This is a genomic window from Promicromonospora soli, assembly GCF_014653785.1.
GTDB lineage: Bacteria > Actinomycetota > Actinomycetes > Actinomycetales > Cellulomonadaceae > Promicromonospora > Promicromonospora soli.
On record NZ_BNAS01000002.1, the window covers coordinates 1 to 56,178 of the forward strand.

Here is a 56,178-nt window from a genome sequence, read left to right on the forward strand (position 1 = left end):
CTGCGCGTCCTGCTCCACGTCAAAGCTCGACGAGTTGGCCAGCAACGTGCCGTCCAGCGCCCTGGCCTCATAGTTGAACCGCCCCAGCTTGCCCGACGCGGTCTGGGTCACCCACACACCCGAGTCGTTCAGCCGCACATCAGCCGTCGCCTCGCCGTCGTACCACAGAGCGAAGCCCAGCAGACCCGCACCGAAGAGGGTCACCACACCGACCGACGCAACGGACCTGCGGTTCTCAAACACGCTTGAGACCAGGCTCATGCGTCCTCCTCTTCATCACTCCACAAAAAGACTGCTCGCCCGGCCATACACACAGGCGCAACGGCAGCACCCTACCGGGCAGAAGGGTGAATCGGCGCTGAATTTGGATGGGCAGGACTACCCATGCACCCCGCCCAGATTGTACGGGTTATGCCGATACGCCTTGGGCCTCTGCGCAGGGGGCCGCCCGGGTCGTGCTGCTCTCAGACCGCCCGGTCCGCCAGGGCCTGGGCGAACTGCTCCAGGGACTCCTTGACGGGGCCCTCCGGCAGCGGCGCCAGCTCGGCCGAGGCCGCCCGCGCCCACTGCACGGCCAGCTCCCGCGTATCGGCGAGCACCGCGTGGGCGCGCAGCCGCTCCAGCGCGGCGTTCAGCGCCTCGTCCGCGGACAGGTCGCCGTCGAGCGCCGCGAGCAGGTCCCGGTCCTCGTCGGTGGCCACGCCGGATGCGACGTGCTGCCGTAGCAGCAGCACCGGCATGGTCGGGACGTGCTCGCGCAGGTCCGTCCCCGGCGTCTTGCCCGAGGTCTCGCCGGACGAGGCGACGTCGAGCACGTCGTCGGCGAGCTGGAACGCGACGCCCACCTTCTCGCCGTACGCGCCGACCGCTTCGATCTGGTCCTTCGGCGCCCCGGCGATCATCGCGCCCAGGCGGGCCGACGCCGACAGCAGAGACGCCGTCTTGTCCGACAGCACCTGCAGGTAGTGGGCCACCTGGTCCTCGCCCGCGTCGGGCCCCATGGTCTCGTGCAGCTGCCCCAGGCACATCCGCTCGAAGGTCTTGGACTGCAGGATCACTGCCTCGGGCCCCAGCTCCGCCACCCGCGCGGACGCACGGGCGAACAGCATGTCGCCCACGAGGATCGCAACCGAGTTGCCCCACACCATGTGGGCCGACGGCGCCCCGCGCCGCATCGGCGCGGAGTCCATGACGTCGTCGTGGTACAGCGAGGCGACCTGCGTCAGCTCCACCACCACTGCGGCGTCGACGATGCCGGGGGCCGTGCCGTCGCCGAGCTCACCGGTCAGGAGGGTGAGCAGGGGCCGGAACCGCTTGCCGCCCGCGTCGATGAGGTGCCGGGAGGCGCCGTCGGCCAGCTTGTCCGCGCTGGCGACGGCCTCCGAGAGCGCGTCGTCGACCCCCGTCAGCCGTTCCGCGAGGCGGGACGCAAGCTCCGGGTCCGTGATCGGCAAGCCGAGCGCGGTGGGGTCGGGCAGGTTGGTCGGAACGGCCGGCGGGGCGGACGCCGACGCACCCGTCGTCGTCTGGGGCGGCAGCGGTACGGAGGTCACGGCACGAACTTACTTGCCTGCTCCACCAGACCGAGAACCGGGGACGGGAAAACGCCGAGAATCACTGTGGCGATCGCACAGACGACGATGGCCAGGGCGGCCGGTCCGCGAGACCGCACGACGGTCACCACCACGCGCTGCGGGGCTGCGACCTGCGCCCTGGCCATGGTGGCGGTCGTGGTGGTCGAGACCCCGGTTTCGACAGGCTCCACAACAGGCGTCGTCTCGACAGGCTCGACCCCCGGCGTCGTCTCGACAGGCTCGACCCCCGAGTCGGCCGGCGCGGGCTGGAACACCATGACGACGAGGAGCCGCAGGTAGAACGCGACGGCGACAACCGACGCGAGCACACCGAGCACCGCGAGCCACCACAGGCCGCCCGACACTGCCCCGGTGAACGCGCCGAACTTCGCGATGAAGCCGGCGGTGAGCGGGATGCCCGCCATCGACAGCAGGAACAGCGCGAACGCGGCGGTGAGCCACGGGGCCTTGCGGCCCAGGCCTGCCCACTGCGCGATCTCGGTCGCCTCGCCGAGCACGATGCCGTCGTCAGCCACCGGACCGTTGTCCTCGCCCGAACCCGCCGTGACCCGGCGCTCCCGTACCAGCGTGACCACGGCGAACGCGCCGATCGTCGCGATGCCGTAGGCGAGCAGGTAGAAGAGCGTGGACGACTGCGCCTGCAGGTTGAAGCCCGCGATGCCCACGAGCAGGAAGCCGGCGTGCGCGATCGACGAGTACGCCAGCAGGCGCTTCACGTCGGTCTGGACGGAGCCCACCGCGGTGCCGACCACCATCGTCAGGACGGCGACCACGACGACGACGATCTGCAGCTGCCGCAGGGCCTCCGGGCTGGCGCCCCCCAGGCCGATCGAGATGCGGTACAGCACCTCGACGAGAGCCGCGACGGCCGCCGCCTTGGTGCAGGCCGCCATGAACCCCGTGATCGGCGTGGGAGCGCCGGTGTAGACGTCGGGCGTCCAGGCGTGGAACGGCACCGCGCCCACCTTGAACAGCAGGCCGACCGTCACCAGCAGCACGCCGGCCACGAGCAGTCCGGTCATGCCCTCGAGCGGCAGGCCGCCCTGCCGCATCGCCATGGCGATCTCGAGCAGCCGCACCGTGCCGGCAAACCCGTAGATCAGCGCGACGCCGAAGATGAACAGCGCCGAGGCGAACGCCCCCAGCAGGAAGTACTTGGCCGCCGCCTCCTGCGACAGGAGCCGACGTCGGCGCGCCGTGGCGCACAGCACGTACAGCGGGAGCGACAGCACCTCCAGGGCGATGAACATGACGATGAGATCGTCGGTGGAGGCGAACAGCATCATGCCGCCGGTCGCGAACAGCAGGAGCGGGTAGATCTCGGTCTGCTCCAGGCCGGACCGCCGGGCCAGGTCCTCGTACGAGGTACCGGGCACGGCCGACGCCGTGGGTGCGAACGAGTCCTGCCCGGTGGCGGTGCGGTCGGCCACCACGAGCACGCCCAGGAAGGCCAGCGCCGCGATGATGCCCTGCGCGCCGAGCGCGAACGGCGTGAGGGTCACACTGCCGCCGACCACCTGCACGGGCTGAGCCACGATCTGTGGCCACAGGACCACCACGAACGCGAGCCCCCCGGCCAGGGCGGCCAGGGTCAGCACGATCTGGGTCATGCGGCGGGCCTTCGCCGGCACGAACGCCTCGAGGAGCACGCCGACCACGCCCGCGCCCAGCACCACGATGAGCGGTGCGAGGGCGAGCCAGTCGATCTCGGGTGCCACGAACTCGGTCACTTGTCGCTCCCCATCTGCGCGGCGGCGTCCGCCGGTTCGTCGATCGCCGTGAGCGCCGCCGACTCGTCGGCCGGTGCGTCCACGTAGGTCAGGGCGAGGCCCGGCACGAAGCCGAGCACCAGGAGCCCGGCCACCAGCGGGGCCGCGACGATGCGCTCACGCACCCTCAGGTCGGGCAGGGCTTCGAGGCCTGCGGCCGGCGCCCCGGTGAAGATCTTCTGATAGGTCAGCAGCACATAGACGGCAGCGAGCACCACGCCCGGGATGGCCGCGATTGCCCAGGCCGCCGAACCGGCGGGCTCCCCGCTGAACGCGCCGATCAGGACCATGATCTCGCTGACGAACGTGGCCAGGCCGGGCAGCGACAGCGTCGCCAGGCCCGCCACGAGGAACGTCCCGGCGAGCACCGGCGTGACCGACCGCAGGCCGCGGTAGTCCGCGATCTGCTGCGACTTCTCCGGGTGCCGGGACACGAGGAACCCGGCCACCAGGAACAGGGCGCCGGTGGCGAGGCCGTGGTTGAGCATCATGAAGCTCGACCCGGCGGTGCCCAGCGGTGTGAAGGTGAAGATGCCCAGGATGATGAAGCCGAAGTGGCTCACCGAGGTCCAGCCGACCAGCCGCAGCAGGTCGGTCTGCAGGATCGCCATGATCGCCCCGTACAGCACGGAGATCACGGCGAGCGCTATGACGAACGGTGCGGCCCACCGGGACGCCTCCGGGAACAGCGGCAGGCAGAGAGTCAGCATCCCGAAGGTGCCGACCTTGTCCAGCACGCAGATCAGCAGCGTGGACGTGCCGGGGCTGGCATTCCCCGCGACGTCGGGCAGCCAGCTGTGCACCGGGACCATGGGGGCCTTGATCGCGAAGGCGATGAAGAACCCGATGAACATGAGGCGCTCGGCGGCGGTGCCCAGGTCGACCGCGACGAGCTCGTCCACGAGGAATGCCCGGCCCGGGTCCACCCCGGCGCCGACGGCGAGGAAGTACAGCGCGATCACCGCGGCGAGCATGATCAGCCCGCCGCCCAGGCTGAACATCAGGAACTTCACGGCGGCCCTACGCCGGCCGGCACCCTGCCCGAACCCCCCGATGAGGAAGTAGGCGGGGATCAGCATGGCCTCGAACAGCACGTAGAACAGGAACACGTCGCGGGCGCAGAACACGGCCACCATGAACGCCTCGAGCAGCAGCACGAGGCCGACGAACCTGCGCAGGCGCACCTCGTCCCGCCCCTGCTCCCTCCAGGCGGCCAGGAGCACCAGCGGCACCAGTACCACGGACAGCGCCACGAGCAGCAGGCCGACGCCGTCGACACCCACCGCGTACGTCGCACCGATCTGCGGGATCCACGGGTAGGTCTCGCCGAGCTGGTGCTCGGCGGCGGCGCCCGGGTCGAAGGCCGCGAACGCCCCGACGAGCAGGGCTACCTCGACCAGCGAGAACAGGAGCGCCAGCGGCCGGGCGAGGCCTATGCCGGCGCTTGCGGAGCCGGTTCGGGAACGACCGAGCGCGCCCAGTCCCACCACGGCCGCGCCGACCAGCGGCCATGCGATGAGCACGGTCAGCCAGGGAAACATCTCTCCTCCGATCACTGGGCACCACCGAGGCCACCAACGAGCCACGCGACGACGGCGATCACGAGGACGCCGCCCGCCATGCCGGCCGCGTACGAGCGGACGTACCCGCTCTGCGCCCTCCGGAATACGGAGCCGAACCACGACACGGTCTGCGGCAGGGCTGCCCAGCCGCGGTCGACGACTTCACGGTCGCCGGCCTCGACCACGCGGGCCAGACCCAGCGCGGGCCGCATCACGAGCGTCTCGTTGGCGGCGTCCTGGTACAGGTCCCTGCGGGCCGCCCGGGTCAGGACGGAGCCGCGCGGCGCCTCCTCGGGAACGACGTTGACCGCGTACATCCGGAACGCCAGCAGTGCGCCGAGGACGACCACCAGGATGGTTACGGTCATGATCACGGGCACCGGGAGCACCGGTTCGTGGTGCTCGGCGTGCCCGACCACCGGCTCCAGCCAGGTGGTGAACGTCCCGCCGATGCCGAGCACCGCGCCCAGCGCGGCGGAGCCGACGCCGAGGAACACCAGCGGCCACCACATCAGCGGCGAACCCTCGTGCGGGTGCCGGTTGTCCTTCCAGCGCGGACGGCGTCCGCCGAACGTCATGAAGAACAGGCGGGTCATGTAGAACGCGGTGATCGCGGCGCCCAGCACGGTGACCGACCCGAAGACCCACGCCCGCCACGGCTGGCCGTCGACCGGGATGAACGCAGCCTCGATGATCCCGTCCTTCGACCAGAAGCCGGAGAACGGCGGGATCCCGAGGATCGCGAGCCAGCCGAGCCCCATGGTGATCCACGTGATCGGCAGGAACCGCGACAGCCCGCCGTAGCGGCGCATGTCGGTCTCGTCACCCATCGCGTGCATCACCGAGCCGGCACCGAGGAACAGGCCCGCCTTGAAGAAGCCGTGCGTGAGCAGGTGGAAGATCGCGAACGCGTACCCGGCCGGGCCGAGCCCCGCGGCGAGCATCATGTACCCGATCTGCGACATCGTGGAGGCGGCCAGAGCCTTCTTGATGTCGTCCTTCGCGGTACCGACCACCGCACCGAACAGCAGGGTGACCGCGCCGACCAGCACCACGACGAGCTGTGCCGTCGGCGCCGCCTCGAGGATGGGGCCGGAGCGCACCATGAGGTACACGCCGGCGGTGACCATCGTGGCGGCGTGGATGAGCGCGGACACCGGCGTCGGGCCGGCCATCGCGTCACCCAGCCAGGCCTGCAGCGGGAACTGCGCCGACTTACCGCACGCGGCGAGCAGCAGGCACAGCCCGACCGCCGTGGCGGTGGCCTGGGAGAGCGAGCCGACCCCGTCGTCGGACAGGGTGGTCGCGAAGTCCAGGGCGCCGGTGTTGGCGAACAGCAGCGCCATCGCCGCGATGAGGCCCATGTCACCCACGCGGTTCATGACGAAGGCCTTCTTGGCCGCCACCGCGTTCTCGCGGGCGGCGGGCCGTCCGGTGTCCCAGAACCCGATGAGCAGGTAGGACGCGAGACCCACACCCTCCCAGCCCACGAAGAGCAGGAGGTAGGAGTCGGCGAGGACCAGCGTCAGCATGGCTGCGACGAACAGGTTCAGGTACGCGAAGAACCGGCGCCGGTGCGGGTCGTGGTCCATGTACGCCACGGAGTACACGTGGATGAGCGTGCCCACGAAGGTCACGAGCATCACGAAGGTCAGGGACAGCGGGTCCAGCCGGATACCGAGGTCCACGTCCAGGTCGCCCGCGGACAGCCAGGTCCACAGGTGGTGGTCGACCGAACGCTCCTCGGCCGGCATGCCGATCATGCGGAACATCAGGATGAAGCCGACGACTCCGGAGGCGGCCGAGGCCAGCACCCCGAGCCAGTGGCCCCAGCGGTCGGTGGCCTTGCCACCCAGCAGCAGTATCGCTGCGCCGATCAGCGGAAAGCCGACCAGCCAGGGGGCAAGCCCGATCACGTCGTTCACTGTCTCCCCCTCAGAGGTTCTTCTTGGTGGGTGAGCCTGCGGTTCCGCTGCACCTCCGCCTCACCCACGGAGCAGGTTGACGTCGTCGACCGAGGCCGAGCGGCGGGTACGGAAGATCGTCACGATGATCGCCAGGCCGACAACGACCTCAGCGGCGGCGACGACCATGACGAAGAAGGCGAGCACCTGGCCCGTCACGTCGCCGTGCATCCTGGCGAAGGTGACGAACGCGAGGTTGGTCGCGTTGAGCATGAGCTCCACGCCCATGAACACGACTATCGCGTTGCGCCGCAGCAGCACCGTCGTGGCGCCGATGGCGAAGAGCGCGGCCGCGAGGACCACGTAGTTGGTGATGTCCATCAGGCTTCTTCCTCCGCCGAGACCCGGGTCTCGACGAGCTCGGCCGCCGGGATGTCCGGCGCGGGCCGCTCCTGGCCGCGGATGCGCAGCACGCGCGACACGGACTGCGGCACCTGCTCGCCGTCCGGCCCCAGCGCGGGCGTGTCCATCGCGTTGGACCGGGCGTAGACGCCGGGCGACGGCAGCGGGGTGAGCACCACGCCGTCGGGCAGCGCCTTGATCCGCGAGTCGGCCACGGACCGCTGCGTCCGCTTCGGCGTCAGCCGACGCCGGTGCGTGAGCACCAGCGCGCCTACCGCCGCCGTCACGAGCAGCACGCCGACGGCCTCCATGGCCACGCCGTAGTCGCCGAACAGCACGCGGGCCAGGGCGGTCGGGTTTGCGATGCCGCCCGGGTCTCCCCCGCTCAGCCCGACGGCGGGCGGGAACGCGGCACGAGCCACGACGCCGGCAAGAACTGCGGCGAGGCCGATCCCGATGAGCACGCCTATCCAGCGCTGCCCCCGGATGGTCTCCGTGAGCGAGTCGGACGCGTCGACGCCGACGAGCATCAGCACGAACAGGAACAGCATCATCACCGCGCCCGTGTACACGACCACCTGCACGACGCCGAGGAACGGCGCCTCCTGCGCGATGTACAGGATCGCCATGCTGACCATGACGAACACAAGACACATCGCCGCGTGCACGGCCCGCTTCACGAACAGCAGGCCCAGCGCGGCGAGCACCATGAGCGGCGCGATGACCCAGAAGAGGGCGGTCTCGCCGCCCGAGATCTCCAGCCCGGCGGGGGTCATGCGGTCACCCCCGACCCGGGGGTCGAGCTTGTCGAGGCCCCGGCGGTCAGGTCGGCCACGGAGGTCGAGCCCGGCTCGCTCGTCGAACGCGACCCGGTGGTCGTGGCCGGGACCCGCACCGACCCGACCGAAGCCGCACCCGCGGACCGCTCGGCGGGGCCCGGACCCTCGTCCGGGCGCAGCTGGTGCTGCTTCAGGGTCGGCGCCGGCGCCTTGCCCGACGCCACGGCGTCCGCGGCGTCCAGCGTCTCGTCGTCCGGCCGGTGCTCGCGCACCCAGCTGACCTGAGCCGCCGTCGGGCCCAGGACGTCACCGCTGTAGTAGTCGGTGTCCGTGGTGCCCTCCACCATGGGGTGGGGCGCGGCGAGCATGCCCTCGGAGAGCGGGGCCAGCAGGTCCTGCTTCTCGTAGATCATGCCCGCGCGGGTCTTGCCGGCCAGCTCGTAGTCGTTGGTCATGGTCAGCGCGCGCGTGGGGCAGGCCTCGATGCACAGCCCGCAGAAGATGCAGCGCAGATAGTTGATCTGGTAGACGGCGCCGTAGCGCTCCCCCGGGCTCATGTGGGCGCCCTGGGAGTCGTCCGCGTGCACCTGGAGGCCCGCGTTCTCGGGCAGGGCCGAGTTGGACGCGCCCTCCACGTAGATCGCGTCCGCCGGGCACGCCCAGGCGCACAGCTCGCAGCCGATGCACTTCTCCAGCCCGTCGGCGTACCGGTTGAGCTGGTGACGGCCGTGGAACCGGCGCTGGGTCGGTGCCTTCTCGCGCGGGTACTGCTCCGTGACCGTGGGCCTGAACATCGACGACAGCGTCACGCCGAAACCCGCGACGGGGGCGAACATCTCCCCGATGGGCCCCGGCTTGGGCCGCAGGGGCTGGTACTCACTCACCGTGGACCTCCTTTCCGAACCGCTTGGACGGGGGCAGCTTCTCGCCGGGCAGCGGCGGCACCGGGAACCCGCCGGCGAAGGCGTCGACGGGCTCCTTCTCCTCGCCGGCGCCCGGCGGCGCCTCCTTCTTCTCCGGCCAGAACCACATGACCGCGATGAAGACGATGGCGGCCCCGACGATCACCGGGATGAACTGCTGGAAGGACACTTGCTGCACGCGCTGCAGCCACTGCACGACGGCGAGCACGACCACCCAGCCCAGCGCCACCGGGATGAGCACCTTCCAGCCGAACACCATGAACTGGTCGTAGCGCAGGCGCAGCAGCGTGCCGCGCACCCACACGAAGACGAACATGACCGCCCACAGCTTCACGAGGAACCAGAGGATGGGCAGCCAGCCCTCGTTGAGGGCGCCGCCCAGGAACCCGTCGGGCACCGGAGCCCGCCAGCCGCCGAGGAAGAGCGTGACGGCCACCGCCGAGACGTTGAGCATGTTGATGTACTCCGCCAGGAAGAACCAGGCGAACTTCATCGACGAGTACTCGGTCATGTAGCCGGAGACGAGCTCACCCTCGGCCTCGGGGAGGTCGAACGGGAGCCGGTTGGTCTCGCCGATCATCGAGATCACGTAGATCACGAACGCTGGCGCGAGCGGGATGAACCACCAGATCTGGGTCTGGCTGTCCACGATCTGCGACGTCGACATCGACCCCGACATGATGAACACGCTCACCAGCGACAGGCCCATCGCGAGCTCGTAGCTGATCACCTGCGCCGTCGAGCGCACCGAGCCGAGCAGCGGGTAGGTGGAGCCGGAGGCCCAGCCGCCCAGCACGATCCCGTACACCCCGAGCGATGCTGCGGCCAGCACGTACAGCACCGCCACCGGGAAGTCGGTGAGCTGCGCCGGGGTGGTCCAGTCCGTCCAGGGGAACGACACGCTCGGCCCGAACGGGATGACGGCGAACACGAGCAGCGAGCAGAACACCGAGATCATCGGCGCCAGCAGGTACACGAACCGGTCGGCCCGCGTGACCGTGAGGTCCTCCTTGAGGAGGAGCTTCATGGCGTCCGCGAGCGACTGCAGCAGGCCGAACGGCCCGTGCCAGTTGGGCCCGGGGCGTACCTGCATGCGCGCAACGACCTTGCGCTCGAACCAGATGGCGAACAGCACGCTGGTCAGCAGGAAGACGACGATGAGCACGGCCTTCACGATCGAGGCCCAGATGGTCTCCTGCGAGAAGTCCGCGGTGACGCCGGGGGCGGCCTCGGCCAGGATCAGCGGGTTCATCGGGCGTCCCCTTCGTGGCGGGCGGCAGCGGTGACAGTGACGAGGTCTCCCGCGGCCGCGCCGAGCGTGTCGTGCACACGGCAGCCGACGGAGGCGAGCGGCAGCCACACGACGCCGTCGACCATCCGGTCGGTGACCGCGGCCGGCACCTCGATGGAGCCGCGCGGCGTGCTGACGGTGACCACGTCGCCGTCGGACACCCCGAAGCCGCCCGCAGTGGCGGCGGACATGCGGGCCACGGGCCGCTTGGCCGTGCCGGCGAGGAACTGCTCGCCGTCCTGGCCGCGGGCCGCGTCGAGCTGCAGGCGCCAGGTGGCGAGCACCGCCTGCCCCCGCCCGACGGTGGGCGGCGCGGCGGGCGCGCCCTGCTCGGCCGCCACCCGCTCCCCGTCCCACGCGCTGCGCTGGGTCATCGCGATGGAGAGGTGGGCCTCGGCCGGCGACGCCGCCTGCAGGTCCACCCCGAGCTGCTGGGCCAGCACGTGCAGGACGCGGTGGTCCGGCAGCGCGCTCGAGTCGAGCGCCGCGCCGAAGGACCGCACGCGGCCCTCCCAGTTCCAGTACGAGCCGGCGCGCTCGACGGGCGGCGCGACGGGCAGCACGACATCGGCCCGCTCGGTCACCTCCGAGAAGCGCACCTCGAGGCTCACCACGAACCCTGCGGCGTCGAGCGCCGCGCGTGCGGCGGCCGGGTCGGGCAGGTCGGCAAGCTCGACGCCGCCGACCATCGCCCCGCCCAGCGCACCCGACGCCAGCGCGTCGAGGATCCCGGCGGTGTCGCGGCCCGGGATCCCCGGGATGTCGGCGCCCCAGGCCTGTGCGATCTGGGCGCGTGCCGCGGCGTCCGCGACCGGGCGTCCGCCCGGCAGCAGGCCCGGCAGCAGACCGGCCTCTACGCCGCCGCGCTCGCCCGCACGACGCGGGATCCACGCGAGCCGCGCGCCCGTCGCCTCGGCGAGCCCGAGTGCCGCGGTGTACCCGCCGGGCGAGCCCGCGAGGCGCTCGCCCACGAGGATCACGGCGCCGGGCTGGGCCAGGGCGCTCGTGTCGATGTCCGATGTGGGCGCGTCCGCCGGGAGCAGACGGCCGGCCAGGCTCGTGGTCAGGCTGGTCAGCCACTCGGCCTCGGTGCCGGGGGCGGCCGGGAGCAGCGTGCCGTCCATCCGGCTCAGACCGCGGGTGGCGTAGGGGGCGATCGAGAAGACCTTCGTCCCGGCCTTCCCCTTGGCTCCCTTGCGCAGCCGCAGGAACGTGATGCCCGCCTCCTCCTCGGCCTCCAGGCCGACGAGCAGCACCGCGGGCGCCTTCTCGAGGTCACCGAACGTGACGCCCACGCCCGAACCGGCCACGACGTGGCCCAGGAACGCGGCCTCCTCGGCGGAGTGCACGCGGGCCCGCTGGTCGACGTCGTTGGTGGCCAGTGCCGTGCGGGCGAAGCGCGACCACGCGAAGGCGTCCTCGACGGTGAGCCGGCCGCCCGGCAGCACGCCGACGCCGCCGCTCCGCTTCGCCCGGGCCAGGCCGGCCGCAGCGATCTCGAGCGCCTCGACCCAGGACGCCGGCCGGAGCTCCCCGTTCTCGCGCACGAGCGGTGTCGTGATGCGGTCCGGCGCGGACTGCCACGGGAACGCGAAGCGGTCCTTGTCGGTGATCCACTCCTCGTTGACCACCGGGTCCTCGCCCGACAGCCGGCGCAGCACCTGGCCCCGGCGGTGGTCGATGCGGATCGCGGAGCCGCAGGAGTCGTGCTCGGCGATGCTCTCGCTGCTGACCAGGTCGAACGGGCGCGACCGGAAGCGGTAGCCCGCGCCGGTGAGCGCGCCCACCGGGCAGATCTGCACGGTGTTGCCGGAGTAGTAGGAGGAGAACGGCCGCCCGGAGGTGTCCGTGGTGGCCTCCCCGATCGGGCGGTCCACGGGTCCGTTCGAGGTGGAACCTCCGGCGAACCCGAGCACGTCCTCGTCGTAGCGGCCGATCTGCTGGTGCGCGCCGCGGTCCTGCAGAGCGATGAACGCGTCGCCCGCGATCTCCTCGCTGAACCGGGTGCAGCGCTGGCACAGCACGCAGCGCTCGCGGTCCAGCAGGATCTGCGTGGACAGCGCGATCGGCTTGGGGAACGTGCGCTTGACGTCGACGAACCGCGTGTCGGGCCGGCCGTTCGACATCGCCTGGTTCTGCAGGGGGCACTCGCCGCCCTTGTCGCACACCGGGCAGTCCAGCGGGTGGTTCATGAGCAGCAGCTCCATGACACCCTGCTGCGCCTTGTCGGCGACGGCGGAGGTGTGCTGCGTCTTGACGACCATGCCGGGCGCGACCGTCATGGTGCAGGACGCCTGGGGCTTCGGCATCGGCCGCACGTTGCCCTCGCGGTCCGGCATCGCGACCTCGACGAGGCACTGCCGGCAGGCGCCCGCGGGCGCCAGGAGCGGGTGGTCGCAGAACCGCGGGATCTGGATCCCGGCCTGCTCGGCGGCCCGGATGATCAGCGTGCCCTTGGGGACGCTCACCTCCGTGCCGTCGATGGTGAAGGTGACCAGCTCGACCGGAGCGGCCTCGGTCGAGGGTGTGTTCGTGGTGACGGTCATCGGTGACCTCCCGTGCCGGCGCCCACTGCTCCGACCAGTGCAGCGCCCGGTGACGTTGTTTTCGGTGTGTACGGGAAGAGCGCCGACGCGCTCGGGTCGAACGGGCAGCCGTGGCCGTCGATGTGCGCCTGGTACTCGGCGCGGAACAGCTGGACGCTGGAGGTGATCGGCGAGGTGGCGCCGTCGCCCAGCGCGCAGAACGCGCGGCCCAGGATGTTGTCGCACAGGTCGAGCAGCAGGTCGAGGTCGCTGTCCTGCCCCTCGCCGGCCTCGATGCGGTGCAGCACCTGCTTGAGCCAGTAGGTGCCCTCGCGGCACGGCGTGCACTTTCCGCACGACTCGTGCGCGTAGAAGTCGGTCCACCGCGACACCGCCCGGACCACGCACACCGACTCGTCGAAGATCTGCAGCGCGCGCGTGCCGAGCATCGACCCGGCGGCGCCGACGGACTCGTAGTCGAGCGGGACGTCCAGGTGATCCTGCGTGAAGATCGGCGTGGACGACCCGCCAGGAGTCCAGAACTTCAGCTCGTGCCCCGCGCGGACGCCGCCCGCCAGGTCGAGCAGCTCGCGCAGCGTGATGCCGAGCGGCGCCTCGTACTGGCCGGGCCTCGTGACGTGCCCCGACAGGGAGAACAGGCCGTGGCCCTGCGACTTCTCCGTGCCCATCGAGGAGAACCAGTCTGCGCCCTTGGCGACGATCGCGGGGACGGACGCGATGGACTCGACGTTGTTCACCACGGTGGGCCGCGCGTACAGGCCGGCGACGGCGGGGAACGGCGGCTTGAGCCGCGGCTGGCCGCGCAGGCCCTCGAGCGAGTCGAGCAGCGCCGTCTCCTCGCCGCAGATGTAGGCGCCTGCCCCGGCGTGCACCGTGACGTCGAGGTCGAAGCCCGAACCCTGGATGTTCTTGCCCAGGTAGCCCGCCTCGTACGCCTCCTCGACCGCGTTCAGCAGCCGCCGGTAGACGTGCAGCACCTCGCCGCGCACGTAGATGAACGCGTGGTCGCAGCCGATCGCGTAGCTCGTGATCGCCACACCCTCGATGAGGTGCTGGGGGCTGGCGAGCATGAGCGGGATGTCCTTGCAGGTGCCCGGCTCGGACTCGTCCGCGTTGACGACCAGGTAGCGCGGGCCGCCGTCGGGCGGAGGCAGGAAGCCCCACTTCATGCCCGTGGGGAAGCCCGCGCCGCCACGGCCGCGCAGGCCGGAGTCCTTGACGGCCTGCACCAGGTCGGCCGGCTCCATCGTCAGGGCCTTCTTGAGGCCGGCGTACCCGCCCGCACCCTCATAGGTGGCGAGCCGCCAGGAGTGGTCCTTGTCCCACGTGTCGGTCAGTACCGGTGTGAGGTTCACTTCGCGTCCTCTCCGGGCTTCTTGTCCTTGCCGACCTCGGTGTCCGCCGGCGTCGTCGGCTGACGCTGGGCGCTCGAGCCCGGCGCACCCGTCACGGGCGGGACCTCGGCCTGGCTCTCGCCCGTCGCGGGCGCCTCGGCGTCGGGCGCCGTCCAGCCGCGCTCCCGAGCGATCTTGAGCCCAGCGAGCGTCGGCTCGCCCGCGCCCACGCCCTCGTCGGCGCGGCCGTCGGGGAACCCGGCCAGGATCCGGCTCATCTGCTTGAACGAGCACACCGACGCGGCGCCCCGCGTCGGGGCGACGTCCTCGCCGAGGCGCAGCTTGTCCGCGAGCGCCGTCGCCGTCTCGGGCGTCTGGTTGTCGAAGAACTCCCAGTTGACCATCACGACGGGCGCGTAGTCGCAGGCGGCGTTGCACTCGATCCGCTCGAGCGTGATCGCGCCGTCGTCGGTGGTCTCGTCGTGACCGACGCCGAGGTGGTCGCTCAGCTCGTCGAAGATCGCGTCGCCGCCCATGACCGCGCACAGGGTGTTGGTGCAGACGCCCACGGTGTAGGTGCCGTTGGGGTGCCGCTTGTACTGGGTGTAGAAGGTGGCGACCGCGGAGACCTCGGCGGCGGTGATGCCGAGCATCTCGGCGCAGAACAGGATGCCGTCCCGGCTGACGTAGCCGTCGACGGACTGCACCAGGTGCAGCATCGGCAGCAGGCCGGACCGGGGGTCCGGGTAGCGCTCCATGATCGCCGTGGCGTCGGCGGTCAGTGCGGCCAGCGTGTCCGCGTCGTAGCGGGTCCTGGTCTCGACGGGGCCGCCCTCGACGGGCTTGGTCGCCGGTTCGGTCGCTCTCATCGGTCCACACCTCCCAGCACAGGGTCCAGGGAGGCGACGGCGACGACGACGTCGGCCACCTGGCCGCCCTCGCACATCACGGACACGCCCTGGAGGTTGTTGAACGAGGGGTCGCGGAAGTGCGCGCGGTAGGGGCGGGTGCCGCCGTCGGAGACGACGTGCACGCCCAGCTCGCCGCGCGGGTGCTCCACGGTCTGCCATGCCTGGCCGACGGGGACGCGGAAGCCCTCGGTGACCAGCTTGAAGTGGTGGATCAGGGCCTCCATGGAGGTGCCCATGATCTTCTTGATGTGCTCCAGGGAGTTGCCCTGCCCGTCCCCGCCCACGGCGAGCTGGGCGGGCCAGGCGATCTTCTTGTCCGCCACCATGACGGGCTCGCCCTCGGTCAGGTCGAGCCGCTCCATGGCCTGCTCGACGATCCTCAGGGACTGGTAGCACTCCTCGATGCGGAGCACCGCCCGGTCGTAGCAGTCGGCGCCCTTCGAGGTGGGCACGTCGAAGTCGTACGTCTCGTAGCCGCAGTACGGGTTGTCCTTGCGGACGTCGTACGGCAGGCCCGTGGAGCGCAGCACCGGCCCGGTGATCGCGAGCGCCATGCACCCGGAGAGGTTCAGGACGCCGACGTCGGTCAGGCGCGCCTTGAAGATCGGGTTGGCCAGCATGAGGTCGCTCAGCTGCTTGAGGTAGTGGCGCACGTTCTTGAGCGCCGCGCGGGCCTGCGTGGTGAAGCCCTCGGGGGTGTCGACCGCCACGCCGCCGGGGCGGATGTACGCGTGGTTCATGCGCAGGCCGGTCACGGCCTCGAAGAGGCGCAGGATCTCCTCGCGGGCGGTGAACCCGACGGTCATGACGGTGGTGGCGCCCATCTCGTTGCCGCCGGTGCCGAGGCAGACCAGGTGGGAGGCGATCCGGTTGAGCTCCATCATCAGGACCCGGATCACCGAGGCGCGCGCGGGCACGTCGTCGGTGATGCCGAGGAGCTTCTCGACCGCGAGACAGTACGCAGCCTCCTGGAACAGAGGCGCCACATAGTCCATGCGGGTGCAGAACGTGGTGCCCTGCGTCCACGTCCGGAACTCCATGTTCTTCTCGATGCCCGTGTGCAGGTAGCCGATGCCGGCGCGGGCCTCGGTGACGGTCTCGCCGTCGATCTCCAGCATCAGGCGCAGCACACCGTGCGTCGACGGGTGCTGGGGGCCCATGTTGACGACGATCCGCTCCTCGCCGATCGCCTCGCGCGCGATGTCGTCCCAGTCGCCGTCGCCATAGGCCTCGAAGGCGCGAACGGTGGACGCCATGTCCTCGTTCCCGGCGGGCCTGGTCGCGTGCGGAGCAGCAGTGGGAGCGTTCATGAATAGCTCCTCCTCGTGTCCGGCGGGGGCACCGTGGCCCCCTTGTACTCGACGGGGATGCCGCCGAGCGGGTAGTCCTTGCGTTGCGGGTGGCCCACCCAGTCGTCCGGCATCTCGATGCGGGTCAGGGCCGGGTGACCGTCGAAGACGATCCCGAAGAAGTCGTACGTCTCGCGCTCGTGCCAGTCGTTGGACGGGTACACGGACGTGGTCGACGGGATGTGCGGGTCCTCGTCGGGCGCCGCGACCTCCAGCCGCAGCCGGCGCGAGTGCGTGATCGAGGCCAGGTGGTAGACGGCGTGCAGCTCCCGGCCGCCGTCGTGCGGGTAGTGCACGCCGCTCACGCCGAGCGAGAGCTCGAACCGCAGGTCCTGGTCGTCGCGCAGCGCCTGGCACACGGCCACGAGGTGCTCGCGGGCGACGTTGATCGTCAGCTCCGCCTGCTGCGCGTCCGCGCTCTGTGCGCCGTGCAGGTCCACGACCACCTTCTCGATCGCCTGCTCCGGGGACACGCCGGCCTCGCCCAGCACCTCGCTCAGGACGTCGACGACCTGGTCGAACCAGCTCCCGTACGGGCGGGGCGACGCCGCGGGCATCGCGATCGGCGTGACGAGGCCGCCGTAGCCGGACGTGTCGCCCGACCCGGTCGCGCCGAACATGCCGCGCTTGACCTCGACGATCTCGAGCGTGGCAGCGCCCTCGGGCGGCTGGACCGCGTCGGCCACGACCTTCTGGTCGCCGCCGGGCGTGACGTCGCTCATCGCAGCAGACCCTTCATCTCGAACGTGGGCGTGGCCTCCATCGCGGCCGCCTCGGCGGCGCGCGCGGCCTCCAGCCGGTTCGCGCCGAGCGGCGCGGTCTGGATGTGGTCGTGCAGCCCGAGGATCGCGTTGATCAGCATCTCCGGGCGCGGCGGGCAGCCGGGCAGGTAGATGTCCACCGGGACCACGTGGTCCACGCCCTGCACGATCGCGTAGTTGTTGAACATCCCGCCCGACGACGCGCACACGCCCATGGAGAGCACCCACTTGGGCTCGCTCATCTGGTCGTACACCTGGCGCACCACCGGTGCCATCTTCTGGCTCACGCGGCCTGCCACGATCATCAGGTCCGCCTGCCGCGGCGACGCGCGGAAGACCTCCATGCCGAACCGCGACAGGTCGAACCGCGACGCACCCGCCGCCATCATCTCGATGGCGCAGCAGGCCAGACCGAACGTCACCGGCCACACCGAAGCCTTGCGCAGGTACCCGGCGAGATCTTCGATCGTCGTCAGCAGGAAACCTGACGGTGCTTCCTCGACACCCATGTCCCCTCCTTGCTGCCGGGACCCGCCCGGCGTCGCTGCACCACGCCTTCCGGCGTCGCGCATGAAGTCGTTGTCTCAGACCCAGTCGAAACCGCCGCGGCGCCACTCGTAGACGAACGGCACGGTGATCAACGCCAGGAACGTCAGCATCGCCACCAGCCCGAACGTCGCGAGCGTCGTGAAGTCCACGGCCCACGGGTAGAGAAAGACGACCTCGATGTCGAAGACGATGAATGTCATCGCCACCAGGTAGTACTTGATCGGGAGCCGCCCGCCACCCACCGCGTGCGGCGTCGGCTCGATGCCGCACTCGTACGAGTCGAGCTTGGCGCGGTTGTAGCGCTTGGGGCCGATGACGGCGCTCGCTGCCACACCACCGAGCGCCAGGACCGCCCCGATCGCCATGAGGATCAGGATGGGTACGTAGGGATTCATGCTGTGCCCTTCGTGGACGACTTGCCCTTCGTGGACGTGATGTTCATGAGCTCGGGACCACCCGGGTGAGCCCGGCGATGACGCGGTCGATCCAGTCGCCGCCGTGGGGCTCGTAGCAGTCGGACAGGAGCTTGAGCGTGAACTGCATGACCACCTTGCGCGGCAGTCCGTACCGGACGCACACCCGCATGATCTCGGGGTGCTCGATGAGCCGCACGAACCAGCGGCCCAGGGTGTAGTACCCGCCGAGGTCGTCGCGCATGCGCTCCGCGTAGGTGGCGAGCGTGGCCTCTCGGGCCGCGTCGCTGCTCTTGTGCCGGGCCTGGCTGATCGCCTCGGCGGCGACCCGGCCGGCCTGCAGGCCGTAGGCGATGCCCTCGCCGTTGAACGGGCTCACCATGCCGGCGGAGTCGCCGGCCAGGAGCACGCCGTCCGCGTACAGAGGGCCGCGGTTGTAGCCCATGGGCAGTGCCGCGCCGCGGATCGGGCCGCGCTCCGGCTCGTGCACCAGGTCCCAGCCCTCGGGGGCGCTCTTGGTCAGCCAGGTCTCCATGAGGCGCCGGTAGTCGATGCCCGCCTTGGACTGGCGGGCGGGCGTGGAGTGCACGCTGCCGAGGCCGACGTTCACCGTGCCGTCGCCGAGCGGGAAGATCCAGCCGTAGCCCGGCAGCAGGTCGCTCTTGCCCGGCTCGCCGTCCCACAGCTCGAGGTGGGACTCCATGAAGGGGTCGTCGTGGCGCCGGGTGCGGTAGTAGGCGCGGACCGCGGTGCCCATGGGCCGGTCGTCACGTCGCTCCCGCCCGACGCCGAGCGCGAAGCGCGAGCTGACGCCGTCGGCCGCCACGACGACCGGGGCGCGCAGCTCTTTGACCGGACCCTCGGCGCGGCCGCGCGCGTCGAGCGGCTGTGCGGTGACGCCGACCACCCGTCCGTCGTCGTCGCGGAGCGGGCCGGTGACCTTGGTGCGCTGCAGCAGCTTGGCGCCGCTCGCCTGCGCGTGCTGGGCCAGGGTCTCGTCCAGCGTCATCCGGGAGCGGGCCATGCCGTAGCCGGGGTAGGTGGTGAGGCTGGGCCAGTCCAGCTCGTAGGAGTGACCGCCGCCGTGGACGCGCAGGCCGCGGTTGCGGATCCAGCCGTCCTCCTCGCCGGTCGGCACACCCATGCGGACCAGCTCGGCCACGGCGCGCGGCGTCAGGCCGTCGCCACAGATCTTGTCCCGGGGGAACTCGCCCTTCTCCAGGAGCAGTACGTCGAGTCCCGCGGCCGCGCACCAGTGCGCGGTGGACGAGCCGGCCGGACCGGCGCCCACCACGATGACATCTGCGTCGTCGCGCATCACTCTTCGCACGTTCACCCCCGTTGGGAACCCGCTGCTGGTCGTTGCTGACCTCGCTGTGCGGGGTTCGACGGGCTAACTGACAAGCCCTTGTGAACCCTGTCACAACACCGACACCCTAGCCACACTTAGGGGGGATTGTGTAGGAAGGTTCGCCTTACTTGGGAGAGCGAGTTCAGGCGGGCTGTTCCGGCGTCACGGCCGGTCCGCGACGGACCGCCGCCAGCTGCACCGGCGCCTCCAGCATCAGGCCGGACGGACCGCCCGGTGCAGCGCCACGATCCCGGCGGACACGTTGCGGTAGGCGGCGTGCTCCCAGCCGGACTCGAGCATGAGGTGGGCGAGGTCGACCTGGGTGTGCCAGCCCCGGATGGACTCGGCGAGGTACTCGTAGGAGCCCTTGTCCCGGGTCACCGCGCCCGCCACGATGGGCAGCGCGCGCATGAGGTACTCCTGGTAGACCTTCCGGAACGGGCCCCACGTGGGAGTGGAGAACTCGCAGATCACCACACGCCCGCCCGGCCGGACCACCCGCAGCATCTCGCGCAGGGCTGCGCTCGTGTCGGCGACGTTGCGCAGGCCGAAGCTGATGGTGACGGCGTCGAAGGACTCGTCGGCGAACGGCAGCCGAGTGGCGTCCCCCGCGACGAACGGTAGGTCCGGGCGGCGCTGCTTGCCGACCTGCAGCATGCCGATCGAGAAGTCGGACGGGACCACGAACGCGCCGTCGGCGGCGAAGGGCTCGCTGCTGGTCCCGGTGCCCGCGGCGAGGTCGAGCACCCGCTCGCCCGGCATCGCGGCGACGGCGTCGACCGTGAGGCGGCGCCAGCGCCGGTCCTGCCCCAGGGAGATGAGGTCGTTCGTCAGGTCGTAGCGGGCGGCGATCCCGTCGAACATCGACGCGACCTCGGCCGGCTTCTTTTCCAGGCTTGCGCGGGACATGGCGCCATCGTTTCACGTCGCAGGTAGAGGCCGTCAGACGATGTGACCTCCGCTACGGCTTGCACCCGTGCGCGTCGCACCCCTTTATCCTGAAGCCGATGATCGTCTCACCGGCCGGCCGCACCCCGGGTGCATCAACCGGCACCACCGTGTCCGGCTCCTGGACAGCCGTCGCGCCGGACACACCCGACAGACCGCGGGGCGCGCCCCGGGGCCCGCAGGTCGTCGTCCGCACGGTCGCGATCGACGATCTCCCCGACACCCCGACGGCGCTCGTCGACCGGCTCCCCGACACGAACGCCCTCGCGTGGGTTCGGCACGGCGACGGGCTCGTTGGCTGGGGCGAGTCGCTCCGGTTCGAGACGTTCGGCCCCGGTCGCTTCGCCGACGCCGACGACGCCTGGCGCCAGGTGCTCGACCGCGCCGTCGTGCACGACGACGTCGGCGTGCCCGGCAGCGGCCTGGTCGCGTTCGGCAGCTTCGCGTTCGACGACGTCTCCCCCGGCGACGAGTCCGAGGACCCGGCGCGGGCGAGCGGCGTGCTGATCGTGCCGCGCGTCGTCGTCGGGCGACGGGGTGACCGGGCCTGGATGACCACCATCTCCCTGGTGGGCGACCGGTCCGCGCCCGTGGGCGAGGACCTGCTGTCCGCCTACCCGCATCAGCCGGTGACGGAGCCGGGCAGGGTCGCGCTGGCCGACGGCGCGGTCGGGGCGGCGGACTGGCCGGCCGTGGTCGCGGAGGGGATCGCGCGGATCCAGACCGGCGAGCTGGAGAAGGTGGTGCTCGCACGCGACGTGGTCGCCACCGCTGAGCACCCGGTCGACACGCGTCACCTGCTCGGCCGCCTCGCGACCGCGTACGACGCATGCTGGGCCTTCAGCGTGGACGGCATGGTCGGCGCGACGCCGGAGCTGCTGGTCCGCAGCGAGAAGGGCCTGGTCGCCTCGCGAGTGCTGGCGGGCACGATCCGCCGCGAGCACGGGCCGGGCTCGCCCACCGCCCCGGCAGACGCTGACCTGCTGCACGCCGCGCAGCTCGCCCGCTCGTCGAAGGACCTCGAGGAGCACGAGTTCGCCGTGCGCTCCGTGGCGGCCGCCCTGGAGCCGTTCTGCTCGTCGATGAACGTGCCCGAGGCGCCGTTCGTGCTGCACCTGCCGAACGTCATGCACCTGGCGACCGACGTGACGGGCGTCCTGACGGGCCAGAACCCGGCGTCGGGCGGTCGGGCGCCGTCGTCCCTGTCGCTGGCCGCCGCGCTGCACCCGAGCGCCGCCGTGTGCGGCACGCCGACCACCGCCGCACGCAGCCTCATCCGCGAGATCGAGGGCCTGGACCGCGCCCGGTACGCGGGCCCGGTGGGCTGGGTGGGGGCCGGCGGCGACGGCGAGTGGGGTATCGCCCTGCGCTCGGCCGAGATCTCCCCGACCGACCGGCGCCACGTCCGGCTGTTCGCGGGCTGCGGCATCGTCGCGGCGTCGGACCCGCAGGCGGAGCTGGCGGAGTCCGAGGCAAAGCTGGAGCCGATGCGCTACGCCCTCGGCGCTAAGTAGAAGACTGGCGAGATAGAACCGCAGCGAAGTAGAACCCGGGCCGGGTGCTACTTCGCTGCGGTTCTATCTCGCCAGAGTTCTACCTCGGCGTCACGGGATCAGGGGGTTCCGGCCGTCGGGCCCTTGCCGATCGGGTCGGTCTCGTCGCCCCAGACCTGCTCGCGGAAGCCGTCCCACACCTGGATGTCGGACGTCGCACCGATGAACCCCATCCGCGCGTCCGTCGAGGTCAGCATGATCTCGATGAGCGAAGCTCCTTCGAGCACCTTCGTGGCCACCTCGAGGAGGTCCTGCCCGTCGGGCAGGTCCGCATGGATCGACGACACGTACATCTGCGCGTCGCCCTCGAGCGACACGAAGTTCGCCCTCGTGTCCGTGCCCGCCACCGAGGTGTCGTCGTAGGCGTACGACTTGAGCCAGAACCCGTCGACGACGACCTTGTCGGCCGAGATCTTGATGGCGTCCCGGCGCTGGCCGTCGTTCTTGACCGGCACGTTCGCCAGGCCGATGCCGTTGATGCCGGTCAGCGGGATCTCCACGTCCGTGCTCTCCAGGTCGGCGGGGAGGGAGAAGACCGACCCGTCCTCCTTGGTGCCGCACTGGCCTGGCAGGTCGACGTTGAGGTCGTACTTGCCGCCGAAGCTCACCTTGACACAGGTGCCGAGCTCGGTTCGGAGCGCTTCCTCGATCGTCTCCTGCGCGTCCATCTCGCCGCACTTGTCGGACGGCGCGCCGTCCCCGGCTTCGGGCGGCACCTCGCCGTCCTGCGTCGGCTCCTCGCACTCGGCCTGGTCGTCGCCGTTGTCGCCGCCCGCCGTGCCGTCACCGTCGCCGCCCGTGGCCGGGTCGGTCGCGCCGGTGAGGTCGTCGACCGCGTCCCCGACCGGGTCCTCGCCCTCGTCGGTGCCCGATTCGGACGTGGAGGGCGACGGCGAGGCGGACGGGTCCGCCGAGCCTTCGTCACAGGCGCCGAAGACCGCGCACCAGAACGAGTCGTCCTCCTGGGTCCCGGCGTCCGACGTCGAGGCCGGCATGCTCGCGCCGCCGACCACCATCGCACCGGCCACCGCGACAGCCGCGGACTTCTGGGACAGGGCGCGCAGCGCGTTGCTGAGCGTCTCCACCTTCGGGATCGCCTTCGTGTCCGGGGCCGGCTCGCCGTCGGCCCGCGGTGCGTCGCCGTCCGCCGCCGGGGCGGGCGAGCCTTCGGCGGCGGTGCCCGACACCGAGGCGTCGCCCCCGGGACGTTCTCCCTCGCCGGCCGCGTCGGGTGCCTCGGTATCGTCCCCGCCGGGCGCCACGTCGTTCCCGGCGTCCGCCGCCTCGGGCTGTTCGGCCGCCTCGGCGTCAGCCGCCTGGGGTGCCCAGGACACGACGACGATGCCGCCGATCACGCCCAGCAGGAACCCGGCGACCCAGCCGCCGAGGTTCACTCCCGCGATCGAGTAGACGGAGATCGCGAGCGCGATCACGCCGTAGAAGATCCGGTGAACGGGCTGGGCGATCGACAGGACCCCGAGCAGCACGAGGGTGATCGGGAGGATCGTCGCCTGAGCACCCTCGACGCCGAACTGCAGCACGACGTTCATACCGAGCTGGTCCAGCTTGATAGGGCCGGACAGGAGCATCTCCAGGCCCGCGAGAACTACCAGCACACCCCCGACGAACGGCCGCTGCCGGCGCCAGGGGCGGAAGTCCCTGCGCCAGTCAGCAAGCTTCGCGCGAAGTCCGGGGCGGCCGGCGTTCGCCTGGCCATCACCCGGACTCAGAAGCACTCGGTGCCGTCCGTGATCTTGAGGCTGAGGTCCGTCAGCTGGAAGACGGCGGCCTGCGTGCTCCAGGAGACCTGCTCGAGGTTCGAGATGTCCACCGAGTCGGAGTCCATCGCGAAGTCGCCCGCGTCACCCTTCTTGGCCGTGTTCACGGTCGAGGCGTCGACGCCGATGCGGATGTTCTTGAAGATCGCGGTGCCCGACAGGTCGTTCATGCCGATCTGCAGGTCGGTGGCCTTCGCGGGCTCCTCGCCGGTGCCCGCCGAGATCAGGATTCCGACCTTGCCGAGCGGCGTGTCCTGCACTACCGACTGGCACAGGTTGTAGAGCTGCGCGTCCTTGATGTTCGCGATGGCGGCAGGGTGCTGCGTGCCGTCGGAGGCGGTCGCGACGCCCGCGTACTGCGAGAAGCCGGTGCCCGCGAGCTGGTCGGCGCCGATCTTGAACTGGCTGCCGGAGATGGCGAACGAGACGGGCACTGCGCCCTGTGCAACCCCACCGAGCAGAACGCTGGCGGCGATCGTGACCGGTATGACTGCGAGAGCCACGCGCCCCTTGCGCGACCCCGTGAGCTTGCTGAGCTTCATTGGTGTTCCCCTCGATGCGCCAATGTGAGGACGACTACGCCGTCGTCCGCCGCGACGTTAGCGTGATTACTGAGTGAGCGTCAATTGGCCCCCTGACAGCGGCGCAAAGCATGCCGGATATGCTCAACACATGGCAACAGCCCGACGCACGCGACTCCGCCCGGAGGAACGCCGCAACCAGCTTGTGGCCCTCGGAGTTGCGACTCTTGCGGACCGCCCGTTGGCCGAAGTAACCGTTGAGGAGATCGCCGCCGAAGCCGGTGTCTCGACGGGTCTCGTCTACTACTACTTCGGCTCCAAGAACGGCCTGCACCACGAGATCGTGCGCCGTGCGCGCGACTCGATGCTGCACGCCTCCGAGCCCCAGGCCGAGCTGCCACCGGCGGACCGCCTGGTCAGCACGCTCACCAGGCTCGTCGCGTACGTCCGGGAGCACGGGCCGACGTTCTACTCGCTCGTCCGCGGCGCGGCGAGCGGCGACGAAGAGGTGCGCGCCGTGATCGAGGACGCGCGTCGGCAGCAGACGGAGCGGGCCCTCGCCGTGCTTCTTGAGCTCGGCGTGCCCGAGACCGAGCTCCTGCGCATCGCCGTCCGCTCGTGGGTGGCCCTCGCCGAGCAGGCCCTGGTCGACGGCGGCATCAACTCCGACCTCACCGACGAGGAGCTGGTCGGTTACCTCGAGCGCAGCCTCGGTGGCGTCGTCGCCGCCGTCGTGCCAGGCGCCTCGGATGCGCTGTTCGGGATCACGTCGACGCTCTGAGCCTTGCCGCTCCGATCGTCTCTGGTCAGAGAGCCTTGACCATCAGGAGGCAGGGGTCGTCGGCCCAGAGGTCGGGAAACTCTTCCACCGGTTGGAACCCGCAGGCGGTGTAGAAAGCGCGGGTCCGATCAAAGCCCGGGTCCGACGCCGAGGGGCCGAGCGTCTTCACGCTCAGCAGCTGCACGCCCTGGGCTCGGAGGTCGTTCTCGACGTGGTTCAGCAGGGTGCGCCCGATGCCCGCGCGGTGGTGCTTGCGCCGGACGGCGAGCAGGTGCACCTCCGCCGACGTCGGGTACCGCTGGTCCAGCAGCAGCACACCGAGCGCGTCCTCGGGTGCGATCGAGCCGCCGTCGGGTCCGAGGGCGGGCTTCGCGCCGCTGGCTCCCGGCGGTGCGTGCTCGGGCGCTGCGACCGCTACATAGTTGGGGAACTTGGCCGCCGCCTCGACGTACTCATGCGTGAACCTGTCGATGCCAAACCATTCCGGCAGCTCCTCGAGGATGTCGTGCGCGGCATCCGCTCTGCCGAGGGTCCTGACCACGGTGTACGTCCCAGACACGTGGACTAATTTAGACCGGAGAAGCCAAGTTCACCCGCCGAAAGCGAATACCGCCGAGACACGTGCCGCTCGAGCCTTGCCGTAGGCGCCCGGTGGTCGAGCTTGTCGAGACCTGGGTCACGACGAGCTCGACCACCGGAGGCGCCCACAACCGAGCCAGAGGGGGTCAGCCCTCGTTGCCGGGCAGGAACTCCCGCAGCCAGTCCGGGATGTTGTTCGGCTGGCTCTGGTCCGAGCCGGAACCCGAGTCCGAGCCGCCCTGCTGCTCCTGCGGGGGTGCCTGCGTGGCCGACTCGTCCTTGACCGCGAGCGTCACCGTGATCTCCTGAGTGCTGTCGTCGCGCACCACGGTCAGCACGGACTTGGCACCGGCCTCCTTCTCCCGCACGAACGCCGTGAGCGACGCCGCGCCGTTGACCGGGTCGCCGTCGATCGCGACGATCACGTCGCCCCTCTGGATCCCGGCGTCCCCGGCCGGCGAGTCCGAGACGACCTCGGTGACGCCGGCACCCCGGCGGGTCACGCCGTCGGCCGTCGCGGTGGCGTCCGTGAGCGAGACGCCGAGGAACGCGTGCTCGGCGGTGCCGTCCGCCTTGAGCTGGTCACCGATCTGCGTGGCCAGGTTGGACGGGATGGCGAAGCCCAGGCCGATCGAGCCGGAGCTGCCCGACGACATCCCGCCGGACAGGGTCGCGATCGACGAGGTGATGCCGATGACCTCGCCCGACGCGTTGAACAGCGGCCCGCCGGAGTTACCCGGGTTCACCGCGGCGTCGATCTGGATGGCGTTGGTGACCACCTGCTCGGACCCGTCCTCGGCACTGGCCGTGACCGGGCGGTCCAGGGCGGACACGATGCCCGTCGTGGCGGTGTTCGCCAGACCGAGCGGGTTGCCGAGCGCCAGCACGGGCTCCCCCACCACGACGTCGGACGAGTCCGCGAAGGTCGCGGGCTTCAGGTCCGACGGCGGGTCGGACAGCTGCACGACGGCGAGGTCGGTGGTCGGGTCGGTGCCGACGATGTCGGCCTCGTACACGCGACCGTCGCTCAGCGTGACCTGCACCGTGCTCGCATCAGCCACCACGTGGTTGTTCGTCAGGATGCGGCCCTCGGAGTCCAGCACGACGCCGGAGCCCTCCGCGCCGCCAGCCTGGCTCTCCACCTGGATCGCGACCACGGACTCCTGCACCGCCGACGTCACCGAGGTCCAGTCCGGGTTCTCGACGGTCGAGCTCTTCACGGGAACGTTCTGGCTGGCCGTCTGGCCGACGTCCGCCAGGGAGGACGGGTCGTCCGAGCCGCCCGTGACCGCGATGGCACCGGCCGTGCCCAGGCTGGCCAGCAGCGCGGCCGCCGCGGCGGCACTGACCACCGGGACCCACGTGCGGTTCCGCTCCCTCGGGCTGCCGATGGCCGTCGCCGTGGCGGGGGCGGAGTACGGGTTGACGTAGACGGGCTCGGGGCCCGGGGCGGGGACCGCGTTCTGCACGGGCACCGAGTGCTGGGCGGGCGCGGCGCTCTGGGCGGGCGCAGGGTGCTCGGCGGGCGGGGCCGGCGGGGGTACGGGCGCCGGGGACTGCAGGTTCGGAGACTCCTCAGCCGCCGCCTGCTGGGCGGGTGCCGGGCCGGCGACCGGCAGCTGCTGCGTGGGCTGCGCTGCGGGCGGCTGCTGGTCGGGCTGCGGAGTGGTGCTGTTCTGGTCGGTCATCGTGACCCTCCTTGAAGTCAGGACCAGTTGACACCCCGTTCCTTGCCCGACCCTTGGACGAGTCTGTGAGTTTGCTGCACGGCGTACGCCGCCGCCCGCCTCAGAACACAGGTCACACCCGCGTGACCCGTATGTCTGACAGGTCCCTCAGGCGCCGGACGCCCCGACGACGCGCCGAGCCAGGTCGCGTGACTCCGCGTACCGGTCGGCGCGCGGCACCTGCACCTCGATGACCTGGACGCCGTGGCTCGGCGCCTGCAACGCGTGCCGCAGCGTCGGTATGTCCTTCACGATCTGGTGGTCGACGCCGTATCCCGCACACAGCTGCGCCAGGTTGGACCCGTGCGGCGTCCCGAAGACCCGCTCGAACGTGGCGCTCGCGGCGACGCCGGACGCGGCGAGCGCGCCGTGCTCGAGGGTCGCGAAGATCGAGCCGCCGTCGTCGTTCACGACCACGATCTCGAGGTCCACCGGGGGCTCGTCGGGGCCACGGAGGAGGCCGCCGACGTCGTGCAGGAACGTGAGGTCACCCAGGAGCGCGCGCGTGCGCAGCCCACGGCGGGCGGCGGAGAGGCCGACGCCCACCGCCGTCGACACGGTGCCGTCGATGCCCGCGAGACCCCGGTTGGCGAGGACCGCGGGGCCGGGGCCGTCCAGGCCGAGCACCAGCTCGAGGTCCCGCACGGGGTTCGACGAACCGACCACCAGCAGGTCATCCGGCCCGAGTACCGCGGCCACGGCGCGGGCCACGGAGAGCGCGGTGGGTCCGCCGGCCACCGCCTCGTCGCTGGTCACGTCGTCCAGGACGCGCGCGGCCCGCGCACCGGCGGCCCGCCAGCGCTCCAGGAACTGGGACGGCTGCTGAGCGGGCACCTCGAACCAGGCGGGCGCCACGCCGGGCAGGACGACGGCGGCATTGCGGGCGGCGTCGGGCCACGGACCCGCGCCCGGCGCCACGACGGTGACCGTGACGGAGGGGCTGCCGAGCAGCCGCTGCACCGGGCGCGACAGGGTGGGCAGGCCGAAGACCACCACCTGCTCGACGCTCTCGGCGAGCTCGTCCGAGCCGAGCAGCAACCGGTAGGCCGCTATCGCGTTGGGTCCGCCCGTGGCGCCCGACGACGGCTCCGCGAACAGCGGCCAGCCCTGTGCCTCCGCGAGCTGCCGCGCCTCGGGTCCGGCGCCGTCGCCCGCGACGACGACGGTGCGGGCCGCGTCGCCCGGCAGCGCCGGCGACCCGAAGTGCTCCAGCACGGCGGGGACGACGAGGGGCGGGTCCGGCTTGGGGTAACCCTCCTGGGCGGTTTCGGCGGGCAGGCCCGGCAGCGCGGCCGACGGCGCCAGCGGCTCCCGGAACGCCAGGTTGAGGTGCACGGGCCCGGGATACCCCGACCGCAGGCCGAGGGCGGCACTGACCGCTCGCCCGGCGATGTGCCGCAGGTCCGCGAACCGGGACGCGGCCGCGGAGGCCGGTTCGCTCACCGGAGCGGGGGCACCCTCGGGCGCGCGGACACCCGGCGACGCCGGTTCGTCCGACGACGACAGGACCGGCGCCGGGACGTCCGCGGCGAACCGCACCGCCGAGCCGAAGATCCCGACCTGGTCGGTGGTCTGCGACGCGCCGGTGCCCCGCAGCTCGTGCGGCCGGTCGGCGGTGAGCAGGATCAGCGGCAGCCCGGTGTGGTTCGCCTCCAGCACGGCGGGGTGCAGGTTCGCGACGGCAGTGCCCGAAGTGGTGACGACGGCGACCGGCATCCCCTCCGAGCCCTTCGACAGGCCCAGCGCCAGGAACCCCGCCGCCCGCTCGTCGATCCGCACGTGCAGGGTGACGCGGCCGGCGTCGGCGGCCTCCGCCACCGCGTAGGCGAGGGGCGCGCTGCGGGAGCCGGGGGCGAGCACCACATCCCGGACACCCCTGGTGACCAGGTCGGCGATCAGGGTGCGGGCGGCGGTCACGGCGGGCGGGATCGTCATGCGTCCTCCAGGATCCGGATCAGTCGGTGGTACCGCGCGAGCCAGCGCTCGGCCGTCGGGCCGTCCGGGGACGCGGCCGCGAGCGCCTCGGGCGAGGGTTCGGGGCGGCGGACGGGGAGCGCGCCGTCGACGGGCAGCAGCGGCTCGTCGACGACGTCGTGCACGAGGAGCTGGGACGTCGCGAGCCCGCAGGCGTAGGGCAGCTCGGGGAGCGCGGCGGCGAGGGCGACGCCGGCGGCGAGCCCCACCGAGCTCTCGAGCGCTGACGAGACGACGACGGGCAGCCCCACCTGCTCGGCGAGGTCGAGGCAGGCACGGACGCCGCCGAGGGGCTGGACCTTGAGGACCACTATGTCGGCGGCTTGCTCGCGGACCACCCGCATCGGGTCGGAGGCGCGGCGGATCGACTCGTCGGCCGCGACCGGCACGTCCTGCTTGCGTCGCACCAGGGCGAGCTCGTCGACTTCTGCGCAGGGCTGCTCGACGTACTCGAGCCCGCCGGCGGCGCGGTCGATCTCGGCCAGGTGGGCCAGGGCCTCGTCGGGGGTCCAGGCGGCGTTGGCGTCGACCCGGATCGCGCCGTCAGGCCCCAGGGCCTCGCGGACGGCGGCCACGCGGTCCGCCTCCGCGCCCACGGATTCGAGCGTCCCGTCGTGCCCGCGCTGGGCGACCTTGACCTTGGCGGTGCGGCAGCCGCCGGACGCCAGGACGATCTCGCGGGCGCGCTCCGGCCCGACGGCGGGGACCGTGACGTTCACCGGCACGCTGCTGCGGACGGGCTCGGGCCAGCCGGTGAAGGCCGCCTCGTGCGCCGCACGCAGCCAGGTCGCGGACTCCGCGTCGTCGTAGTCCCAGAAGGGTGACAGCTCGCCCCAGCCGGCGTCGCCGCGCAGGAGGACGCCGTCACGCACGTCGATCCCGCGAAAGCGGGTCCGCAGGGGCGTGGACCAGACGACGGGCTCACCGATCAGCAGCACAGGCCCAGGCTAACGACCTGCGCGGCTACGTGGTCTCGTGCACGGGCTCGTCGTCGCGGTGCGCGCCGTAGTAGGCCGACTGGCGGCGCATCAGCTCGCGCATCGGAACGTCCCGGTCCACGCCGTAGACGGTGCCGCCGAAGTCGAGCTCCCGCTGGATCGCCCAGATCTCCTCGTGCTGGTCGGGCGGCAGGATCGTCGCCGGATCTCCCACCGCTACCCAGCCGATCGGCACCACCGCTCCCGGGGCCACAACCGTGTTGACCTGCACCACGCCGTTGATGCGCACCTCCGCGCCGGCGCCGACGACGCTGCCCGGGAACAGCGCGGCGCCGGTCGCGATGAACGCCTCATCCTCGACGGTGCTGCCGTTGACGTGAGCGTGCGGGCCGATCATCACGGCAGACCCGATCCGGGCGTGGTGGCCGCCACGCCCGCGGACGAGCGCGTTCTCCATGACTACCGTGTCCGCGCCGATACCGACGACGCCGTCCTCGGCCGTGAGGACCGCGCCGTGCAGGATCCTGGCCCCTGCGGCGACGCGGACATCACCGACAACAACCGCTGACGGGGCCACGTAGGCCGACGGGTCTATCGACGGTTCGAGACCGCGATGGCGAACCAGCATGGGGGCTCCTCTCCTCGCCGCCACCCTAGGGGCCGACACCCACACCACCGGAACTAGGCTTGCCGCGTGAGCACGAGCACCGAACTGCCCAAGCAGGTCTCCGAGACGTTCGACCCGCAGCGCTGGCGCGTGGTCGCGGGGTTCGAGGACCTGACCGACCTCACGTATCACCGGGGTGTCGACCGCAGCGGGCCCGGGCCGCGCGACCTGCCCGTGGTCCGCATCGCGTTCGACCGGCCGGAGGTGCGCAACGCGTTCCGCCCGCACACGGTGGACGAGCTGTACCGGGTCATGGACCACGCGCGCATGACGTCCGACGTCGGCACCGTGCTGCTGACCGGCAACGGCCCGTCCCCCAAGGACGGCGGCTGGGCGTTCTGCAGCGGCGGTGACCAGCGCATCCGCGGCCGTGACGGCTACCGCTACGCGGAGGGCGAGAACGCCGACTCGATCGACCCGGCCAAGGCCGGCCGGCTGCACATCCTGGAGGTGCAGCGCCTGATGCGGACCATGCCGAAGGTGGTCGTCGCCGTCGTGGACGGCTGGGCCGCCGGCGGGGGCCACTCCCTGCACGTCGTCGCGGACCTCACGATCGCGTGCCGCGAGCACGGCAAGTTCAAGCAGACCGACGCCGACGTCGGCTCGTTCGACGCCGGTTACGGCTCCGCGTACTTCGCCCGCCAGATCGGGCAGAAGCGTGCCCGCGAGGTCTTCTTCCTCGCCCGCGAGTACTCCGCCGACGACGCCGAGCGCTGGGGCTCCGTCAACGAGGTCGCCGACCACGAGGACCTCGAGGGCCTGGCGCTCGAGTACGCGCGCATCATCGCCACCAAGTCGCCGCAGGCGATCCGGATGCTGAAGTTCGCGTTCAACGCCGCCGACGACGGCATCGCCGGCCAGCAGGTGTTCGCCGGCGAGGCGACGCGGCTGGCCTACATGACGGACGAGGCGGTCGAGGGCAAGGAGGCGTTCCTGGAGCGCCGCGACCCGGACTGGTCCGGGTTCCCGTACTACTACTGACGGCGTCCGCCGCTGCGACTGACGGCGTCCGCCTGCCGCGACTGGAGGCACCACGGGGCATGCGAGCCGGCGTCACTCGTCGTCGTCCTGCGGGCCGCCGTCCGGGGTGACCGGGATCGGCGACGCGGCTACGCGCACGTCCTCCGCGCCTAGGGCGGACGCCAGATCGTCGGGTCCCGTGAACCACACAACCCCGGGGTACGCAGCCAGGATGCGCTCGAGGCGAGCGCGCCCCTCCTGGTCCAGGTCGCGGTCGAGATCGGCGACCAAGAGCAGCGGCGGCTCGCCGTAGATCGCCCGGGCGAGGGCGAGGCGGGCGCGTTCGTCGGTGGTGAGCGGCTCGCCGCCCGCGCGGAGCACGGTGCGCAGCCCGCGCGGGAACCTGTCTGCTGACAGCCCCACGGTCTCGAAGACCTCGCGAGCCGTCTCGTCGTCGAGGTCGGGACGGCGGTAGCGCAGCGCGCGCCGCAGCGACCCGCGTTCGAACACGGTGCCCCGCGACGCGATCCCGACGAGAGCGCGGCCGCGCGCAGGCGGTACGGCTCGCAGGTTCTGACCGGCCACCCAGATCTCGTCGGTCGTCCCGGGCGGCGCGAGGTCGAGACCCACGGCTCGGCGCATCAGGCGCAGCGGCGCCTCCGGCTCGTCGCTGGTCAGGCGGATCCGGGCGCCGCGACCAGCCCGCAGGGGCGAAGCCGCCGGGACGAGCCCCGGGACCACCACATGCACCCGGTCGGGCCCGTCCGCGCCGTGGGGCACAGCAGCCGACGCCGCAGCGTCGCTCACCTGCTCGCGCTCGGCGCGCCGCCGGGCGGCGTCGGCGAGCCCGGGCATGAGGACCGCGCGCGCCGCCAGGTAGGTCTGGCGGTACTCGACGATCCGGCCGAGGTCGATGATCGGGGTCGAGGCGATGCCGGCGACCGCCATGGCGGCCATCGTGACGGCGGGATCGAGGCCGCGGACCACGCCGATCGCCGCGACGGCGAGCGTGGCCAGCATTGCCGCCACGGTGCCGCCGGCCCGGATCGTCCCCACGATCACCGAGCGGTCGACGGCGCGATCGACGACGACGTCGGACGCGGCGTCGATGTGGCCGAGCTCGCGGCCGGCACCGTGCGCCGCGATGATCCCCTGCGAGGCCCCGACGGTGTCCGCGATCCGGGTGGCCATGCGCCCACGGGCACGCCGCAGGCGCCGCGATCTCTGGTACGCGGTCCGCGACCAGGGCACCATGACGGCGGCAAGGATCCCGAGCGGAAGCAGGAACCCGACGCCGACGAACGGGTCCAGGAACGTGAGCCCGACGGCGGAGCCGACGATCAGCGGGATCCCGGACGCGAGAGTACCGATCCCCTGCGAAACCCAGTTCCGCACGCTGGAGAGGTCGTTCGTGGTGCGGGCGACCGTGATGCCGAGGTGCGTGCGGCTGCCCGGGGTGAGCTCGGACTCCACCAGGTCGCGGCGAACCTCGCGCACATAGTCCTGGCCGAGTCGCTCAGCGGCGATCCGCTCCTCGACGCGCAGCCCACCGATCGCCACCGCCGTCGCCACGATCGTGAGGATCGCGACGACCATCGGCCACGGGCTGCCCGCACGGAGCTGCGTCAGCGCCCAGGCGCCGACCGCTCCGAGCGCGCCCTGGCCGAGCCCCAGCCCGACGAGGCCGAGGACCCACCCCCGCCGGGTGCCGGTGAAGACCTTCGGCAGCGCGCCCGGCTCAGACTCAGGCGACCGCATGCTTGGCACCGGCCAGGCCCGCAGCGGACAGCGCGACGGCGGGCAGGCACAGGTCGAAGGTCGGCACCACGCCGACGTCGAGCGCCACCCGGGCCTCGGCCGTGGCCAGGGGCGAGGCCGTGAGGACCCCCGACACGACCGACGGCTCGCAGCCGAGCGCGCGCAGCGCCGCGACCCCGCCGCTCGCCCCGAGCGCGTCCCCGGCGGCGAACACCACGCGGTCGACCACCGACCGGAACGCGTGGTCCGTGAGGAGACGGCTCGTGTCGCCCTGGTAGATGCCGTCGGCGATCTCGATCAGGACGACGTCCGGCGCGCCGTGCCCGGCCGGGGACGCCAGCACCTCGGCCATCGTCGCGAAGACGTCGCGGACCTCTTCGAACGGCAGGCCGAACGTGCTCGGGAGGCCGAAGTCGGTGAAGTCGACCACCCGGTCCGCGCCCGCGTCGGCGTAGTGGTTCGCGTCGTTGCCCGCACCGGTCCCGGTCGCCTTGCCCGCGTGCACGGTGAGGCCGGCCGCGGTCAGGCCGCGGGCCAGGCAGGCCAGCGTGGTGGACTTACCGGAGTTCATCGACGTCCCGACGACGGCGACGACGGGGACGCGCGAGGCGCTGCCCGGCAGCGGCTCCGCTGCGCGCACCGGGTGCGGCGCGAGCTCCGCGAGGTTGACCACCCCGCCCGCGTTCGTGAGCAGGCCGACGGGCTCGATCACCGTGGCGTCGCTGATCGCGGCGTGCTGGTCGACGACCCGCGAGGCGAGCCCGCCGGCGGCGGCCAGGTGGCACGGCCCGAGGTCCTCCGGGATGACGGCGAGGAACTGGTCGGCTGCGTAGCGCGACCCGTAGGAGACGATGATCTCGTCCCCCTCGAACAGGATCTGGCGGCGGGAGGTCGGGGACTCGAGCCGCCGGTGCTGGCCGATCGTCACGACCCGCGCCAGGACGACGTCACCGGGCCGCGGCGCCTGCTCCGGATCGGTGATCAGGTCGAAGGCGGCGGGGTCCGTCTCGATCGCCGCGGCGACGAACCGTGTGGAGTAGGCCTTCTTGGCCCGCAGCAGACGGCGCACGAGCGGCTCGGGAGCCCGAGGCGTCACGTCTGCGGCGTCGAGCCGCAGGGGTACCGCGACGGGGCGCAGAGCGTGCCCGTGCAGGTCCAGGGACGTGTCGAGGATTCTCATGGCGGCCACGCTTTCTTGTCGAGGGACGCGAGGTGCAACAACCACCACTCAACAAGGCCGCCATGAAGTCGGGATGAGACCCGGATGAAGGCTCTCTCATCCGGCCCGACCCGCCCTCAGCGCACCGACCAGTCCCCCGAGCCCCTCGGGACCAGCTCGATCCACGTGTTGCCCGGGTCGAGCTGCACCTCCCCGCCGCGCCACGTCTTGAGCACGATCGGCGACCTCAGGTTCTTCTTGGACCAGCGCACCGTGACGCTGTGCCCCATGGAGAGCAAGGTGCCGGTCCCGCCGCTCCCCCCGAGCCGATGCTCGGGGACCGGGGCGCCGGCCGGGTCCACGAAGTTGGTGTTGAACACCTCGGTGGAAATCACGAGCACGTTCCGGGCGGCGTGTCGCCGACCGTCGGCGCTGACCGACGCCGACGAGCCCTCGCTGCGCAGGTACTTCTTGCTCCCCTTGTCCCATGTCCAGACGCTGCGCTGCGCCGGGGACAGTCGCACGTCGACCTCACGCGCGGACTTCCCCTCCTGCGGCGCCGTCCCCTGGCCGATCTTGCGGGCGTACTGGAACTGCGCGGGCGGCGGGCTCGTCCGCTGCCGGTCGGCCTGGGCGAGGAACGTCGATGGGCGGCCGATCACGTTGTGCGGCGCCGCCCGGCCGGGGTCCCGCGAGAAGCCGGCGTCACCGATGTCCATCTCGACCGTCTGGGTGCCCAGCCGCTTCACCGCGGCGATGAACGGCCCCTGCCCGCCGGAGAACGCCAGGATCCCGTCGAGCGGCGCCACGATCGCGGCGTCCATCGGCCGCACGGAGCGCACCGGCTCCACGACGTCCGGGATGTTCGAGTGGTAGGTCGCTACGAATCGGGTGATGCCGCCCTCGACGACCTCCTCCCACACGATGTCTGCCTCCACGAGGCCACGCTGGGGCCGGGCCTCCGCCGCGTTCTCGATCTTCACCGACAGTGCCGGGCGGTTCTTGACCTTCGCGGTCTCCACCCCGGTGAGCGGCCACACCACGGGCTCGTCCGGCTTCGGCGGCCCGTTCCGCTCACCCTTGACGGGAGCGTCGACCGTCGCGGTGGGCGTGGGCAGGGGCTCGGGCTCCTCGGACCCGCCGAGCGCGCAGCCCGCCAGTCCCAGCGCGATCACCAGGGCCACACCTGTGGCACGGGCCGCGGTCGTCCTGCGCGTGGTCATCCGATCTCCTCCGCGAGTGTTCGAGCCCGGGCCTCCCCCGGGAGCGGTCCGCGTGGCGCACACCTTACAGATACAGCCAACCACCAGCACCGGGGGCGCGCTTACCCTCGTGAGGTGACTGTGACCTTGACCGACGTCGTGCGCGCCGTCCGGGACGCCCTCGGCGGCGGTCCCGCCTACGCGCCGCAGCCCCGCCTGTCCGACGCCGTCGTCCCACCAGGCACCGCACTCGTGCTGCGGACCTCCGGTTCCACGGGAGACCCGCGCGAGGTGGCGCTCGGCGCGGCGGCCCTGCGGGCCTCGGCGGAGGCCACCCACGAACGGCTCGGCGGCCCCGGACGCTGGCTGCTGGTGCTGCCGCCCACGCACGTCGCCGGGATCCAGGTCATCAACCGGTCGGTCGTGGCGGGCACGGAGGTGCGCGCCGGCGCGCTGGACCGCTTCACCCCGGAGGGATTCGCGGCCGCCGCTACCAACTTCCTCGCGCGCGGCACGCGTGCGTACGTATCGATCGTCCCCACCCAGCTGCACCGCCTGGTCACCGCGGCCGACGACGGCGACGCCGCCGGCCTGGGCGCCCTCGCCAGGTTCGACGCCGTGCTCGTCGGGGGTGCCGCGACGCCCGCCCCGCTCCTGGCCCGCGCCCGGGACGCGGGAGTCCGGGCCGTCACCACCTACGGCATGTCGGAGACGAGCGGCGGCTGCGTGTACGACGGCGTCCCGCTCCCGGGCGTGCGTGTCCGGCTGACCGACGCCGACGCCGTCGCGGGCGCGGGCGCCGCCAGCGCGGGCATCGTCGAGCTCTCCGGCCCCGTGCTCGCCGAGGGCTACGTGGGCGACCCCGACGCCACGGCTGCCGCGTTCCGCACCGACCCCGACGGAACCCGTTGGTTCCGCACCTCCGACCTGGGCCGCCTGGACGGCGGCCGCCTCACGATCCTCGGCCGGGCGGACGACGTCATCCTCACCGGCGGCGTCAACGTCGCCCCGGCCGCGGTCGAGGAGGCGATCGCCGAGCACCTCGCCGGGCTGGGCACCCCCGGCGAGGCCTGCGTGGTCGGCGTGCCGGACGACGAGTGGGGGCAGGCCGTCGTCGCCGTCCTCGTGCTCGGCCGCGCGCCCGGGGGCATCGCACCCGCGCCCGGCGCGCCGGCCGGCAGCACCGACCTGGCCGACGGCGGCGGGGCGCTGCTCGCCGGGCTGCGCTCCGCCGTCGGACAGCGGCTCGGGGCCCCGGCCGCGCCACGGCGCGTGTACGTTACCGGCGCCCTGCCGACCCGGGGCCCGGGCAAGGTGGACCGCCGGGCGGTGCGGGACGCCGTCGTGCAGGCCGAGCGGAAAGGTGCCCGGGAACCCGTGCGACCATGACTTCGTTCCACCGCCAGGGCCTGGAACCAGGCCTTACCCCCACGAACGAAGGACGCACCGATGGCGACTGCCGCCGAGTGGATCTCCGGGGCGCGGCCCCGCACGCTGCCGGCGGCTGCGGCACCCGTCATGGTCGGCACGGGCGCGGCCGCCCAGGTGGACTCCTCCGCGTGGCTGCCGGCGCTGCTCGCGCTGGGTGTCGCCCTCGCGCTGCAGGTCGGCGTCAACTTCGCCAACGACTACTCGGACGGCGTGCGCGGCACGGACCTCGACCGCGTCGGCCCGATGCGGCTGACCGCGTCCGGCGCCGCCGGCCCAGGGGCCGTGAAGGGCGCGGCGTTCGCCGCGTTCGGCGTCGCCGGGCTGCTCGGCCTCGTGCTGTGCGCGGTGTCCGGCCACTGGTGGCTGCTCGCGGTCGGCGCGGTCTGCGTGGCCGCCGCCTGGTACTACACGGGCGGCAAGAAGCCGTACGGGTACCGGGGCCTGGGCGAGATCGCCGTGTTCGTGTTCTTCGGGCTGGTCGCGGTGCTCGGCACCACGTACACGCAGGCCGACCGCATCACGTGGCCCGCGGTGCTCGGCGCCGTCGGCGTCGGTCTCATCGCGTGCGCGCTGCTCATGGTGAACAACCTGCGCGACATCCCGACCGACGTCCTGGCGGGCAAGCGCACCCTCGCGGTGCGGCTCGGCGACTACCGGGCGCGCCGGGCGTACATCGGGATGCTGTGGTTCCCGGTGCTGCTCGGCGCCGTGTGCTCCTTCTGGGCGCCGTGGTCGCTCGTCGTGCTGCTGCTGGTCGGGCCGGCTGCACTGCTCACGATCCCGGTGCTCGCCGGGGCGCGGGGCAAGCTGCTGATCCCGGTGCTGGCCGGCACGGGGCTGTTCGAGCTGGGCTACGGCATCCTGCTGGGGATCGGGCTCTCGCTCTGACTGCCCGTCATCCTGGGCGGTCGGTGCGGAGCTCCTGGTCGAGCTGCGCGTCCTCATGAGCGGCGTCGACGTCGACCTTCGGAGCGGCGGCACGCTCGGCGGCGCGGCGCTCGGCACGGGTGGCCATCCACTGCGCCGCCGCGTCCCGCGGCTTGCCCAGGGCCAGGTACGAGACGGCCAGCGCGACCACGACGGCGACGATCGGGAGCAGCCAGCCCCGCAGGCCGGCCAGGTAGAGCAGGCCGAAGGCCGCGCCGAAGAGCGCGAGGCGGAGCAGGGTGTAGATCACGAGGGGCACCTACCCATGGTAGGCCGGGCGTGGGTCACACCCGGCCATGGATTTCACCCGGTCGTACCGCCGCCTCCGGAGGATCCCCGGCTAGGCTCGTTTGCATGCCCAGGCTCGTCTTCTTCCTCCTGTACCTAGCGCTCGTCGTCTACGCGCTGGTCGACGTGATCCAGGCAGAGGACGAGGACCTCGGCGGCATCCAGAAGGGCTTCTGGATCATCGCCATCGTGTTCCTCCCGCTGGCGGGTTCCATCGCGTGGATAGTGGTGAGCAACGGTGCCCGACGCCGCCGGGCGGGCTCGCGGGACCAGGTCACCGGCTTCCCGGCCGCCCAGCCGGCGCCCGCCCAGTACTCCCGGCGGGTCCGCTCCTGGGAGCAGGAGGCCGCGCCCCTCGCGCCCGAGGACGACTCCGAGTTCATCTGGCTGATGGAACAGGCGAAGCGCAAGCGCGAGCGCGAGGCCAGCGAGGGAACCGGGCGCACCGAGGGCGCCGAGCCCGGAGGTGAGAACGAGCGGCAAGGGGGCGAAGGTCACGTCGAGGGCTGACCTATTCCCGCCGTCCCGCCGTAGGCTGGGGCTATGCCACGCGTACTCCTGATCGTCGTCATCATCGGACTCGCGGCGTATGCCCTGGCCGACGTCTGGGGTGCCGACGAGGAGGAACGGAGCGGCCTGCCCCGCTGGCTCTGGGTGATCCTGATCGTGTTCCTGCCCCTGCTGGGCGCGATCTCGTGGATCGTGGTCCGTGTCACCGCCCGCCGCTCCGGCGCGGGCCCGGCGCCACGCCCCGACACCGGCGGCAGCCGCCCGACGCCGCCCCCGCGCGCTCCGCGCCCGGGCCCCGGCCCGCGTCGCCCTTCGGGCCCCGTTGCCCCCGACGACGACCCCGAGTTCCTGTGGCTCCTGGAGCAGGAGAAGCGCAAGCGCGAGCGTGAGGCCCGCGGCCGCCTGGACGCCAAGGACGACGACGCCGAGAACAACTGACAGCCTGGTTGTGGGCGCGACGGTTGCGACTACCTGCCCGTTTTAGGCGCAACGATCGCGCCCACAACCAAGGGGCCGGTCACAGGCCCGAGTACGAGTGCTTCCCGTTGAAGATCAGGTTCACGCCGGTGAAGTTGAACAGCACGCACGCGTACCCGGCAACGACGAACCATGCTGCGCGCGTCCCGGACCAGCCGCGCGTGGTGCGCGCGTGCAGGTAGGCCGCGTAGACCACCCACACGATGAAGCTCCAGACCTCCTTGGGGTCCCAGCCCCAGTAGCGCCCCCAGGCGTCCTCGGCCCAGATGGCGCCGCCGATCACCGTGAAGGTCCACAGAACGAACCCCACGGAGTTCAGCCGGAACGAGAGCGACTCCAAGGCGGTGGGCGCCGGCGTGTGGTCGAGCCAGCCCCAGCGGTGGCTGCCCAGCATGGCCGAGCCGTTGTCCCGGCCGTCGCGGAGGAGCTGCAGCACCGACGTCACGAACGCGACGGTGAAGATGCCGGTCGCGCAGATGGCGACGCCGACGTGGATCACCAGCCAGTACTTCTGCAGCGCGGGCTGCACGCCCGTCGCCTCGATGAAGAACCTGGTCTGCGCCAGCACGAGGAACAGCACGCCGAGCCCGGCCACGAAGGCTCCGAGGAACCGCACGTCGCGCCGGCTGTTCACGCCCACGAACACGGCGACGGCCACGAAGGTGCCGACCAGCGCGAACTCGTACATGTTGGCCCACGGCGTGCGTCCCGCGGCGATGCCGCGCAGCACGATCGCGACGAGCAGCATCGCGGCGGCCAGCCACGTCACCGACATCCCGACCCCGGCGAGCCTGCGGTTCACGGGCCCGGGAGCGGTCACTCCGGTGCCGGTGTCCGGGCCGTACGGAGAGACCAGCGCGACCAGGGGCGCACCCGCGGCGGCGGCTACCTTCTCCCGGCCCCTTGCCGCGTCCCGCGCCTCAACCTTCGCGCCCGACAGGCGCGACAGGTCCACCGCGAACGCGACGAGTGCGACGGCAAGTGCCGTCGCGGCGCCCCAGACGAGCAGCACGCTCAGGTTTGCCAGCTCCATGTTCAGTCCTTTTCCGATCGGGTCTCGACACGCGGTTCCTGAGCCTGCCGAAGGGCGACCACCGATGTCTCGACGGGCGCGGCCGCCGTTTCTGGCTGCTCAACTGCTCCGGGCACCGCCGCCAGTGCGCGGTCGACCTCGGCCTGCAGGCCGGCGTCGTCCCCGCGGGCGAGGCCCGCGACCTCGACCACGGTAGCCCCATCCTGGGCGACGTAAGCCCGCGCCCAGACACGACGCCGGGGCGTGAACAGCGAGACGGTGAGCCCACCGAGGGCGAGCAGCGAGAACACGAGGACAAAGGCGAGCGAGGGGTCGTGCCGCAGGTCGAGCGCCACGTAGCGCGGCAGGTCCTCGCCGAGCGTCAGGGTGCCGAGCCCGTCCGGCAGCTCCACGGTCTCGCCAGGCCGCGCCAGCACCTTGATCCGGTCGCCGTTCTCGTCGAGAGCGGGGGTGAGCGATGCCGTGTCGAGCTCGTACACGTTCTGCGGGGAGCCGTCGTCGAGCCCCAGGTCGCCCGTGTACACCTCGAGCACGAGCAGCGGGTCGACGGGCTGCGGGAACGCCGAGCGAGCCGACCCGTCCTCGTTGACCTCCGCCGTCGGGAGGAAGTACCCCACGAACCCGATCTGGTCGAGGCCGGGAGACACGTCCGGCACCTTCACCACGCCGCGGGAGGTGTACATCGTGTCCTCGGGGATGAACGTCACGCGCCCGGAGAAGGCGACCTCGCCCTCGGCGTCGTGCACGGTGATCTCGGGCGCGAAGCCGTTGCCCTGCAGGTAGATCTTGGCGCCGTCCACCACGAGCGGGTGGTTGACCTTGATGGTCTCGGACCGCTGCTCGCCGGACGGCTCCGTCACCGTCACGTGCGCCGTGAAGTCGCGCGCCTGCGCGAACGCCACGGTGTCGCTCGCGAACTCCGACTCGAACCTGTCGAGCGTCATCGAGAACGGCACCAGCGACTCGGGCCGGAACCACGAGCCCTTCTCGAAGGTGTCGTAGTCCACCACCGCGTTCGCGAAGCCGCGGCCCTCGGTGACGATGGCCTGGCCGCGGTAGTGCAGCATCTGGCCCGTCGCGACGGACACGAGCAGGCCTACCAGGGCCAGGTGGAACACGAGGTTCCCGGTCTCGCGCAGGTAGCCGCGCTCGGCACTCACCGTGGCCGACGCCCGTCCCGATGGTCGCTCCGCGCCTGCGCTCGCAAGCTCGCTCCGACCCGACGCTCCGCGGGCCCCCGGGCTGGGCTCCTCGCCCCGGTCCACGCGGAAGGTGGGCAGCCAGGAGATCCTGCCGCGCAGGCGAGCGGCGATCGCGTCGGCCGCCTCCTCCGGCGACGCGCCGGTGGTCGCCGAGGCCTTGGCCGGGAACCGGTTGAACCGGGACGGCACGCGGGGCGGCCGGCCGCGCAGCGCCCGGTAGTGCGCCGCCGACCGCGGCAGGATGCAGCCCACCAGCGACACGAACAGCAGGATGTAGATCGCGGAGAACCAGACGGACGAGTAGACGTCGAAGAATCCGGCCTTGTCGAGCCACTCGCCCGCGGTCGGGTGGTCGGCGAGATACTCGATCACCCCTGCCGCGTCCTGGTTGCGCTGCGGCAGCACCGACCCGGGCACGGCCGCGACGGCGAGCAGCATCAGCAGCATCAGCGCCACGCGCATCGACGTCAGCTGGCGCCACATCCAGCGCAGCATCCCGACCAGTCCCAGCGCGGGCGCGTTGGGCCGGCCCGGCTTCTGCTGCTCGCCCGACGACAACGAGCCCTGGGTGAACTCGTCGGCGATGCCGTCGGGGACGTAGGTGCCCTCCCTGGCCATCAGATCACCGTCTCGAATCCGCCGATCCACAGCTGCATGGCGCCGGTGATCCGCGTCCAGAGCCCCGTGACCAGCAGCAGCCCGACCAGCACGAGCAGCCCGCCGCCGATCCGCAGCGCCGCGAGGCGGTGCCGGCGCAGGAAGTCGAGCATGCGCTCCGAGCTCTGCAGCCCGAGCGCCACGAGCAGGAACGGCACGCCCAGGCCGATGCAGTACGCCACGCCGAGCAGTGCCCCGCGGCCTGCGGACGCCTCGTCGATCGCGAGCGCCTGCACGGCGCCGAGGGTCGGGCCGATGCAGGGCGTCCAGCCCAGCCCGAACACGACGCCGAGCAGCGGCGCACCCCACAGGCCCGCGCGCGGTGTCATGTGGAACCGCGCCTCGCGCTGCAGGAACGGGACGGCGCCGAGGAAACCGAGGCCGAGCAGGATCACGACGGCGCCGAGCACGCGGGTGATGACGTCCTCCCAGCGCACCAGGTACGTCCCCAGGCCGCCGAACGCGGCTCCGAACGAGACGAACACGACGGTGAAGCCGAGCACGAAGAGCGCCACGCCTCCGACGACGCGGGCGCGGCCGGGCTTCACGCGCGTAGTCACGAGGCCGGCTGTGGTGCCGCCGGAGGAGGTGCCGCCGGAAGACGTGCCGCCCGAAGACACGGCGGCCATGCTGCTCACGTACCCGACGTACCCGGGCACGAGCGGCAGCACGCAGGGCGAGGCGAACGACACGAGTCCCGCGAGCACGGCCACCGGCACCGCCAGCAGCAGGGACCCGCTGAACGCCGTGCTCGCGAGGCCGTCGCCGACGGCGGTCGCGACGGCGCCGAGAGGGCTGCCGGGAAGCATCAGGCGGCCTCCGCCTGGACCTCGTCGATCAGCGCTTCGAGCGTGGAGCGCTCCACCTGCCCGATGACGCGCGCCGCCACGTTGCCCTCCTGGTCCAGCACGACGGTGGACGGCACGGCCTGCAGCGGCACGACGCCGGACAGGCCGGCGATCACGGAGCCGCTGCGGTCCTCGATGCTCGGGTAGGGCACCTCGAACGTGCGCTGGAACGCCTGGGCGGCGCCGGCGTCGTCCTCGGTGTTGATGCCGAGGAACCGCACGCCGTCCTTCGAGGAGGCGAGGTCCACGAGGTCGGGCGCCTCGGCGCGGCAGGGCGCGCACGAGGCGTACCAGGTGTTCACGACCACCACGTCACCCGCCCAGTCGGCGCTGTCGACTTCCTTGCCCTCGAAGTCGGTGCCCACGATCGACACGGGGCCCTTGCGCTCTCCGGCGTCGTACGTCTGCACGGAACCGTCGCCGGAGACGTATCCCTGCCCGACGACGTCGCCGGCGCCGGACTCCTCCGGCGCGCACGCCGCGAGCGCCGCCACCAGGCCCACCACTATGCCGACGGCCACTACCCACTGCACGACCCTGAAGGTCTTTCCTCGCATCACGCGCCGGCAACCTTGCTCGCGCCGTCGTAGAGCTCTGCGGCGGGCTCCGTGTAGTGCAGACCGACGAACCGGTCGTCCTCGAAGTGCAGGGACGTCAGGGACGCGAGGTTGCACTGCCGGTTGCGCGGGTCGTGCCAGAGCTGGCCGCCCTCGAACGACCTGCGGATGAGCCAGATCGGCAGCTGGTGGCTGATCAGCACGATCTCGTGGCCCTCGGCGGCCTTGCGCGCGTCCTCCACGGCGCTGCGCATGCGCTCGACCTGTTCCGTGTACGGCTCGCCCCACGACGGGCGGAACGGGTTCCACATGTACGGCCAGTTCTTGGGGTTCTTGAGCGACCCTCCGCCCCCACCGACGGTGAGGCCCTGGAACCGGTTGGCGGCCTCGATGATGCGGTCGTCCGTGGCGAGCTCCAGGCCGAAGCCCTGCGCCACAGGGGTGGCGGTCTCCTGGGCGCGCTGCAGCGGGGAGGCCACCACGCGGGTCACGTCCCGGCCGGTGCTCGTGAGGTGGTCGGCGACGATCTTCGCCATCGCCTGGCCGCGGTCGGACAGGCGGTAGCCGGGCAGTCGCCCGTACAGGACACCGTCGGGGTTGTACACCTCGCCGTGACGCAGCAGGTGAACCGTCGTGGAAACCATGGCGCCCAGTCTCGCACCCGACCCTGGGTGCCTGTGACCTCCAGCGGGTGTGCATTACGTCATCTCACGCCGATCTCATGGTTGTGGGCGCGATCTTTGCGCCTAAAGCGGGCACGTAGTCGCAACGATCGCGCCCACAACCAAGGGGGTTAGTCGCAGTGGGCCGTGAGCCCTTCCTCCGTGCCGCCCGACCTCTTCGAGGACTCGGCGACCTTGGCCATGATGCGGCCGAGCAGCGCGAACTCCTCCGGCTCGAGCGCTTCCACCATGATCCGTCGCACAGCCGAGACGTGGCCGGGGGCCGCTGTCTCGAGAGCCGCACGACCGGCGTCGGTCATGGTGCAGTTCACGCCGCGCCGGTCGCCCTCCGCCGCACGCCGCTCCACCAGCCCGCGTGCCTCCATGCGCGCGACCGTGTGCGTGAGTCGGCTGCGCGACAGCACCAGGCCGTCAGCGAGCGTCGACATCCGCAAGGTGAGCTCCGGCGCCTCCGAGAGCTGCACGAGCAGGCTGTACTCGCCGAGCGAGAGGTCGAGCGTCCGGTCGTGCACGGCGCCGAGCGCCTCCACGAACCGGGCGGTGCCCTCGAGATAGTGCCGCCAGAAGCCCTGCTGCTCCTCGGTCAGCCAGAGGTCCTGTTCCTCGATCGCCTGCGCTGTCACTTCGCCACCACCGCCTTCATCCACTGTGATCTGCGACATCTTGGACCACCCCTGGGAATACGTTACGGGCCCCGCTATGTTGGGAGCGATCGTGACTAGTTGATCACTCAACTACCTACCAAGCTGCCGCACCAACAAGGAGTCCTCCCTCATGGCTACCCCGCTCCCCGCTGGTCTCACAACCGGTGCCTACGACATCGACACCTCTCACACCACCGCCGCCTTCTCCGTCCGCCACGCGGGCATCGCCAAGGTGCGCGGCACCATCGCGGTGACCGCTGGAATCATCACGGTCGGCGAGGACCTGGAGTCGTCGAGCGTCACCGCCGAGCTGGACGCGACGTCGGTCAGCACGGGCGACGCCGGCCGTGACGGCCACCTGCAGAGCGCCGACTTCTGGCACGCCGAGGAGAAGCCGACCTGGTACTTCGCGTCCACCGGCATCCGGGCCGACGACGACGAGTACGTCATCTCGGGCGACCTCACCATCAACGGCATCACCAAGGGCGTCGAGCTGGAGACCGAGTTCACCGGCACCGCCAAGGACCCGTTCGGCAACAACCGCGCCGGCTTCGAGGCCACGCTGGAGATCAACCGCAAGGACTTTGGCCTGACCTGGAACGCCACGCTGGAGACCGGCGGATTCCTGGTGAGCGACAAGGTCAAGATCACCCTGGACATCAGCGCGATCGCCAAGGGCTGACCTCAAGTCAACCTCCCCACCCGCAGCGGGTGACACGGGAGGACCGAGAGAGCAGCAGAGCGCCTGAGTATCTGTGCGCCGCCGTAAAGCCGTAGCGGAGGGCCCCCTGGGGCCCGTGAGCGAGGCGGCGCACAGATACTCAGGCGCTCTGCTGCGTCCCGGGACGGCGTCAGTGGCTACGGGTGCACTATCAACCATGTCGCGACCGCCGGCCGCACCCCCGCGTTCCGGATCCGGTGCGGTACCGAGCACGGGTAGCTGATCGAGTCACCGGCCCCCAGCACCACCTCGTCGTCGGCCAGCTCGACGGTGAGCTCGCCCGCGACCACGTTGCCGATCTCATAGCCCTCGTGCTTGAAGAGCCCGGCGTCGCCCAGCGTGGCCGCGGCGCCCGGCGGGTAGATGGACTCGAAGAAGTCGAGGCCCCGCGTGGGGTTGGGCGAGAGCCGCCGGAACGTGACCCCGCCGTCGAGCGTCACCGGTGACGCCTCCCAGGCCCGCGTGACAGCGATCCCCGCGTGCTCCAGCTCCGCGGCGCCGCCGCGCGGCCCGGCCGCCGCGTCCGTCGGCTCGAAGACGTCGGACAACGACACCCCGAGCGCGTCGGTGATGGCGAGCAGGCGCACCACCGACGGGCGCATCACGTCCCGCTCGATCTGCGAAACAGCGCTCGCGGAGATGCCGAGCGTCGCGGCGAGGCTGCGCGCGGAGACACCTCGCGCTTCACGGAGAGCGCGCAGTCGGGCGCCCAGCGACGGTTCGGAAGACACTGCCGCATCGTACGAGCGAGCCGGGCCGACACGCGCCCCCGGACGCCGCGACACGCCCTGCGACACGCGACGTAACACGCGTGAAGTCATTACTGAACATGAGCCTTACCACCTCGTTACGCAGCAGAAACCGGCCGATGGCTGTTAACCCATAACTTCAGGTCAATCAAGGACCACCACCGGAAGGCACGGCTCATGACTGAGAACACGGAGGTGTCGGCCGCCGCGGCCGCCGCGCCGGAGAACCCGCCCAGCACCATCACCGCCGGCGAGAGCGACCTGGTGGAGGCAGCCGGGCACCCGGTGGGGTCCGGCAACGTCAAGGCGTCCTACGACCCCCGGCTCGCCAACGAGGACCTCGCGCCCCTGCGGGAGCAGAAGTGGTCGTCGTACAACATCTTCGCCTTCTGGATGTCCGACGTGCACAGCGTCGGCGGCTACGTGACGGCCGGCAGCCTCTTCGCGCTCGGCATCGCGAGCTGGCAGGTGCTGCTGGCCCTGCTGGTCGGCATCGTCATCGTGCAGGTGTTCACCAACCTGGTCGCCAAGCCCAGCCAGAGCACGGGCGTGCCGTACCCGGTGATCAACCGCGCCGTCTTCGGCGTCAAGGGCGCGAACATCCCCGCGATCATCCGCGGCCTCATCGCCGTCGCCTGGTACGGCGTGCAGACGTTCCTCGCCGCCGAGTCGCTGAACATCGTGTTCCTCAAGTTCATCCCCGCCAGCGCGGCGCTCATCGAGCCGAGCTTCCTGGGGCTGAGCGCCCTGGGCTGGATCTCGTACGCGATCCTCTGGTTCGCGCAGGCCGCGCTGTTCTGGAACGGCATGGAGACCATCCGGCGGTTCATCGACTGGGCCGGGCCGGCCGTCTACGTCGTGATGATCGCACTGGCGATCTACCTCGTCTCGGAGGCGGGCTGGTCCAACATCAGCCTGAGCCTCGCGGACGGCGAGCCGCTCACCGGGTGGGCGTCGGTGGGCGTGTTCTGCACCGCGGTCGCCATCGTCGTGTCCTACTTCTCCGGGCCCATGCTGAACTTCGGCGACTTCGCGCGGTACGGGCGCTCGTTCAAGGCGGTCAAGCGCGGAAACCTGCTGGGCCTGCCGGTCAACTTCCTGTTCTTCTCGCTCCTGACGGTGATCACGGCGTCGGCCACGGTCCCCGTGTTCGGCGAGCTCATCACCGACCCCATCCACACCGTCGAGCGCATCGACACGCCGTTCGCGATCCTGCTGGGCGGCCTCACCTTTGTCACCGCGACGGTGGGCATCAACATCGTCGCGAACTTCATCTCCCCCGCGTTCGACTTCTCCAACGTGGCCCCGCAGAAGATCAGCTGGCGCATGGGCGGCATGATCGCCGCCGTCGGCTCCGTGCTCCTGCTGCCCTGGAACTGGTACAACAACGCCGACGCGATCCACTACACGCTCGGCGTGCTCGGCGCCCTGATCGGCCCGCTGTTCGGCATCCTCATCGCCGGCTACTACTTCGCGGCCAAGCAGCGGGTGCACGTCGACGACATGTTCACCATGTCGCCCGAGGGCGCCTACTGGTACACGAACGGCTACAACCGCAACGGCGTGCTCGCGATCTTCCTGGCCGGCGTGCCCACCGTGCTCCTGGGCGTGCTGCCCAAGCTGATCGCCGACCTCGGGTACTTCGACATCTCCTGGATCGGCAACTACACCTGGTTCATCGGGTGCGGCCTCGGCTTTGTCGCCTTCTGGTGGCTGGAGCGGCTCAGCCCGCAGATCCCGTCCTTCGACGGTGTCACCGAGGGTGTGGCCGACGGCGCGGACACCACGGCCTGAGCAGTGCGGATACACCTCATCAACCCCAACACCTCCCGGGCGATGACCGACAAGATCGCGGTCACCGCCCGGGAGGTCGCGGGCCTCGACGTCTCCGTCGTCGCCATCTGCCCCGCGCCCGGCGCGGGCCCGGCCGCCGTCGAGAGCCACACCGACGAGGCGTGGGCCGCGCTCGTGGTGGCGCAGCAGGTCGCGGCTTCCGAGGCCGCCGGTGCGCCCGACGCCGCCCCCGCGGACGGCTACGTCGTCGCCTGCTTCGGCGACCCCGGCCTGGACGCGGCCCGGGAGCTGACCAACGGCCCAGTGGTCGGGATCGCCGAGGCCGCCATGCACGTCGCCGCCCTGTCGGGCCGCACGTTCGCGGTGGTCACCACGCTGTCGCGCACCCTCGGCCGCGCGCACGACCTGGTGCGGCGCTACGGCTTCGAGGACGCGTGCGTCGCCATGTACGCGGCGGACGTGCCGGTGCTCGAGCTGGAGGACGCCGGCTCGGCGGCCCGGGAGACGATCGCCAGGCTCTGCGAGCGCGCGGTCCGCGACGACGGCGCGGACACGGTGGTGCTCGGCTGCGCCGGCATGACCGACCTCTGCGCGGACCTCACCAAGCGCACCGGAGTGCCGGTGATAGACGGCGTGGCGGCCGCCGTCGGACTCGTGTCCGGGATGGTGCGGATGAGCGTCGGCACGAGCAAGCGCGACGAGTACGCGCCCCCACCCCGGCTACCGGCGGCCGGTCCGCAGGACTGACCTCAGAGCGAGGCAGCGCGCGTCGCCGCGTGGAACGCCAGGATCTGCAGCTCGCCGCCGACGTCGACCGACCGCACCACGACGTCGTCAGGCACCTGTAGCGCCACCGGCGCGAAGTTGAGGATCTCGCGGACACCGGCGCCGACGACGGCGTCAGCCACGTCCTGGGCCCCGTGGCCCGGCAGCGCGAGCACCACCATCGACACGCGCTCGCGCTGGATGACGTCGGCCACGGCGCGGACGTGCTCCACGGTCACGCCGGCCACGCGGGTCCCTACGACGTCGGGCGAGGCGTCGAGCAGCGCCACCACCTGGAACCCGCGCGTCGCGTACCCGGAGTAGTTCGCGAGGGCATGCCCGAGGTTGCCGATACCGACTATTGCGAGACGGTGCTCCGTCTCGAGCCCCAGGGCGACGGTGATGTACGAGGCGAGCGACTCGACGTCGTACCCGACGCCGCGCGTGCCGAACGAACCCAGGTACGAGAGGTCCTTGCGCAGCTGCGCCGAGCTCACGCCGGAGCGTTCGGCCAGCTCCGTCGACGAGGTGAGGCCCACCCCCTCGGCCGCGAGGTCGCGCAAGGCGCGCAGGTAGTAGGGCAGCCTCCCGACGGTTGCCGCCGGAACTGTCCCGTCACTGAGTTCGACCACGTGCTGCTCCCCTCCCCGCAACCACTGTGTTCCGGGCGTACGCACACACTGCCGGGACGATCATGCCAGCAGGCGGGCAAGGCGCGCACCGTCCACGCGCCAGAAACCTTGCTGGACCCCGTCCACCTCGACCACGGGGACGTATTCCCCGTACTTCTCCCGCAGTGCCGGCGCGCTGTCGATGTCGACCTCTCGCCACTGAGCCCCCGCACTCTCGCACACCTGCACGACGACTGCACGAGCGTCTTCGCAGAGGTGGCAGGCCTCGCGCGTGTACAGGACGACCCGGGCTTCGGCAGGAGTTGTCACGCCCCGAGGTTACGTCAGGGGCGGGGCACCGAACGGTCGGTGTCCGGCAGCCGTCCGTCTGCCCACCGCACGCGGCGTCCTGATCTCGTGGTCACACCCCAGTTCTACCGGCGGTCTCGCAGGGGTGCCCGTTGGCGTCTTGTGCGGCGTGGCACGCGGATAGAGTGACCTTCATGCCGTCGACGCACCCCTCGTCCGCCACCGCGGCGTTCTTCGACGTCGACAACACGATCATCCGCGGTGCGAGCGCCTTTCACCTGGCAAAGTCCGCCTACCAGCGCAAGTTCTTCGGCACGCGGGACATCCTCAGGTTCGCCGTGGTTCAGGCGCGGTACCTGCTGTGGGGTGAGAACAAGGAGCAGATCGACCTGGTCCGCAACCGTGCCCTGTCGCTCATCGCGGGCCGCAGCGTCGCGGAGGTCGCCACCCTCGGCGAAGACGTGTGGGACGCGGTCCTGTCCCTGCGGATCTACCCCGGCACGCGCCGCCTGCTCGACGAGCACATCGCGGCGGGCCACCAGGTATGGCTCATCACGGCCACGCCGGTGGAGATCGCGCAGCTCATCGCCCGCCGGCTGGGCGCGACGGGGGCGCTCGGTACGGTCGCCGAGCACAAGGACGGGTTCTACACGGGCCGGCTCATGGGCGACCTCATGCACGGGCAGGCCAAGGCGGAGGCGATAGTCGAGCTCGCGAACCTGAACGAGATCGAGCTCGAGGAGAGCTATGCGTACGGGGACTCGCTCAACGACCTGCCGATGATGCGGGTGGTGGGCCACCCCTGCCCCATCAACCCGGACCTGCGGCTGCGCAGGCACGCGCAGGAGGTTGGCTGGCCCATCCGCGAGTTCCGCGGCCGGTCGCAGCGCGCCGCCGGGCGCGGGGTGCGGACCGCCTCCTGGGCGGGCGCCGCGTGGGTGCTCGGCCTGGTGCTGCGGGCGGCGCGCCGTCGGCTGCAGGGACGGCGTTAGCCGAGCAGCAGCTTCTCGACGGATCGCCCCGACGTCGGCCGGCGGCGCGTTGGTCGAGCGGTAGACGCCCTCACGAAGAAGGCCCGGCCCACAAAGGGCCGGGCCTGCTTTTCACGCGCCCGACGGCGCGCGCGTCACTTCTTGTTGCGGCGCTGGTGACGCGTCTTGCGAAGCAGCTTGCGGTGCTTCTTCTTGGCCATACGCTTACGGCGCTTCTTGATGACGGAGCCCATAGGTCCTCGCAATGTTCGGTCGGTCGGCGGCAGCCCAACGACGGGGCCGCTCGGCGAAATGGTCCACGGTTGGTCCGGGACAGTGACGCCATAGTGACGATGGCCGACCAACACGAAAGGGAGTCCGCTCCCTAGGTTACCCGCTCAACGGCGCGCCCCGTAATCGACGGCGGTGTGAGGTGCGCCGTCCCCCGATGAGCGAAGGTCACGGCCGCGCTGCGAACCGTTCCAGCAGCTCGGCGTGGCCGGAGCAGATGAGCAGATCATTGGCGGAGATCCGGGTCTCCGGCGTCGCGTAGACGAACTCCACGCCGGGCGACTTCACGCCGATCACAGTGATGCCGTATCGCTTGCGGATGTTCGACTGCGCCAGGGTGAAGCCCTGCGCCTCCTTGGGCGGGCGCATCTTCACGATGGTGAAGCCGTCCTCGACCTCGATGTAGTCGAGCAGCTTTCCGCTCACCAGGTGGGCCACGCGCGAACCGGCGTCGGCCTCGGGGAAGACGACGTGGTGGGCGCCGATGCGGGTCAGGATCCGGCCGTGCTCGGCGGAGATCGCCTTGGCCCAGATCTGCGGCGTGCCGAGGTCCACCAGGTTGCCCGTGATCAGCACGGACGCCTCGAGCGACGAGCCCACGCCCACCACCGCGACCGCGAAGTCCTTCGCGCCGAGCTGCAACAGCGCCTCCGGGTTGGACGCGTCGGCCTCCACCAGTGGCAGGCGCCCGGACCACTGGGCCACCAGCACGGAGTCCTGCTCGACGGCGAGCACGTCCTGACCCAGCCGGTCCAGGGTCGCGGCGATCGACGACCCGAACCGGCCCAGGCCGATCACCAGCACACCCGCATCCCGATCGGGCTTCTTCTCCGGCACGGTATTCCTCTCTGGCCACTTGTCAGACGTCCTGGTCACCATAGTGACCTAGGCGTCCGACATGTCGGTCCGCTAACCGATGATCGGTCGTTCCTCGGGGAAGCGTACGATGCGCCGACGGTCCCGCAGCGCCAGCACTGCCACGACGGTCACCGCCCCGGTGCGCCCCACGAACATCAGGACGGCCAGGATGTACTTCCCGGCGTCCGGCAGGTCGGGCGTGATCCCCGTGGACAGGCCGACGGTCGCGAACGCCGAGAGCACCTCGAACAGCACGCGGGCCAGCGGCAGGTCCGTGACCTCCAGCAGTGCCACGCACGAGACCAGCACGATGGTCGCCCCGGTGAACACCACGGCGATGGACAGCCGCAGCACGTCCCGCGGGATGCGGCGGCCGAACGCCTCGATGTCCCGGTCACCGCGCGCCTCGGCGAAGATCGCGAGCAGCATGACGGCGAGGGTGGTCACCTTGATGCCGCCGGCGGTGGACGCCGACCCACCGCCCACGAACATCAGGGCGTCCTGGATCAGCCAGCTCGATTCGGTCATCGCCCCGACGTCGACGGTGCTGAACCCGCCCGATCGCGGCATGATCCCGGCGAAGATGGACGCCAGCAGCTTCTCCCCGAAGCTCAGGGGTCCGAACGTGGCGGGGTTGGACCACTCCAGGAGCAGGAGCAGCAGCGCGCCCACGCCGAGCAGCGCGCCGCTGGTCACGAGCGTGAGCTTGCTGTGCAGGGAGAGCCGCTTCGTCCAGCCGCGCCAGCGCTGGCCCATGCGGGGCAGCGCCCGCTGGATGTTGAGGATGACGGGGAACCCGAGCGCGCCGACGAACACACCAAGGGCGATCGGCAGGATGAGCGTCCAGTCCCCGACGTGCGGCATCAGGCCCTCGGTCGTGGGCACAAAACCCGCGTTGTTGAACGAGGAGATCCCGTAGAACAGCGAGTGCCAGGCCGCCGAACCTGCGTTGCCCTCGAGCACCAGGAACCGGGGAAAGAGGAGCAGTGCGATCGACAGCTCGAGCGTGGTCGCGGTGATGATAATGACCCGGACCAGCGAGCCGACGTCGCCCAGCCGGGTCGTCTTGGTCTCCGACGCGGTGAGCAGCTTCTGGGTCAGCCCGATCTTGCGCGACACGATCATGCCGAGAATGGACGCGACGGTCATGATCCCGAAGCCGCCCACCTTGACGCCCGCGAGGATGACTATCTGCCCGTACAGGGACCAGTAGGTGGCGGTGTCCTGGACCACGAGCCCCGTGACACAGACCGCCGAGACCGCGGTGAACACCGCGTCGACGAAGCTCGCGCCCTCGCCGTCGGCGGTCGCGAAGGGCGCCAGCAGGAGCACCACGAACACCGCGACCACGCACGCGAAGACCGTGACGGCCAGGCGGGCCGGGGCCCGGAAGGCCAGCTCGTCGACCAGCTCCCGAAGCCCGAACAGCCGGTGCCGCAACATCGGCGCCATCCGACCCGCTCCCTCCCCCGCAACTCGACGATCGACGCCCTACTCTGCCACGTCGCGAGGTGCGCGCTGAGCAGAAACCCTGTGGCACGCGCCCGTCCGATACCGTGGGCGGGTGCACCTCGCCCGGCTGGTCTGGAGTCCGCGACTCCTCGAGTACGACTTCGGACCCGGGCATCCCATGTCGCCCACCCGCCTCGACCTCACGATGCGGCTCGTCGACGCGCTCGGCCTGCTCGACCAGCCCACGCTCGAGGTGGCGGACGCCGAGCCGGCGACCGACGCCGTCATCGAGACCGTGCACGACGCCGAGTACGTCGCCGCCGTCCGGCGAGCCGGGACCACGCTGGAACCCGACCTGCGGCGCGGCCTGGGCACGGACGACGACCCGCTGTTCGTCGGGATGCACGAGGCCGCGGCCCGCCAGCTAGGCGGGTCCGTGGCACTGGCCGAGGCCCTGTGGACCGGCGAGATCGCCCACGGCGTGAACGTCGCCGGCGGCATGCACCACGCGATGCCGGGCGCGGCGTCGGGATTCTGCGTCTACAACGACGCCGCCGCGGCCATCCGGCGCCTGCTGGACCTGGGCGCGGAGCGGGTGGTCTACCTGGACTTCGACGCCCACCACGGCGACGGTGTCGAGGCGATCTTCTGGGACGACCCGCGAGTCCTCACCATCTCGATCCACGAGGACGGCCGCACCCTTTTCCCCGGCACGGGCGCCTCGTCCGACGTCGGCCGGCCGGGCCCCGCCGAGGGGAGCGCCGTCAACATCCCCGTCCCGGCGCGCACCTCGGGCGCTGCCTGGCTGCGGGCCATCGACGCCGTCGTGCCCGCGCTGATCCGGGAGCACCGCCCCCAGGTGATCGTCTCCCAGCACGGCTGCGACGCCCACGGGCGCGACCCGCTCTCGAACCTGAATGTGTCGGTGGATGCGCAGCTCACCGCACAGCAATGGATGCACGCCCTCGCGCACGAACACGCCGACGGCCGCTGGCTCGCCCTGGGCGGTGGCGGCTACGCCGTGTCCGACGTCGTCCCGCTCGCCTGGGCGGCTCTCGTCGCCGAGGCCGCGCACGTGCCCCTGGGACGGGGGGCCGAGCTGCCGGCCGCGTGGCGGGCCGCCGTGGAGGCCATGGACCTCGCGGCCGCGCACACGCTGGGCTCGGCCGAGGTGCCGTTCCGCAGCTGGCGCGACGGCTTCGACCCGGCCGACCCGGTGGACCGCGCCGTCCAGGCGACCCGCCGCGCTGTCTTCCCCCTCTGGGGCCTGGACCCGCTGCTCGACTAGGTCCGAAGCGTTCGCGCGCCGTTCAGCCGCGCGCCACCGGGCTTCCATCCCGGTCCGCGAGCCTCCTGCTCATGCGACGACGCTATGCCGCCCTGCCGGCTGCTCTTCTGCTCCTGTCCCTGCTCGCACCGCCTTCGGCGGTCGCGGGAGACCGCGGCGCGCTCCGCCCGAAGGCCACCACGACCGCAACCGTCACCACCTCGGTGGAGACCCCCGTGCTGTACGACGACGAGGCCGGCGGCAACGCGTCGGGCGACGACCCCGCGATCTGGGTCCACCCGGACGACTCGGACCGGTCGCTCGTGCTGGCGACGGCCAAGGAAGGCGGCCTGCGCGTCTACGGCATGGGCGCGACCGAGCTGCAGTCGGTCGCGGCCACGCCGGCCCCGCGCGCGGACGGCGTGCCGGGCCGGTACAACAACGTGGACATCGCCTACGGCCTGGACGTGGACGGCACGGCCACGGACGTCGCCGTCGTCTCGGACCGGTACAACGACCAGATCCGCTTCTTCGCCATCGACCCCGCGGGGGCCGACGCCGCCACGCCGCTCACCGAGGTCACCGCGCCCGAGCTGGGATTCCTGTTCAGCCCGGACCGCGAGACGGTAGCGGACGACGAGACGGCGTACGGCCTCGCCGTCTACCAGCCGGCTGACGGCGAGACCTACGCCGTGGTGACGCAGGAGGGCAACACCACCATCGCCACGGCGCGCATCACCACCGGCCCGGACGGCGTCGGTTACACCGACGTCGAGCACCTGGCGATCCCCGGCGAGTTCCGCCTGCCCGACGGCACCACCTGGGTGCCGTGCGCGGAGCCGGGCGTCGGCCCGCAGCTTGAGGGCGTGGCCGTCGACCGCCGCACCGGCACGCTGTACGCGGCGCAGGAGGACGTCGGCCTGTGGCGGGTGCCGCTGCCGCTGGGCTCGGGCAAGCCGCGCCTGGTCGACCGGGTCAAGGACTTCGGCGTGCACGACGCCTACGACCCGGAGACGGAGGAGTGCGCTCCGGTGGACCCGGAGGCGCCGTCGTACGGGGGCACCAACCTGACCGCCGACGCCGAGGGTGTCGACATCTGGTACGGCCCGGGCCGCAAGGGCTACGTCATCGTGTCCAGCCAGGGCGACG

Annotated in this window: 54 protein-coding genes (1 of these 54 only partly in view); 13 read left to right on the forward strand and 41 right to left on the reverse strand. The window is 71.6% G+C overall.

What is annotated here, in order from left to right; all coding sequences use genetic code 11:
- The 18 genes from IE250_RS05830 to IE250_RS05915 form a co-directional block, all read right to left on the reverse strand.
- Positions 1-261 (reverse strand): hypothetical protein (locus IE250_RS05830; protein ID WP_189668378.1); only part of this gene is annotated, 261 nt, incomplete at its 3' end.
- A 203-nt stretch (positions 262-464) separates the two neighbouring features.
- Positions 465-1,553, reverse strand: coding sequence for a polyprenyl synthetase family protein (locus IE250_RS05835; RefSeq protein ID WP_229872190.1), 1,089 nt, complete (start codon positions 1,551-1,553; stop codon positions 465-467).
- A complete protein-coding gene (gene nuoN / locus IE250_RS05840) occupies positions 1,550-3,325 on the reverse strand; it encodes an NADH-quinone oxidoreductase subunit NuoN (RefSeq protein ID WP_189668379.1) in 1,776 nt (591 codons plus the stop codon). Before nuoN ends, IE250_RS05835 begins: the two co-directional genes overlap by 4 nt.
- A complete protein-coding gene (locus tag IE250_RS05845) occupies positions 3,322-4,905 on the reverse strand; it encodes an NADH-quinone oxidoreductase subunit M (RefSeq protein ID WP_189668380.1) in 1,584 nt (527 codons plus the stop codon). The genes nuoN and IE250_RS05845 overlap by 4 nt, the downstream gene beginning before the upstream one ends.
- A gap of 11 nt (positions 4,906-4,916) precedes the next feature.
- On the reverse strand, positions 4,917-6,842 hold the full coding sequence (gene nuoL, locus IE250_RS05850) for an NADH-quinone oxidoreductase subunit L (RefSeq protein ID WP_189669100.1): 1,926 nt from the start codon (positions 6,840-6,842) through the stop codon (positions 4,917-4,919).
- 69 nt (positions 6,843-6,911) lie between these two features.
- Positions 6,912-7,211, reverse strand: coding sequence for an NADH-quinone oxidoreductase subunit NuoK (gene nuoK / locus IE250_RS05855; protein WP_189668381.1), 300 nt, complete (start codon positions 7,209-7,211; stop codon positions 6,912-6,914).
- Positions 7,211-8,008: an NADH-quinone oxidoreductase subunit J gene (locus tag IE250_RS05860; RefSeq protein WP_189668382.1), complete on the reverse strand. Its 798-nt coding sequence runs from the start codon at positions 8,006-8,008 to the stop codon at positions 7,211-7,213. Before IE250_RS05860 ends, nuoK begins: the two co-directional genes overlap by 1 nt.
- Positions 8,005-8,895 (reverse strand): NADH-quinone oxidoreductase subunit NuoI, encoded by an 891-nt coding sequence (nuoI, locus tag IE250_RS05865; protein ID WP_373301604.1) that lies wholly within the window; start codon positions 8,893-8,895, stop codon positions 8,005-8,007. The genes IE250_RS05860 and nuoI overlap by 4 nt, the downstream gene beginning before the upstream one ends.
- On the reverse strand, positions 8,888-10,186 hold the full coding sequence (nuoH, locus tag IE250_RS05870; RefSeq protein ID WP_189668383.1) for an NADH-quinone oxidoreductase subunit NuoH: 1,299 nt from the start codon (positions 10,184-10,186) through the stop codon (positions 8,888-8,890). Before nuoH ends, nuoI begins: the two co-directional genes overlap by 8 nt.
- On the reverse strand, positions 10,183-12,771 hold the full coding sequence (locus IE250_RS05875) for an NADH-quinone oxidoreductase subunit G (RefSeq protein ID WP_189668384.1): 2,589 nt from the start codon (positions 12,769-12,771) through the stop codon (positions 10,183-10,185). Before IE250_RS05875 ends, nuoH begins: the two co-directional genes overlap by 4 nt.
- Entirely contained in the window at positions 12,768-14,126 is a 1,359-nt protein-coding gene (gene nuoF, locus IE250_RS05880; RefSeq protein WP_189668385.1) for an NADH-quinone oxidoreductase subunit NuoF, read from the reverse strand. Before nuoF ends, IE250_RS05875 begins: the two co-directional genes overlap by 4 nt.
- Entirely contained in the window at positions 14,123-14,974 is an 852-nt protein-coding gene (nuoE, locus tag IE250_RS05885; RefSeq protein ID WP_189668386.1) for an NADH-quinone oxidoreductase subunit NuoE, read from the reverse strand. The genes nuoF and nuoE overlap by 4 nt, the downstream gene beginning before the upstream one ends.
- Complete coding sequence (locus tag IE250_RS05890; RefSeq protein ID WP_229872191.1) at positions 14,971-16,326, reverse strand: NADH-quinone oxidoreductase subunit D; 1,356 nt, start codon at positions 16,324-16,326, stop codon at positions 14,971-14,973. The genes nuoE and IE250_RS05890 overlap by 4 nt, the downstream gene beginning before the upstream one ends.
- Positions 16,323-17,087: an NADH-quinone oxidoreductase subunit C gene (locus IE250_RS05895; protein ID WP_189668387.1), complete on the reverse strand. Its 765-nt coding sequence runs from the start codon at positions 17,085-17,087 to the stop codon at positions 16,323-16,325. The genes IE250_RS05890 and IE250_RS05895 overlap by 4 nt, the downstream gene beginning before the upstream one ends.
- Positions 17,084-17,635 (reverse strand): NuoB/complex I 20 kDa subunit family protein, encoded by a 552-nt coding sequence (locus IE250_RS05900; protein ID WP_189668388.1) that lies wholly within the window; start codon positions 17,633-17,635, stop codon positions 17,084-17,086. The genes IE250_RS05895 and IE250_RS05900 overlap by 4 nt, the downstream gene beginning before the upstream one ends.
- Positions 17,636-17,710: 75 nt before the next feature.
- Positions 17,711-18,070, reverse strand: coding sequence for an NADH-quinone oxidoreductase subunit A (locus IE250_RS05905; protein ID WP_189668389.1), 360 nt, complete (start codon positions 18,068-18,070; stop codon positions 17,711-17,713).
- 43 nt (positions 18,071-18,113) lie between these two features.
- Positions 18,114-19,406, reverse strand: coding sequence for a geranylgeranyl reductase family protein (locus tag IE250_RS05910; RefSeq protein WP_189668390.1), 1,293 nt, complete (start codon positions 19,404-19,406; stop codon positions 18,114-18,116).
- Positions 19,407-19,652: 246 nt separating this feature from the next.
- Positions 19,653-20,348, reverse strand: coding sequence for a demethylmenaquinone methyltransferase (locus IE250_RS05915; RefSeq protein ID WP_189668391.1), 696 nt, complete (start codon positions 20,346-20,348; stop codon positions 19,653-19,655).
- Positions 20,349-20,446: 98 nt separating this feature from the next.
- On the opposite strand from IE250_RS05915, the gene IE250_RS05920 reads away from it, so the two are divergent.
- Complete coding sequence (locus tag IE250_RS05920; RefSeq protein ID WP_189668392.1) at positions 20,447-21,901, forward strand: isochorismate synthase; 1,455 nt, start codon at positions 20,447-20,449, stop codon at positions 21,899-21,901.
- A gap of 98 nt (positions 21,902-21,999) precedes the next feature.
- Here IE250_RS05920 and IE250_RS05925 read toward each other — a convergent pair whose 3' ends face one another.
- Both IE250_RS05925 and IE250_RS05930 read right to left on the reverse strand, forming a co-directional pair.
- Complete coding sequence (locus IE250_RS05925; RefSeq protein WP_189668393.1) at positions 22,000-23,676, reverse strand: DUF6114 domain-containing protein; 1,677 nt, start codon at positions 23,674-23,676, stop codon at positions 22,000-22,002.
- The gene (locus IE250_RS05930) at positions 23,667-24,260 is read right to left on the reverse strand and encodes a DUF6230 family protein (protein WP_189668394.1); all 594 of its coding nucleotides are present in this window, start codon (positions 24,258-24,260) and stop codon (positions 23,667-23,669) included. Before IE250_RS05930 ends, IE250_RS05925 begins: the two co-directional genes overlap by 10 nt.
- 130 nt (positions 24,261-24,390) lie before the next feature.
- On the opposite strand from IE250_RS05930, the gene IE250_RS05935 reads away from it, so the two are divergent.
- Complete coding sequence (locus IE250_RS05935) at positions 24,391-25,020, forward strand: TetR/AcrR family transcriptional regulator (protein ID WP_189668395.1); 630 nt, start codon at positions 24,391-24,393, stop codon at positions 25,018-25,020.
- A 25-nt stretch (positions 25,021-25,045) separates the two neighbouring features.
- On the opposite strand, the gene IE250_RS05940 is transcribed toward IE250_RS05935, so the two are convergent.
- The 5 genes from IE250_RS05940 to IE250_RS05960 all read right to left on the reverse strand — a co-directional run bounded on the left by IE250_RS05940 (position 25,046) and on the right by IE250_RS05960 (position 30,866).
- A complete protein-coding gene (locus tag IE250_RS05940; protein WP_189668396.1) occupies positions 25,046-25,579 on the reverse strand; it encodes a GNAT family N-acetyltransferase in 534 nt (177 codons plus the stop codon).
- A 166-nt stretch (positions 25,580-25,745) separates the two neighbouring features.
- Positions 25,746-27,287, reverse strand: coding sequence for a S1C family serine protease (locus IE250_RS05945; RefSeq protein ID WP_189668397.1), 1,542 nt, complete (start codon positions 27,285-27,287; stop codon positions 25,746-25,748).
- 147 nt (positions 27,288-27,434) lie between these two features.
- Positions 27,435-29,261: a 2-succinyl-5-enolpyruvyl-6-hydroxy-3-cyclohexene-1-carboxylate synthase gene (gene menD / locus IE250_RS05950; RefSeq protein ID WP_189668398.1), complete on the reverse strand. Its 1,827-nt coding sequence runs from the start codon at positions 29,259-29,261 to the stop codon at positions 27,435-27,437.
- Entirely contained in the window at positions 29,258-30,238 is a 981-nt protein-coding gene (locus tag IE250_RS05955; protein ID WP_189668399.1) for an o-succinylbenzoate synthase, read from the reverse strand. Before IE250_RS05955 ends, menD begins: the two co-directional genes overlap by 4 nt.
- Before the next feature lie 25 nt (positions 30,239-30,263).
- On the reverse strand, positions 30,264-30,866 hold the full coding sequence (locus IE250_RS05960; RefSeq protein WP_189668400.1) for a gamma carbonic anhydrase family protein: 603 nt from the start codon (positions 30,864-30,866) through the stop codon (positions 30,264-30,266).
- A 66-nt stretch (positions 30,867-30,932) separates the two neighbouring features.
- Between IE250_RS05960 and IE250_RS05965 the strand changes: the two genes are divergently transcribed.
- The gene (locus IE250_RS05965) at positions 30,933-31,886 is read left to right on the forward strand and encodes a 1,4-dihydroxy-2-naphthoyl-CoA synthase (protein WP_189668401.1); all 954 of its coding nucleotides are present in this window, start codon (positions 30,933-30,935) and stop codon (positions 31,884-31,886) included.
- A gap of 72 nt (positions 31,887-31,958) precedes the next feature.
- Here IE250_RS05965 and IE250_RS05970 read toward each other — a convergent pair whose 3' ends face one another.
- The 3 genes from IE250_RS05970 to IE250_RS05980 all read right to left on the reverse strand — a co-directional run bounded on the left by IE250_RS05970 (position 31,959) and on the right by IE250_RS05980 (position 36,005).
- The gene (locus IE250_RS05970; RefSeq protein WP_189668402.1) at positions 31,959-33,623 is read right to left on the reverse strand and encodes an ABC transporter ATP-binding protein; all 1,665 of its coding nucleotides are present in this window, start codon (positions 33,621-33,623) and stop codon (positions 31,959-31,961) included.
- Positions 33,610-34,803, reverse strand: a complete 1,194-nt coding sequence (locus IE250_RS05975) for an ATP-binding protein (protein ID WP_189668403.1) — start codon at positions 34,801-34,803, stop codon at positions 33,610-33,612. The genes IE250_RS05970 and IE250_RS05975 overlap by 14 nt, the downstream gene beginning before the upstream one ends.
- Positions 34,804-34,919: 116 nt before the next feature.
- Positions 34,920-36,005, reverse strand: a complete 1,086-nt coding sequence (locus tag IE250_RS05980; protein ID WP_229872193.1) for a DUF3048 domain-containing protein — start codon at positions 36,003-36,005, stop codon at positions 34,920-34,922.
- A gap of 114 nt (positions 36,006-36,119) precedes the next feature.
- Here IE250_RS05980 and IE250_RS05985 point away from each other — a divergent pair, with 114 nt between their 5' ends.
- A complete protein-coding gene (locus tag IE250_RS05985; RefSeq protein ID WP_189668404.1) occupies positions 36,120-37,373 on the forward strand; it encodes an AMP-binding protein in 1,254 nt (417 codons plus the stop codon).
- Positions 37,374-37,433: 60 nt separating this feature from the next.
- Positions 37,434-38,303, forward strand: coding sequence for a 1,4-dihydroxy-2-naphthoate polyprenyltransferase (locus IE250_RS05990; protein ID WP_189668405.1), 870 nt, complete (start codon positions 37,434-37,436; stop codon positions 38,301-38,303).
- Positions 38,304-38,310: 7 nt separating this feature from the next.
- Here the strand turns inward: IE250_RS05990 and IE250_RS05995 are convergent, their stop codons facing one another.
- Positions 38,311-38,601, reverse strand: a complete 291-nt coding sequence (locus IE250_RS05995; protein WP_189668406.1) for a DUF4229 domain-containing protein — start codon at positions 38,599-38,601, stop codon at positions 38,311-38,313.
- A gap of 95 nt (positions 38,602-38,696) precedes the next feature.
- Here IE250_RS05995 and IE250_RS06000 point away from each other — a divergent pair, with 95 nt between their 5' ends.
- Together IE250_RS06000 and IE250_RS06005 are read left to right on the forward strand one after the other, a co-directional pair.
- Positions 38,697-39,140 (forward strand): PLD nuclease N-terminal domain-containing protein, encoded by a 444-nt coding sequence (locus IE250_RS06000; RefSeq protein ID WP_189668407.1) that lies wholly within the window; start codon positions 38,697-38,699, stop codon positions 39,138-39,140.
- A 33-nt stretch (positions 39,141-39,173) separates the two neighbouring features.
- Positions 39,174-39,578 carry a PLD nuclease N-terminal domain-containing protein gene (locus tag IE250_RS06005; protein WP_189668408.1) on the forward strand — a complete coding sequence of 135 codons (405 nt, stop codon included), beginning with the start codon at positions 39,174-39,176 and terminating at the stop codon, positions 39,576-39,578.
- Between the two features lie 79 nt (positions 39,579-39,657).
- Here the strand turns inward: IE250_RS06005 and ccsB are convergent, their stop codons facing one another.
- The 6 genes from ccsB to IE250_RS06035 all read right to left on the reverse strand — a co-directional run bounded on the left by ccsB (position 39,658) and on the right by IE250_RS06035 (position 45,220).
- Positions 39,658-40,650, reverse strand: coding sequence for a c-type cytochrome biogenesis protein CcsB (gene ccsB, locus IE250_RS06010; protein WP_189668409.1), 993 nt, complete (start codon positions 40,648-40,650; stop codon positions 39,658-39,660).
- A gap of 2 nt (positions 40,651-40,652) precedes the next feature.
- The gene (gene resB / locus IE250_RS06015) at positions 40,653-42,470 is read right to left on the reverse strand and encodes a cytochrome c biogenesis protein ResB (protein ID WP_189668410.1); all 1,818 of its coding nucleotides are present in this window, start codon (positions 42,468-42,470) and stop codon (positions 40,653-40,655) included.
- On the reverse strand, positions 42,470-43,318 hold the full coding sequence (locus IE250_RS06020) for a cytochrome c biogenesis CcdA family protein (RefSeq protein WP_189668411.1): 849 nt from the start codon (positions 43,316-43,318) through the stop codon (positions 42,470-42,472). The genes resB and IE250_RS06020 overlap by 1 nt, the downstream gene beginning before the upstream one ends.
- Positions 43,318-43,914, reverse strand: coding sequence for a TlpA family protein disulfide reductase (locus IE250_RS06025; RefSeq protein ID WP_189669103.1), 597 nt, complete (start codon positions 43,912-43,914; stop codon positions 43,318-43,320). Before IE250_RS06025 ends, IE250_RS06020 begins: the two co-directional genes overlap by 1 nt.
- Positions 43,914-44,558: a histidine phosphatase family protein gene (locus IE250_RS06030; RefSeq protein ID WP_189668412.1), complete on the reverse strand. Its 645-nt coding sequence runs from the start codon at positions 44,556-44,558 to the stop codon at positions 43,914-43,916. Before IE250_RS06030 ends, IE250_RS06025 begins: the two co-directional genes overlap by 1 nt.
- A gap of 149 nt (positions 44,559-44,707) precedes the next feature.
- Positions 44,708-45,220, reverse strand: coding sequence for a MarR family winged helix-turn-helix transcriptional regulator (locus IE250_RS06035; RefSeq protein WP_229872194.1), 513 nt, complete (start codon positions 45,218-45,220; stop codon positions 44,708-44,710).
- A 151-nt stretch (positions 45,221-45,371) separates the two neighbouring features.
- On the opposite strand from IE250_RS06035, the gene IE250_RS06040 reads away from it, so the two are divergent.
- Positions 45,372-45,923 (forward strand): YceI family protein, encoded by a 552-nt coding sequence (locus IE250_RS06040; RefSeq protein ID WP_189668414.1) that lies wholly within the window; start codon positions 45,372-45,374, stop codon positions 45,921-45,923.
- A gap of 176 nt (positions 45,924-46,099) precedes the next feature.
- On the opposite strand, the gene IE250_RS06045 is transcribed toward IE250_RS06040, so the two are convergent.
- The gene (locus IE250_RS06045) at positions 46,100-46,693 is read right to left on the reverse strand and encodes a helix-turn-helix domain-containing protein (protein WP_229872195.1); all 594 of its coding nucleotides are present in this window, start codon (positions 46,691-46,693) and stop codon (positions 46,100-46,102) included.
- A 195-nt stretch (positions 46,694-46,888) separates the two neighbouring features.
- Between IE250_RS06045 and IE250_RS06050 the strand changes: the two genes are divergently transcribed.
- Both IE250_RS06050 and IE250_RS06055 read left to right on the forward strand, forming a co-directional pair.
- Entirely contained in the window at positions 46,889-48,505 is a 1,617-nt protein-coding gene (locus IE250_RS06050) for an NCS1 family nucleobase:cation symporter-1 (RefSeq protein WP_189668416.1), read from the forward strand.
- Between the two features lie 3 nt (positions 48,506-48,508).
- The gene (locus tag IE250_RS06055; RefSeq protein WP_189668417.1) at positions 48,509-49,252 is read left to right on the forward strand and encodes an aspartate/glutamate racemase family protein; all 744 of its coding nucleotides are present in this window, start codon (positions 48,509-48,511) and stop codon (positions 49,250-49,252) included.
- A 2-nt stretch (positions 49,253-49,254) separates the two neighbouring features.
- Here the strand turns inward: IE250_RS06055 and IE250_RS06060 are convergent, their stop codons facing one another.
- Both IE250_RS06060 and IE250_RS06065 read right to left on the reverse strand, forming a co-directional pair.
- Entirely contained in the window at positions 49,255-49,902 is a 648-nt protein-coding gene (locus IE250_RS06060) for a redox-sensing transcriptional repressor Rex (protein WP_189668418.1), read from the reverse strand.
- A 60-nt stretch (positions 49,903-49,962) separates the two neighbouring features.
- Positions 49,963-50,211 (reverse strand): glutaredoxin family protein, encoded by a 249-nt coding sequence (locus tag IE250_RS06065; RefSeq protein ID WP_189668419.1) that lies wholly within the window; start codon positions 50,209-50,211, stop codon positions 49,963-49,965.
- A gap of 173 nt (positions 50,212-50,384) precedes the next feature.
- Between IE250_RS06065 and IE250_RS06070 the strand changes: the two genes are divergently transcribed.
- Positions 50,385-51,182 carry an HAD family hydrolase gene (locus IE250_RS06070; protein WP_189668420.1) on the forward strand — a complete coding sequence of 266 codons (798 nt, stop codon included), beginning with the start codon at positions 50,385-50,387 and terminating at the stop codon, positions 51,180-51,182.
- 134 nt (positions 51,183-51,316) lie between these two features.
- Here IE250_RS06070 and IE250_RS06075 read toward each other — a convergent pair whose 3' ends face one another.
- The 3 genes from IE250_RS06075 to IE250_RS06085 form a co-directional block, all read right to left on the reverse strand.
- Positions 51,317-51,415 (reverse strand): 30S ribosomal protein bS22, encoded by a 99-nt coding sequence (locus IE250_RS06075; RefSeq protein WP_003792170.1) that lies wholly within the window; start codon positions 51,413-51,415, stop codon positions 51,317-51,319.
- A gap of 205 nt (positions 51,416-51,620) precedes the next feature.
- A complete protein-coding gene (locus tag IE250_RS06080) occupies positions 51,621-52,289 on the reverse strand; it encodes a potassium channel family protein (protein WP_189668421.1) in 669 nt (222 codons plus the stop codon).
- A 72-nt stretch (positions 52,290-52,361) separates the two neighbouring features.
- Entirely contained in the window at positions 52,362-53,762 is a 1,401-nt protein-coding gene (locus IE250_RS06085; protein WP_189668422.1) for a TrkH family potassium uptake protein, read from the reverse strand.
- 112 nt (positions 53,763-53,874) lie between these two features.
- Between IE250_RS06085 and IE250_RS06090 the strand changes: the two genes are divergently transcribed.
- On the forward strand, positions 53,875-55,050 hold the full coding sequence (locus IE250_RS06090) for an acetoin utilization protein AcuC (protein WP_189668423.1): 1,176 nt from the start codon (positions 53,875-53,877) through the stop codon (positions 55,048-55,050).
- A gap of 71 nt (positions 55,051-55,121) precedes the next feature.
- Positions 55,122-56,178 carry the 5' portion of a phytase gene (locus IE250_RS06095; protein ID WP_189668424.1) on the forward strand. It continues 257 nt past the right edge of the window, so 1,057 of the gene's 1,314 nt are visible here — the first part of the coding sequence; its start codon is at positions 55,122-55,124; its stop codon lies off the right edge, out of view.

What these genes read in the sequence shown, in the direction of transcription:
- IE250_RS06075 (WP_003792170.1), bottom strand. Translation starts at nt 51,415, where the DNA reads ATGGGCTCCGTCATCAAGAAGCGCCGTAAGCGTATGGCCAAGAAGAAG.
- IE250_RS05970 (WP_189668402.1), bottom strand. Translation starts at nt 33,623, where the DNA reads ATGCGGTCGCCTGAGTCTGAGCCGGGCGCGCTGCCGAAGGTCTTCACC.
- nuoE (WP_189668386.1), bottom strand. Translation starts at nt 14,974, where the DNA reads ATGAGAGCGACCGAACCGGCGACCAAGCCCGTCGAGGGCGGCCCCGTC.
- IE250_RS05980 (WP_229872193.1), bottom strand. Translation starts at nt 36,005, where the DNA reads ATGACCACGCGCAGGACGACCGCGGCCCGTGCCACAGGTGTGGCCCTG.
- IE250_RS06000 (WP_189668407.1), top strand. Translation starts at nt 38,697, where the DNA reads ATGCCCAGGCTCGTCTTCTTCCTCCTGTACCTAGCGCTCGTCGTCTAC.
- IE250_RS05900 (WP_189668388.1), bottom strand. Translation starts at nt 17,635, where the DNA reads ATGGGTGTCGAGGAAGCACCGTCAGGTTTCCTGCTGACGACGATCGAA.
- IE250_RS06085 (WP_189668422.1), bottom strand. Translation starts at nt 53,762, where the DNA reads ATGGCGCCGATGTTGCGGCACCGGCTGTTCGGGCTTCGGGAGCTGGTC.
- resB (WP_189668410.1), bottom strand. Translation starts at nt 42,470, where the DNA reads ATGGCCAGGGAGGGCACCTACGTCCCCGACGGCATCGCCGACGAGTTC.
- IE250_RS05905 (WP_189668389.1), bottom strand. Translation starts at nt 18,070, where the DNA reads ATGAATCCCTACGTACCCATCCTGATCCTCATGGCGATCGGGGCGGTC.
- IE250_RS06070 (WP_189668420.1), top strand. Translation starts at nt 50,385, where the DNA reads ATGCCGTCGACGCACCCCTCGTCCGCCACCGCGGCGTTCTTCGACGTC.
- IE250_RS06020 (WP_189668411.1), bottom strand. Translation starts at nt 43,318, where the DNA reads ATGCTTCCCGGCAGCCCTCTCGGCGCCGTCGCGACCGCCGTCGGCGAC.
- IE250_RS06050 (WP_189668416.1), top strand. Translation starts at nt 46,889, where the DNA reads ATGACTGAGAACACGGAGGTGTCGGCCGCCGCGGCCGCCGCGCCGGAG.
- IE250_RS05920 (WP_189668392.1), top strand. Translation starts at nt 20,447, where the DNA reads ATGATCGTCTCACCGGCCGGCCGCACCCCGGGTGCATCAACCGGCACC.
- IE250_RS05960 (WP_189668400.1), bottom strand. Translation starts at nt 30,866, where the DNA reads ATGCTGGTTCGCCATCGCGGTCTCGAACCGTCGATAGACCCGTCGGCC.
- IE250_RS06005 (WP_189668408.1), top strand. Translation starts at nt 39,174, where the DNA reads ATGCCACGCGTACTCCTGATCGTCGTCATCATCGGACTCGCGGCGTAT.
- IE250_RS06040 (WP_189668414.1), top strand. Translation starts at nt 45,372, where the DNA reads ATGGCTACCCCGCTCCCCGCTGGTCTCACAACCGGTGCCTACGACATC.
- IE250_RS06025 (WP_189669103.1), bottom strand. Translation starts at nt 43,914, where the DNA reads ATGCGAGGAAAGACCTTCAGGGTCGTGCAGTGGGTAGTGGCCGTCGGC.
- IE250_RS05930 (WP_189668394.1), bottom strand. Translation starts at nt 24,260, where the DNA reads ATGAAGCTCAGCAAGCTCACGGGGTCGCGCAAGGGGCGCGTGGCTCTC.
- IE250_RS05860 (WP_189668382.1), bottom strand. Translation starts at nt 8,008, where the DNA reads ATGACCCCCGCCGGGCTGGAGATCTCGGGCGGCGAGACCGCCCTCTTC.
- IE250_RS05890 (WP_229872191.1), bottom strand. Translation starts at nt 16,326, where the DNA reads ATGAACGCTCCCACTGCTGCTCCGCACGCGACCAGGCCCGCCGGGAAC.
- IE250_RS05945 (WP_189668397.1), bottom strand. Translation starts at nt 27,287, where the DNA reads ATGACCGACCAGAACAGCACCACTCCGCAGCCCGACCAGCAGCCGCCC.
- IE250_RS05875 (WP_189668384.1), bottom strand. Translation starts at nt 12,771, where the DNA reads ATGACCGTCACCACGAACACACCCTCGACCGAGGCCGCTCCGGTCGAG.
- IE250_RS05845 (WP_189668380.1), bottom strand. Translation starts at nt 4,905, where the DNA reads ATGTTTCCCTGGCTGACCGTGCTCATCGCATGGCCGCTGGTCGGCGCG.
- IE250_RS06030 (WP_189668412.1), bottom strand. Translation starts at nt 44,558, where the DNA reads ATGGTTTCCACGACGGTTCACCTGCTGCGTCACGGCGAGGTGTACAAC.
- IE250_RS05975 (WP_189668403.1), bottom strand. Translation starts at nt 34,803, where the DNA reads ATGAGAATCCTCGACACGTCCCTGGACCTGCACGGGCACGCTCTGCGC.
- IE250_RS05935 (WP_189668395.1), top strand. Translation starts at nt 24,391, where the DNA reads ATGGCAACAGCCCGACGCACGCGACTCCGCCCGGAGGAACGCCGCAAC.
- menD (WP_189668398.1), bottom strand. Translation starts at nt 29,261, where the DNA reads ATGACGATCCCGCCCGCCGTGACCGCCGCCCGCACCCTGATCGCCGAC.
- nuoK (WP_189668381.1), bottom strand. Translation starts at nt 7,211, where the DNA reads ATGGACATCACCAACTACGTGGTCCTCGCGGCCGCGCTCTTCGCCATC.
- IE250_RS05990 (WP_189668405.1), top strand. Translation starts at nt 37,434, where the DNA reads ATGGCGACTGCCGCCGAGTGGATCTCCGGGGCGCGGCCCCGCACGCTG.
- nuoH (WP_189668383.1), bottom strand. Translation starts at nt 10,186, where the DNA reads ATGAACCCGCTGATCCTGGCCGAGGCCGCCCCCGGCGTCACCGCGGAC.
- IE250_RS05895 (WP_189668387.1), bottom strand. Translation starts at nt 17,087, where the DNA reads ATGAGCGACGTCACGCCCGGCGGCGACCAGAAGGTCGTGGCCGACGCG.
- IE250_RS05915 (WP_189668391.1), bottom strand. Translation starts at nt 20,348, where the DNA reads ATGTCCCGCGCAAGCCTGGAAAAGAAGCCGGCCGAGGTCGCGTCGATG.
- ccsB (WP_189668409.1), bottom strand. Translation starts at nt 40,650, where the DNA reads ATGGAGCTGGCAAACCTGAGCGTGCTGCTCGTCTGGGGCGCCGCGACG.
- IE250_RS05910 (WP_189668390.1), bottom strand. Translation starts at nt 19,406, where the DNA reads ATGCGCGACGACGCAGATGTCATCGTGGTGGGCGCCGGTCCGGCCGGC.